General features: G+C 69.1%; 54 protein-coding genes and 1 tRNA gene (2 of these 55 only partly in view). 29 read left to right on the forward strand and 26 right to left on the reverse strand.

Annotated elements, in window-relative coordinates:
* The 3 genes in view from AC1RJ9_RS19485 to folD are tightly spaced (at most 15 nt apart) and all read right to left on the reverse strand, a layout consistent with a single transcriptional unit that may run on beyond the window.
* On the reverse strand, positions 1-767 hold the 5' portion of the coding sequence (locus AC1RJ9_RS19485) for a D-arabinono-1,4-lactone oxidase (RefSeq protein WP_492839647.1). It extends 643 nt beyond the left edge of the window; the window shows 767 of its 1410 coding nt (coding positions 1-767); its start codon is at positions 765-767; its stop codon lies beyond the left edge, outside the window.
* Between the two features lie 15 nt (positions 768-782).
* Complete coding sequence (locus tag AC1RJ9_RS19490) at positions 783-1142, reverse strand: c-type cytochrome (protein ID WP_492839646.1); 360 nt, start codon at positions 1140-1142, stop codon at positions 783-785.
* Positions 1142-2035 carry a bifunctional methylenetetrahydrofolate dehydrogenase/methenyltetrahydrofolate cyclohydrolase FolD gene (folD, locus tag AC1RJ9_RS19495; protein WP_492839645.1) on the reverse strand — a complete coding sequence of 298 codons (894 nt, stop codon included), beginning with the start codon at positions 2033-2035 and terminating at the stop codon, positions 1142-1144. Before folD ends, AC1RJ9_RS19490 begins: the two co-directional genes overlap by 1 nt.
* 156 nt (positions 2036-2191) lie before the next feature.
* Between folD and AC1RJ9_RS19500 the strand changes: the two genes are divergently transcribed.
* From AC1RJ9_RS19500 to arfB, 3 genes are all read left to right on the forward strand, one after another.
* Positions 2192-2266: transfer RNA gene (locus AC1RJ9_RS19500), tRNA-Thr, on the forward strand.
* Positions 2267-2302: 36 nt separating this feature from the next.
* Entirely contained in the window at positions 2303-2782 is a 480-nt protein-coding gene (locus tag AC1RJ9_RS19505) for a YaiI/YqxD family protein (RefSeq protein WP_492839644.1), read from the forward strand.
* Positions 2779-3201: an alternative ribosome rescue aminoacyl-tRNA hydrolase ArfB gene (gene arfB / locus AC1RJ9_RS19510; RefSeq protein WP_492839643.1), complete on the forward strand. Its 423-nt coding sequence runs from the start codon at positions 2779-2781 to the stop codon at positions 3199-3201. The genes AC1RJ9_RS19505 and arfB overlap by 4 nt, the downstream gene beginning before the upstream one ends.
* Here the strand turns inward: arfB and AC1RJ9_RS19515 are convergent.
* The 3 genes from AC1RJ9_RS19515 to AC1RJ9_RS19525 form a co-directional block, all read right to left on the reverse strand.
* A complete protein-coding gene (locus AC1RJ9_RS19515; protein WP_492839642.1) occupies positions 3198-3725 on the reverse strand; it encodes a MarR family winged helix-turn-helix transcriptional regulator in 528 nt (175 codons plus the stop codon). The two genes, arfB and AC1RJ9_RS19515, sit on opposite strands and share 4 nt — an antisense overlap.
* Before the next feature lie 135 nt (positions 3726-3860).
* On the reverse strand, positions 3861-4073 hold the full coding sequence (locus AC1RJ9_RS19520; RefSeq protein WP_492839641.1) for a hypothetical protein: 213 nt from the start codon (positions 4071-4073) through the stop codon (positions 3861-3863).
* Positions 4074-4139: 66 nt separating this feature from the next.
* Positions 4140-4637 carry a GcrA family cell cycle regulator gene (locus tag AC1RJ9_RS19525; RefSeq protein ID WP_492839640.1) on the reverse strand — a complete coding sequence of 166 codons (498 nt, stop codon included), beginning with the start codon at positions 4635-4637 and terminating at the stop codon, positions 4140-4142.
* Positions 4638-4916: 279 nt separating this feature from the next.
* Here AC1RJ9_RS19525 and AC1RJ9_RS19530 point away from each other — a divergent pair, with 279 nt between their 5' ends.
* The 3 genes from AC1RJ9_RS19530 to AC1RJ9_RS19540 are packed head-to-tail and all read left to right on the forward strand — an operon-like array spanning position 4917 to position 6210.
* Positions 4917-5438: a c-type cytochrome gene (locus AC1RJ9_RS19530; RefSeq protein ID WP_492839639.1), complete on the forward strand. Its 522-nt coding sequence runs from the start codon at positions 4917-4919 to the stop codon at positions 5436-5438.
* 32 nt (positions 5439-5470) lie between these two features.
* Complete coding sequence (locus AC1RJ9_RS19535) at positions 5471-5824, forward strand: nuclear transport factor 2 family protein (RefSeq protein WP_492839638.1); 354 nt, start codon at positions 5471-5473, stop codon at positions 5822-5824.
* Complete coding sequence (locus AC1RJ9_RS19540) at positions 5821-6210, forward strand: nuclear transport factor 2 family protein (protein ID WP_492839637.1); 390 nt, start codon at positions 5821-5823, stop codon at positions 6208-6210. The genes AC1RJ9_RS19535 and AC1RJ9_RS19540 overlap by 4 nt, the downstream gene beginning before the upstream one ends.
* On the opposite strand, the gene AC1RJ9_RS19545 is transcribed toward AC1RJ9_RS19540, so the two are convergent.
* The 5 genes from AC1RJ9_RS19545 to AC1RJ9_RS19565 form a co-directional block, all read right to left on the reverse strand.
* Positions 6207-8570, reverse strand: a complete 2364-nt coding sequence (locus AC1RJ9_RS19545; protein ID WP_492839636.1) for a thiamine pyrophosphate-binding protein — start codon at positions 8568-8570, stop codon at positions 6207-6209. The two genes, AC1RJ9_RS19540 and AC1RJ9_RS19545, sit on opposite strands and share 4 nt — an antisense overlap.
* Positions 8571-8584: 14 nt before the next feature.
* Positions 8585-11722: an efflux RND transporter permease subunit gene (locus AC1RJ9_RS19550; RefSeq protein ID WP_492839635.1), complete on the reverse strand. Its 3138-nt coding sequence runs from the start codon at positions 11720-11722 to the stop codon at positions 8585-8587.
* The gene (locus tag AC1RJ9_RS19555) at positions 11722-12828 is read right to left on the reverse strand and encodes an efflux RND transporter periplasmic adaptor subunit (RefSeq protein ID WP_492839634.1); all 1107 of its coding nucleotides are present in this window, start codon (positions 12826-12828) and stop codon (positions 11722-11724) included. The genes AC1RJ9_RS19550 and AC1RJ9_RS19555 overlap by 1 nt, the downstream gene beginning before the upstream one ends.
* A gap of 115 nt (positions 12829-12943) precedes the next feature.
* The gene (locus AC1RJ9_RS19560) at positions 12944-13633 is read right to left on the reverse strand and encodes a hypothetical protein (protein ID WP_492839694.1); all 690 of its coding nucleotides are present in this window, start codon (positions 13631-13633) and stop codon (positions 12944-12946) included.
* Between the two features lie 98 nt (positions 13634-13731).
* Positions 13732-14508, reverse strand: coding sequence for a class II aldolase/adducin family protein (locus tag AC1RJ9_RS19565; RefSeq protein WP_492839633.1), 777 nt, complete (start codon positions 14506-14508; stop codon positions 13732-13734).
* Positions 14509-14656: 148 nt separating this feature from the next.
* On the opposite strand from AC1RJ9_RS19565, the gene AC1RJ9_RS19570 reads away from it, so the two are divergent.
* The 5 genes from AC1RJ9_RS19570 (at position 14657) to AC1RJ9_RS19590 (ending at position 17928) form a co-directional block, all read left to right on the forward strand.
* Complete coding sequence (locus AC1RJ9_RS19570) at positions 14657-15328, forward strand: DUF969 domain-containing protein (protein ID WP_492839632.1); 672 nt, start codon at positions 14657-14659, stop codon at positions 15326-15328.
* Entirely contained in the window at positions 15325-16281 is a 957-nt protein-coding gene (locus AC1RJ9_RS19575; protein ID WP_492839631.1) for a DUF979 domain-containing protein, read from the forward strand. Before AC1RJ9_RS19570 ends, AC1RJ9_RS19575 begins: the two co-directional genes overlap by 4 nt.
* Positions 16278-17276, forward strand: coding sequence for a DUF2891 domain-containing protein (locus AC1RJ9_RS19580; protein ID WP_492839630.1), 999 nt, complete (start codon positions 16278-16280; stop codon positions 17274-17276). The genes AC1RJ9_RS19575 and AC1RJ9_RS19580 overlap by 4 nt, the downstream gene beginning before the upstream one ends.
* Positions 17277-17435: 159 nt before the next feature.
* Positions 17436-17630, forward strand: coding sequence for a hypothetical protein (locus AC1RJ9_RS19585; RefSeq protein WP_492839629.1), 195 nt, complete (start codon positions 17436-17438; stop codon positions 17628-17630).
* A gap of 181 nt (positions 17631-17811) precedes the next feature.
* Positions 17812-17928 (forward strand): hypothetical protein, encoded by a 117-nt coding sequence (locus AC1RJ9_RS19590; protein WP_492839628.1) that lies wholly within the window; start codon positions 17812-17814, stop codon positions 17926-17928.
* Between the two features lie 78 nt (positions 17929-18006).
* On the opposite strand, the gene smpB is transcribed toward AC1RJ9_RS19590, so the two are convergent.
* Together smpB and dapA are read right to left on the reverse strand one after the other, a co-directional pair.
* Entirely contained in the window at positions 18007-18465 is a 459-nt protein-coding gene (smpB, locus tag AC1RJ9_RS19595; RefSeq protein WP_492839627.1) for an SsrA-binding protein SmpB, read from the reverse strand.
* The gene (gene dapA, locus AC1RJ9_RS19600) at positions 18465-19349 is read right to left on the reverse strand and encodes a 4-hydroxy-tetrahydrodipicolinate synthase (RefSeq protein ID WP_492839626.1); all 885 of its coding nucleotides are present in this window, start codon (positions 19347-19349) and stop codon (positions 18465-18467) included. Before dapA ends, smpB begins: the two co-directional genes overlap by 1 nt.
* Positions 19350-19606: 257 nt before the next feature.
* Between dapA and AC1RJ9_RS19605 the strand changes: the two genes are divergently transcribed.
* A complete protein-coding gene (locus AC1RJ9_RS19605) occupies positions 19607-21709 on the forward strand; it encodes a lytic transglycosylase domain-containing protein (RefSeq protein ID WP_492839625.1) in 2103 nt (700 codons plus the stop codon).
* A 108-nt stretch (positions 21710-21817) separates the two neighbouring features.
* Here the strand turns inward: AC1RJ9_RS19605 and AC1RJ9_RS19610 are convergent, their stop codons facing one another.
* The 4 genes from AC1RJ9_RS19610 to AC1RJ9_RS19625 are packed head-to-tail and all read right to left on the reverse strand — an operon-like array spanning position 21818 to position 24999.
* Positions 21818-22573: an ABC transporter ATP-binding protein gene (locus AC1RJ9_RS19610; protein WP_492839624.1), complete on the reverse strand. Its 756-nt coding sequence runs from the start codon at positions 22571-22573 to the stop codon at positions 21818-21820.
* The gene (locus AC1RJ9_RS19615; RefSeq protein WP_492839693.1) at positions 22570-23610 is read right to left on the reverse strand and encodes a FecCD family ABC transporter permease; all 1041 of its coding nucleotides are present in this window, start codon (positions 23608-23610) and stop codon (positions 22570-22572) included. The genes AC1RJ9_RS19610 and AC1RJ9_RS19615 overlap by 4 nt, the downstream gene beginning before the upstream one ends.
* Positions 23553-24359 (reverse strand): ABC transporter substrate-binding protein, encoded by an 807-nt coding sequence (locus AC1RJ9_RS19620; RefSeq protein ID WP_492839623.1) that lies wholly within the window; start codon positions 24357-24359, stop codon positions 23553-23555. Before AC1RJ9_RS19620 ends, AC1RJ9_RS19615 begins: the two co-directional genes overlap by 58 nt.
* Positions 24360-24363: 4 nt before the next feature.
* Positions 24364-24999 carry a TetR/AcrR family transcriptional regulator gene (locus tag AC1RJ9_RS19625; RefSeq protein WP_492839622.1) on the reverse strand — a complete coding sequence of 212 codons (636 nt, stop codon included), beginning with the start codon at positions 24997-24999 and terminating at the stop codon, positions 24364-24366.
* 200 nt (positions 25000-25199) lie between these two features.
* On the opposite strand from AC1RJ9_RS19625, the gene AC1RJ9_RS19630 reads away from it, so the two are divergent.
* From AC1RJ9_RS19630 to AC1RJ9_RS19640, 3 genes are read left to right on the forward strand one after another with little or no spacing between them, the layout of a single operon-like run.
* On the forward strand, positions 25200-26651 hold the full coding sequence (locus AC1RJ9_RS19630; protein ID WP_492839621.1) for a glycosyltransferase: 1452 nt from the start codon (positions 25200-25202) through the stop codon (positions 26649-26651).
* Positions 26652-26668: 17 nt separating this feature from the next.
* Positions 26669-27580 (forward strand): RsmD family RNA methyltransferase, encoded by a 912-nt coding sequence (locus AC1RJ9_RS19635; RefSeq protein ID WP_492839620.1) that lies wholly within the window; start codon positions 26669-26671, stop codon positions 27578-27580.
* Between the two features lie 2 nt (positions 27581-27582).
* The gene (locus tag AC1RJ9_RS19640; protein ID WP_492839619.1) at positions 27583-28374 is read left to right on the forward strand and encodes a TrmH family RNA methyltransferase; all 792 of its coding nucleotides are present in this window, start codon (positions 27583-27585) and stop codon (positions 28372-28374) included.
* Here the strand turns inward: AC1RJ9_RS19640 and hrpB are convergent.
* Positions 28371-30812: an ATP-dependent helicase HrpB gene (gene hrpB / locus AC1RJ9_RS19645; RefSeq protein WP_492839618.1), complete on the reverse strand. Its 2442-nt coding sequence runs from the start codon at positions 30810-30812 to the stop codon at positions 28371-28373. The genes AC1RJ9_RS19640 and hrpB overlap by 4 nt on opposite strands.
* 179 nt (positions 30813-30991) lie before the next feature.
* Between hrpB and AC1RJ9_RS19650 the strand changes: the two genes are divergently transcribed.
* The 5 genes from AC1RJ9_RS19650 to AC1RJ9_RS19670 all read left to right on the forward strand — a co-directional run bounded on the left by AC1RJ9_RS19650 (position 30992) and on the right by AC1RJ9_RS19670 (position 36657).
* Entirely contained in the window at positions 30992-32608 is a 1617-nt protein-coding gene (locus AC1RJ9_RS19650; RefSeq protein WP_492839617.1) for an amino acid permease, read from the forward strand.
* An 88-nt stretch (positions 32609-32696) separates the two neighbouring features.
* On the forward strand, positions 32697-33416 hold the full coding sequence (locus tag AC1RJ9_RS19655; protein WP_492839616.1) for an MBL fold metallo-hydrolase: 720 nt from the start codon (positions 32697-32699) through the stop codon (positions 33414-33416).
* 167 nt (positions 33417-33583) lie between these two features.
* Positions 33584-34348, forward strand: a complete 765-nt coding sequence (locus AC1RJ9_RS19660; protein WP_492839615.1) for a response regulator — start codon at positions 33584-33586, stop codon at positions 34346-34348.
* Complete coding sequence (locus tag AC1RJ9_RS19665) at positions 34345-35766, forward strand: ATP-binding protein (protein WP_492839614.1); 1422 nt, start codon at positions 34345-34347, stop codon at positions 35764-35766. The genes AC1RJ9_RS19660 and AC1RJ9_RS19665 overlap by 4 nt, the downstream gene beginning before the upstream one ends.
* A 114-nt stretch (positions 35767-35880) precedes the next feature.
* Entirely contained in the window at positions 35881-36657 is a 777-nt protein-coding gene (locus AC1RJ9_RS19670) for an EF-hand domain-containing protein (protein ID WP_492839613.1), read from the forward strand.
* On the opposite strand, the gene AC1RJ9_RS19675 is transcribed toward AC1RJ9_RS19670, so the two are convergent.
* Positions 36654-37322 (reverse strand): DUF1345 domain-containing protein, encoded by a 669-nt coding sequence (locus tag AC1RJ9_RS19675; protein ID WP_492839612.1) that lies wholly within the window; start codon positions 37320-37322, stop codon positions 36654-36656. The genes AC1RJ9_RS19670 and AC1RJ9_RS19675 overlap by 4 nt on opposite strands.
* 118 nt (positions 37323-37440) lie before the next feature.
* Here AC1RJ9_RS19675 and AC1RJ9_RS19680 point away from each other — a divergent pair, with 118 nt between their 5' ends.
* Positions 37441-37572: a hypothetical protein gene (locus tag AC1RJ9_RS19680; RefSeq protein WP_125157400.1), complete on the forward strand. Its 132-nt coding sequence runs from the start codon at positions 37441-37443 to the stop codon at positions 37570-37572.
* A 40-nt stretch (positions 37573-37612) separates the two neighbouring features.
* The gene (locus AC1RJ9_RS19685; RefSeq protein WP_047413350.1) at positions 37613-37819 is read left to right on the forward strand and encodes a con-10 family general stress protein; all 207 of its coding nucleotides are present in this window, start codon (positions 37613-37615) and stop codon (positions 37817-37819) included.
* Positions 37820-37912: 93 nt separating this feature from the next.
* On the opposite strand, the gene egtB is transcribed toward AC1RJ9_RS19685, so the two are convergent.
* From egtB to AC1RJ9_RS19700, 3 genes are all read right to left on the reverse strand, one after another.
* Positions 37913-40093: an ergothioneine biosynthesis protein EgtB gene (gene egtB, locus AC1RJ9_RS19690; protein ID WP_492839611.1), complete on the reverse strand. Its 2181-nt coding sequence runs from the start codon at positions 40091-40093 to the stop codon at positions 37913-37915.
* 312 nt (positions 40094-40405) lie between these two features.
* Positions 40406-41035: a TetR/AcrR family transcriptional regulator gene (locus AC1RJ9_RS19695; protein WP_492839610.1), complete on the reverse strand. Its 630-nt coding sequence runs from the start codon at positions 41033-41035 to the stop codon at positions 40406-40408.
* A gap of 58 nt (positions 41036-41093) precedes the next feature.
* Positions 41094-42191 carry an MBL fold metallo-hydrolase gene (locus tag AC1RJ9_RS19700; protein WP_492839609.1) on the reverse strand — a complete coding sequence of 366 codons (1098 nt, stop codon included), beginning with the start codon at positions 42189-42191 and terminating at the stop codon, positions 41094-41096.
* An 89-nt stretch (positions 42192-42280) separates the two neighbouring features.
* Here AC1RJ9_RS19700 and AC1RJ9_RS19705 point away from each other — a divergent pair, with 89 nt between their 5' ends.
* Together AC1RJ9_RS19705 and AC1RJ9_RS19710 are read left to right on the forward strand one after the other, a co-directional pair.
* On the forward strand, positions 42281-43201 hold the full coding sequence (locus AC1RJ9_RS19705) for a haloalkane dehalogenase (RefSeq protein ID WP_492839608.1): 921 nt from the start codon (positions 42281-42283) through the stop codon (positions 43199-43201).
* Entirely contained in the window at positions 43198-43614 is a 417-nt protein-coding gene (locus tag AC1RJ9_RS19710; RefSeq protein WP_492839607.1) for a DUF1330 domain-containing protein, read from the forward strand. Before AC1RJ9_RS19705 ends, AC1RJ9_RS19710 begins: the two co-directional genes overlap by 4 nt.
* Here the strand turns inward: AC1RJ9_RS19710 and AC1RJ9_RS19715 are convergent.
* Positions 43611-44624, reverse strand: a complete 1014-nt coding sequence (locus AC1RJ9_RS19715; protein ID WP_492839605.1) for a formylglycine-generating enzyme family protein — start codon at positions 44622-44624, stop codon at positions 43611-43613. The genes AC1RJ9_RS19710 and AC1RJ9_RS19715 overlap by 4 nt on opposite strands.
* Complete coding sequence (locus AC1RJ9_RS19720; protein WP_492839603.1) at positions 44612-46276, reverse strand: sulfatase-like hydrolase/transferase; 1665 nt, start codon at positions 46274-46276, stop codon at positions 44612-44614. The genes AC1RJ9_RS19715 and AC1RJ9_RS19720 overlap by 13 nt, the downstream gene beginning before the upstream one ends.
* A gap of 92 nt (positions 46277-46368) precedes the next feature.
* Between AC1RJ9_RS19720 and AC1RJ9_RS19725 the strand changes: the two genes are divergently transcribed.
* The gene (locus AC1RJ9_RS19725; RefSeq protein WP_492839602.1) at positions 46369-47709 is read left to right on the forward strand and encodes a 2-hydroxychromene-2-carboxylate isomerase; all 1341 of its coding nucleotides are present in this window, start codon (positions 46369-46371) and stop codon (positions 47707-47709) included.
* Between the two features lie 46 nt (positions 47710-47755).
* On the opposite strand, the gene AC1RJ9_RS19730 is transcribed toward AC1RJ9_RS19725, so the two are convergent.
* Together AC1RJ9_RS19730 and AC1RJ9_RS19735 are read right to left on the reverse strand one after the other, a co-directional pair.
* The gene (locus AC1RJ9_RS19730) at positions 47756-48379 is read right to left on the reverse strand and encodes a cysteine hydrolase family protein (RefSeq protein WP_492839601.1); all 624 of its coding nucleotides are present in this window, start codon (positions 48377-48379) and stop codon (positions 47756-47758) included.
* Complete coding sequence (locus tag AC1RJ9_RS19735; RefSeq protein ID WP_492839600.1) at positions 48376-49440, reverse strand: LLM class flavin-dependent oxidoreductase; 1065 nt, start codon at positions 49438-49440, stop codon at positions 48376-48378. Before AC1RJ9_RS19735 ends, AC1RJ9_RS19730 begins: the two co-directional genes overlap by 4 nt.
* Before the next feature lie 154 nt (positions 49441-49594).
* On the opposite strand from AC1RJ9_RS19735, the gene lptC reads away from it, so the two are divergent.
* The 4 genes in view from lptC to AC1RJ9_RS19755 are tightly spaced (at most 1 nt apart) and all read left to right on the forward strand, a layout consistent with a single transcriptional unit that may run on beyond the window.
* Positions 49595-50227, forward strand: coding sequence for an LPS export ABC transporter periplasmic protein LptC (gene lptC, locus AC1RJ9_RS19740; RefSeq protein WP_492839599.1), 633 nt, complete (start codon positions 49595-49597; stop codon positions 50225-50227).
* Position 50228: 1 nt separating this feature from the next.
* Positions 50229-51356: a CDP-glycerol glycerophosphotransferase family protein gene (locus tag AC1RJ9_RS19745; protein ID WP_492839598.1), complete on the forward strand. Its 1128-nt coding sequence runs from the start codon at positions 50229-50231 to the stop codon at positions 51354-51356.
* Positions 51353-52732 (forward strand): lipopolysaccharide biosynthesis protein, encoded by a 1380-nt coding sequence (locus tag AC1RJ9_RS19750; protein ID WP_492839597.1) that lies wholly within the window; start codon positions 51353-51355, stop codon positions 52730-52732. The genes AC1RJ9_RS19745 and AC1RJ9_RS19750 overlap by 4 nt, the downstream gene beginning before the upstream one ends.
* Positions 52695-54350 carry the 5' portion of a fatty acyl-AMP ligase gene (locus AC1RJ9_RS19755; RefSeq protein ID WP_492839596.1) on the forward strand. 63 nt of this gene lie beyond the right edge of the window, so only the first 1656 of its 1719 coding nucleotides appear in the window; the start codon lies at positions 52695-52697; its stop codon lies beyond the right edge, outside the window. The genes AC1RJ9_RS19750 and AC1RJ9_RS19755 overlap by 38 nt, the downstream gene beginning before the upstream one ends.

Below are 54350 nucleotides of genomic sequence, written 5' to 3' on the forward strand. Positions count from 1 at the left end.
ACGGCGAAGAACTCGAAGTTGCGGTGCTGGGCCCAGCGTTCCTCGGCCTTGGCGAGCGCCTCCTCGAACGGCTCCAGCCAGACGCGGCGACGCAGGCGCCGGTTGGCGCTGGTCTGGATCCGCACCTGGGTGATGACGCCCAGCGCGCCCAGCGAGACGCGGGCGGCCTGGAACACCTCGGGGTTCTTGCTTGCGTCGGCGTCGATGACCTTGCCCGAGGGCGTGACCAGCCGCAGGCCCGTGACGCTGCCGTGCATGGCCTGGATCCTGGCGCCCGTGCCATGGGTGGCGGTGCCCAGCGCCCCGCCCAGCGACTGCTTGTTGATGTCGGGCAGGTTGGACAGCGCCCGGCCCTTCTCGGCCAGCATGGGCCCCAGGGCGCCCAGCCGCGTGCCGGTGCGGACGATGGCTTCGTCGCCTTCCCAGCCGATCACGCCCGACAGCGAATCCAGCGAGATCAGCGTGCCGTTGGTCGGGGCCAGGGCGGTGAACGAATGACCCGCGCCGACGGGCCGGATCGGAGCCTGGGCGACCTTCAGCGCGGCGGCCAGCTCGCCCTCGTCCTTGGGGGCTAGGCGAGCGGCGGGATAGGCGTGCTGCACGCCCGACCAGTTGCGCCACAGCAGCTTGCCCTGGGCGTCGACCGAGGGCGGCGACGGCGGCTCGGGCTTGTCCCCCGTGGCGACCTTGTAGGCGGCGACGCCGCCGCCGGCGACCACCGCCGCACCCGTCCCGCCCGCGATCAGGGCTCCGCGCCTGGAGATCATTTTCCCCCCGTCTTGTTATCTGGCCGAGTCTTCGCGCCCCGCCATGAACCGTATGAGGGCCTGGAAATCGGCCGGTGCGCAAGTCGCGCACTGACCGGTCGCCGGCATGGCGTTGTAGCCCTGGACGGCGTGGTCCAGCAGCGTCGCCTCGCCCTGCTTCCAGCGGACATCCCAGGCGGCGCGGTCGCGGACCAGCGGCGCGCCCGTGCCGGGGATGGCGTGGCAGGCGTGGCAGGAGGTCTCGTACAGGCCCGACAGACGCGCGTCGGCCGGGCGCAGGGCCAGGGCCTGCTCCGGCGTGGGCGGCGGCGGGGTCTTGGCCCCGCAAGCCGACAAGGTCAGACCCAGCGCGGCCAGCAGCGCCAGGCGGCGCATCAGGCGATACCCGACAGGCGTTTGGCCGCCGTCACGGTGTTGGCCAGCAGGCAGGCGATGGTCATGGGTCCCACCCCCCCGGGAACCGGCGTGATCGCACCGGCGACCTCGCGGACTTCGTCGAAGGCGACATCGCCGACAAGCCGGGTCTTGCCCGCCGCGGCGGCTTCCGGATCGCGGGCCGGATAGCGGGTGATGCCGACGTCGATGACCACCGCGCCCGGCTTGATCCAGTCGGCCTTGACCATCTCGGCCCGGCCGACGGCGGCGACCACGATATCGGCCTGGCGGACGATGCCCGGCAGGTCCTTCGACCGCGAGTGAGCGATGGTCACGGTGCAGTCGGCGGCCAGCAGCAGTTGGGCCATCGGCTTGCCCATCAGGTTCGAGCGGCCGATGACCACGGCGGTCTTGCCCGAGAGATCCCCGATCACGTCCTTCAGCAGCATCATGCAGCCGGTCGGCGTGCAGGGCGCCAGGGCCGGCAGGCCGCTGGCCAGACGGCCGGCGTTGGTCACGGTCAGGCCGTCGACGTCCTTGTCCGGCGACAGGGCCGCCACGACGTCCATCTGGCTGATGTGCGGCGGCACCGGGAACTGGACCAGCACGCCGTGGATCTTCGGGTCGGCGTTCAGCTTGGCCACCACGGCCAGCAGATCATCCTGGCTGACCTCGGCGGGCAGGCGCACGGTTTCGGAATGCATGCCCGCCGCCAGGGTCTGCTCGCCCTTGTTTCGGACATAGACCTGGCTGGCCGGGTCCTCGCCGACCAGCACCACGGCCAGGCCCGGGGTGATCCCGTGCCGGGCCTTCAGCTCGGCGACCTCCACGGCGATCTTCGCCCGCAGATCGGCCGCGAAGGCCTTGCCGTCGATGAGTTTCGCCTGCGCCATGTGCATCTCCCGCTTTGGCCCGTCCCTAGCGGCTGGAGCAAGGACGCGCAACGCTCGTCGGCCGCGCCTCGGAGCGAGGAATTCTCCCGCGCATTGACCACCTTGCCGTCCGCCCTCGCAAACGGCATAAGCCCTGACCTCGGGCCCCGGGCCCATGCCGGCGTAGCACAGCGGTAGTGCAGCGGTTTTGTAAACCGAAGGTCGGGAGTTCGATCCTCTCCGCCGGCACCAGTTTCCTCAGGTCCTCCTTTCTTCAGGCCCAGCGCGATGACCGCCATCCTCTTCATCGACGCCGACGCCTGCCCCGTGAAGGACGAGGCCTACAAGGTCGCCGCCCGCCACGGCTTCAAGACCTTCGTGGTGTCCAACAGCTGGATCCGCGTGCCGATGACGCCGGTGATCGAGCAGATCGTGGTCGACGCCGGTCCCGACGTCGCCGACGACTGGATCGCCGAGCGCTGCGGTCCGGGCGACGTGGTGGTGACCAACGATATCCCCCTGGCGGATCGCGTGCTGAAGGCCGGCGGCGCGGCGCTGGCCCCGAACGGCCGGGTGTTCAGCCCCGACATGATCGGCTCGGCCCTGGCCTCGCGCTCGATCGGCGAACACCTGCGCTCGATGGGCGAGGTCACCAAGGGTCCCGCCGCCTTCGCCAACGCCGACCGCTCGCGCTTCCTGCAGGCGCTGGACCAGCTGGTGGTCAAGGCCAAGCGCGCCCCTTTACCGAAAAATGGCCCGCCCCGATGATCGAGATCACGCCCTGGCTGCGGATCGACGAGGACGAGCTGGTCTGGAAGGCCACCCGCGCCTCCGGCCCCGGCGGCCAGCACGTCAACAAGACCTCGACGGCGATCGAGCTGCGGTTCGACGTCAGGAACTCCCCGGCCCTGCCCGAGGACGTCAAGGCGCGGCTGGAGACCCTGGCCGGCAGCCGCCTGACCCAGGACGGGGTGCTGATCCTGTTCTCGCAGGGCTCGCGCTCGCAGGAAATGAATCGCCAGGACGCCCAGGAGCGCCTCGTCGACCTGATCCGCCGCGCGACCGAGAAGCCCAAGCCCCGCAAGGCGACCAAGCCGACCTATTCCAGCAAGCTCAAGCGGCTGGAAGGCAAGACCAAGCGCGGGACGGTGAAGTCCGGGCGCGGGCGGGTGAAATTCGACGACTAAGCCGTCTCCGGCGGGGCCGGGGTGCTGAACGCGATCACGTCCTGCTTCCAGTCCGGCTCGACGATCAGGCCGGACAGCATCTTCTGCAGGTAGCGGGTCATGGCCGCCTGCTCTTCCGTGGTCAGGTTGGCGCAGATGTCGCGGTTGAGCGGACGGATCTCGGCGCGGATCGTCTCCAGCAGGCCGCGACCGGTTTCCGTCAGGCAGATGACCACCACTCGGCGGTCGGCGGACGAAGCCTTACGCTCCACCAGGCCGTCGGTGATCAGGTTGTCGATCGAGCGCGTCAGGGTCGTACGGTCGGTGGCCGCCAGCTTGGCCAGGCGGGTCATCGACAGGTCGCCGAACCGCCGCAGCGAGATCATCGCCACCCACTTGGCGAAGGTCAGCCCGTGCCGAGCCAGGAGATCGGCCGCCACCGCCCGGCGATGCTGTTCGGTCTGATAGAGAAGATAGCTCAGATAGCTCGGCAGCGGCAGCGCATGGTCCTGGACCACATCGGCGCGCTCATCCCCCTCGTACATCGTCGTTTTCCGCCCCACAAACGGCGCTCTGTGTCTCACAAGGTTAACGGCCACGCAATCCGCGGGCCCATGGGGCAAACGAAAAACCCCGCGAATGGCTTCGCGGGGTCATCTCTTTCAATTTAGACGGGAATTTCACGCCGCAGTGGCGCGATTCCGGTTCAGCCCGCGCGTCAACCAATCGTCGGGATAGGTCTCGCGCACGGTGATCGACTTGAACTGGGTGACCGGGATGCTGGCGTGGTCGCCGGGGTTGAGATCGCGCGACACCGAGTGGCCGGCGAACTCCTCGATGATGGTGATCACTTGGCTGCTGCCGGCGGCGTTCTCGATGAGGACCATGTTCATGGGGGTTCTGCTCGGTGAGCTCGAGGGAGAAAGGAAAGTCGGCGGAAAGGAAGGACGTGGCCGGCCTTAGATCTGGCTTGGTCGCACGCGTTCCTTGAGGCCCTTCAGGGCCCAGGCCTCGACGGCCCGGCTACTGCCCAGGCGGCGGAAGGCGCCAGCGGCGTGCTGTTCGCAGTATGAGCCGCGGGCAGTCTGCTTCGGACGGCCGCAGAAGCCGAAGTCGTCGCCTTCCGGATTGCCGATCGGCCAGCGGCACGAGTGGGTCCCAAGCTCCAGGATTCCCGAGGTCGGCAGCAGGTCTTCCTCGGTGCGCTCGAAGCGCGGAGCGACGTGGGGCGCGGCCGTGGTCTCGCGGGTCGGGCGGCGGACCACGATCCGCGACGGCGACCGGACGGTCGTCCGCTGACGGACGGGGGTTTCACGGACGGTGATGCCCAGGCGATGCACCTTGCCGATCACCGCGCTGCGGCTGACGCCACCCAATTGGCGGGCCACCTGGCTCGCGCTGAGCCCCTCGAGCCAGAGCTTCTTCAGCGTCGCGGTGCGTTCTTCGCTCCAGTCCATGATCTTGTTCCCAGCCCAGCCCGGAGCCAGCCCGCTCCGTGAGGAAATTGGTAGATTTTATGGTTAACGCACGTCAAACGTTTATGTGCAGACCCACGGTTTGCGATTTCACTTTTTTCGAAAAGAATCACGTAGATACCGGCAATTGTCGCAGGGGCCCGCTCAAGCTGGTCTTAAGGAACATTGTTCCGTGACAGAGCGACGGCCCTGAATTTATAAGGGTTTGGAATGCGTCGCACCGTCGCAGAACCTGCGGCGAAACGTCAGTCGGGGATCATCATGCGTACCGTGAAACTTGCCGCCATCGCGGCGCTCTGCATCGCCGCTTCGGCCTGTTCGAGGGACGGCGGCAGTTCCGCCGAGGCGCCGGCGTCGGCGCCGGCGGATGCTCCCGCCGCCGCGCCGCCCGCCGCCGCCCCGCCGACCGACGCAGCCAAGGCCGCGGCCCTGGCCGCCCTTCCCGCGCCCTACAACACCGGCGACCTGTCCAACGGCCAGAGCAAGTTCGCCTTCTGCCGCTCGTGCCACACCGCCACCGAAGGCGGCCCGGACCTGACCGGCCCCAACCTCTACGGCGTGTTCGGCCGCAAGGCCGGCTCCAAGCCCGGCTACACCTATTCGGACGCGGTCAAGAACGCCGGCTTCGTCTGGGACGCCGAGCACCTGGACAAGTGGCTGACCGACCCGCGCGGCTTCATGCCGGGCACCAAGATGACCTTCGCGGGCCTGCACGATCCCAAGGATCGCATCGACCTGATCGCCTATCTGAAGGTCGAGACGGGCTACAAGCCCGCGCCGTAGCGATGCGCCCGGCCCCTCCAGAGTTAGAGGCGTTGATCCAGCGCCTCTACGACGCCAACGGAAAGCGCGACTTCGAGGCGTTCCGCGCTCTGGTCTCGCCCCAGCTGGAGTGGCCGGACGTAACGCGCGGCGGCTGGCTGACCAGCCCTGAGCAGGTGCGCGACTACTGGGCCTATAACGACGCCGCGCTCCGGGTGGAGATCACCCCGGTCGAGGTCCAAGTCACCGACGACGGCCGCATCATGGTCGACGCCAACCAGGTGATCTGGAATCGCACCGGCCAGCTGTGGTCGGACCTCTGCGTGCGGCATTGTTACACGCTTCGCGACGGCCTGATCCGGCGCATGGATATCGTTCCCAGGGGGGACACGGATCCAGGCCCATGACGCCGGACGAAAATCGCATCGCCAAGCCGCACGCGCTTGAAGCGGTGCTGCACGAGGCCTTCGAGGCTTTCAACGCACGCGACCTGTCGCGCCTGCGTCCGTTGTTCCACGACGAGATCGTCTGGCCCGACACCCTGGACAACAATGAGAAGCCGCTCATCGGCAAAGAAGCCGTCATCGGCCACTTCGCCCGCATGTTCGCGACCATCCTGGCGAACGTCCAGCTGATCCGGATCCTCGACGAAACGCCGGACAGCCTGGCGGTCGAGGCCCAGTACTCGGTGGAAAGTCCCGATGGGCGCATCTGGACCGACACGCGCGCGGCCCTGACCTATCACTTCAAGGACGGGCTGCTGAGCGGCATGACAATCGTGGGCGGGTTCTAGGTCAGCAGGTCGGCGCAGGCGTCGAGGATGGCCTCGGCGTCCAGGCGATACTTGCCGTAGAGATCCGGCAGGTCGCCCGACTGGCCGAAGGTTTCCAGGCCCAGGGCCCGCACGCGCTGCCCGCGCACCGAGCCCAGCCAGGACAAGGCCAGCGGCGCGCCGTCGGTCAGGGTGACGAGGCCGGCTTCGCGATCCAGCGGGCTCAGCAGGGTCTCGATGGTCGAGGTCCGACGCCCCTCCCCCGTCCAGCGGGCCCGGCCCGAGGCGGTCCAGTCGCGATGCAGCACGTCGGCCGAGGTGACGGCCAGCAGGCCGGCCTCGGGCATGTCCTCGGCCAGCGCCTCGAACGCCGCCAGGGCCTCGGGGGCCAGGGCGCCGCTGTAGACCAGGGCCAGCCGGGCTCCGGGCGCGGGAGGCTTCAGCCAGTAGGCTCCGTCGACCACGCCCTGGCGCCAGGCGTCGTCGGTCCGTTCGGGCTGGGCGATGGCGCGGGTCGACAGACGCAGATAGGTCGACGCGCCGTCCTTGGCCTGGATACGCTCGAAGGCGTGAGCCATCAGCACCGCCGTCTCGTCGGCGAAGGCCGGCTCGTAGGTGTCGAGGCCCGGCTGGGCCATGCCGATGACCGGGGCGTTGATCGACTGGTGCGCGCCGCCCTCCGGCGCCAGCGTCAGGCCCGACGGCGTGGCGACCAGCAGGAACCGGGCGTCCTGGTAGCAGGCGTAGTTCAGGGCATCGAGGCCGCGGGCGATGAAGGGGTCATAGAGGGTCCCGACCGGGAACAGCCGCTCGCCGAACAGCGCGCCGGTCAGGCCCAGGGCCGCCAGGGCGATGAACAGGTTGTTTTCGGCGATGCCCAGCTCGACGTGCTGGCCGGTCTCGCCCTTGGACCAGACCTGCGCCGAAGGAATGCGGCGACGCTTGAAGACGTCCTCGTGAGCCCGGCGCTGGAACACCCCGCGTCGGTTCACGAAGCCGCCGAGATTGGTCGAGACCGTGACGTCCGGCGAGGTGGTGACGACGTGGCCGGCGAACTCGTCCTTGCGGGCGGCGATCTCGAACATCACCTTGCCGAAGGCGGCCTGGGTCGACTGCTCGCCATCGTTCTTGCCACCGGTCACGGCCGACAGCAGTTCGTCGGCGGTCGGGGTCGGGATGGTCGGGGCGACGTGGTTGCGCTCGACGTCGGCGGCGAAAGGCGCGCGGGCCACCAGGCCCTTCAGCGCCGTGCGCTCGGCGGCCGACAGGCCCGACAGCGCGTCCCACTCCTCGCCCTCGACGACGCCCAGGCGCGCGCGCAGTTCGGCGATCTGAGCCGGGGTCATCAGGCCGGCGTGGTTGTCCTTGTGGCCCTGGAACGGCAGCCGCAGGCCCTTGACGGTGTAGGCGATGAAGAAGCGTGGACGGTCGTCCTGACCCGCCTTCTCGAAGGCCTCCAGCAGCGTTTCCAGGCAGTGCCCGCCCAGTTCGGTCATCAACTCGGCGAGATCGACGTCCTTGTATCCGGCGATCAGGGCCAAGGCCTCGGGGCTGCTGGCGAGGTCCGCGTTCAGGCGTTCGCGCCAGGCCGCCCCGCCCTGGTAGCTCAGGGCCGCGAACAGGTCGTTGGGCGCGGTCTCGATCCAGTCATGCAGCTTGTCGCCGCCCGGCTTGGCGAAGGCCTCGCGCTGGCGCCTCGACCACTTCAGCGTCTCGACCGTCCAGCCCGCGGCCTCGAAGATCTCGCCATAGCGCGTGAACATCCGGTCCTGGGTGGTCGCGTCCAGGCTCTGGCGGTTGTAGTCGACGATCCACCAGGTGTTGCGGATGTCGTGCTTGCAGGCCTCGATCAGGGCCTCGTAGATGTTGCCCTCATCCAGCTCGGCGTCGCCCAGCAGCGAGATCATCCGGCCCATCTTCTCCGGCTTCACCGAACCGCGCGCGGCCAGGTAGTCCTGGGCCAGCGAGGCGAAGGCGGTCATGGCCACGCCCAGGCCCACCGAGCCGGTCGAGAAGTCGACGTCGTCCACGTCCTTGGTGCGCGAGGGATACGACTGGGCCCCGCCCAGCGCTCGAAAGCGCTGCAGGTTCTCAAGGCTCTGGCGGCCGAACAGGTGCTGGATGGCGTGGAAGATCGGGCTGGCGTGCGGCTTGACCGCCACGCGATCCTGCGGCCGCAGCGCCTTCATGTAGAGGGCGGTCATGATCGTGGCGCACGAGGCGCTGGACGCCTGGTGGCCGCCGACCTTCAGGCCGTCGCGGCTTTCGCGGATGTGGTTGGCGTTGTGGATGGTCCACGCCGCCAACCAGAGAATGCGTTCCTCGAGGCGGCGCAGCAGAGCGATTTCCTGCCGCTTCGCCGTCAGAGAACCGTCAGCCATGCTTCCTCACCCGTCTATGCCGGTGAGGTTTGCCCCTCGCCGCTCTTTTCCCGAGCTTCATACTCTTCGATCTGCCGGGCCGTCCACTCCGGCGACTTCGTGAAGCGCGCCAGGAGGTCGTAGAACACCGGAACGATGAACAGCGTCAGCAGGGTCGCGAAGATCGAGCCGGTGAAGATCACCGAACCGATGGTCTTGCGGCTTCCCGCGCCGGCGCCGGCCCACAGCATCAGCGGCAGCGCGCCCATGGCCGCCGAGATCGAGGTCATGATGATCGGACGCAGGCGCAGGGCCGCCGCCTCGATCACCGCCTCGCGCACGGTCAGGCCCTCGTCGCGCAGTTGGTTGGCGAACTCGACGATCAGGATGCCGTTCTTGGTGGCGATGCCGATCAGGATGATCAGGCCGATCTGGCTGTAGGTGTTGATGGTCGAGCCCATGACCAGCAGGCCGAACAGGCCGCCCAGCGCCGCCAGCGGCACGGTCAGCATGATCACCGCCGGGTGGATCCAGCTTTCGAACTGCGCCGCCAGCACCAGGAACACCAGCAGCAGAGCCAGGCCGAAGGCGACGGCGATGCCGCCCGAGCCTTCCAGATAGTCCTTGGCCTGGCCGCCCCACTTGATGCTGATCCCGGGCGTCGGGCGCTGATCGGCTTCTTCCTTGAGGAAGCGCACGGCGTCCTCGACGGTGTAGCCGGGGTTCAGTTGCGTGGTCAGGGTGACGGAGCGCAGGCGATCGACGCGCGGACGGTCCGGGGTGTCGCCGCGCAGCTGCGTGGTCACCACGGTCGACAGCGGCACCAGGGCGCCGGAACTGGTGCGCACCTGCAGCTGGTTCAGGTCCGCGACGCTGCGGCGCTGGTCCAGGTTGGTCTGCAGGATGACGTCGTATTCCTGGCCGTTCTTGATGTAGGTCGTGGCCTTGCGCGAGCCGAACATGGTCTCCAGCGCCCGGCCGATCGACTGGGCCGAGACGCCCAGGGTGGCGGCCTTGTCCTGGTCGATCTGCACCGACAGGCGCGGCGAGGTCGGCTCGTAGTCGAGGCGCGGACGCGCGAAGCCCGGATTGCCCTGAGCGTCGGCCAGGATCGGCTTCAGCCACTCGGCCAGCTGGACGTAGTCGTTGCCCACGGCGATCAGGTCGACATTGGTGCCGCCGCCCCCGCCGCCGCCGCGCTGGAACGGCCCGCGCACGCTGGCGATGGCCCGCACGCTGGTGATCTTCGAGAGGTCCTTGTTCAGCTCGGCGGCCACCTGGTCGGCGGTCTTCTTGCGCTCGCCCCACGGCTTCATCACGACGACGCTGTTGCCGCTGTTGAACGAGGTGCCGCCGAAACGCGGGATGGTCAGCAGGATGCGCTCGGCGACGCCTTCCTGGCGGTAGCGGTCGACGATCTTCTCGACCTGCAAGGCGATGCCCAAGGTGTAGTCGTAGCCGGCGCCTTCCGGCCCGCTGACGGCCACGTCGACCCGGCCGCGGTCCTCGGGCGGCACCAGTTCCTTGGGCAGGCTGACGAACAGCAGGACCGCGAAGGCCGCCAGGACGACGACCATCACGCCGGCGATCGCCGCCGACCAGCCGCCGAGGATGCTTTCCAACGAGGCGCGGTACGAGTTCTTCAGGGCGTCCATGGCCCGGTCGACGCGCTTGGCCAGCCAGCCTTCGCCATGCGCGGGACGCAGCAGCTTGGACGCCATCATCGGCGACAGCGTCAGGGCCAGCAGGGCCGAGAAGGCGACGGCGGCGGCGATGGTCACGGCCAGCTCGACGAACAGGCGGCCGATATAGCCGGGCAGGAACATCAGCGGCGCGAACACCGAGATCAGCACGATGGTCGTGGCCACGACGGCGAAGAACACCTGGCGGGTGCCGCGCTCGGCCGCGACCAGGGCGGGTTCGCCCTCGTCCACGCGGCGCTGGATGTTCTCGACCACGACGATGGCGTCATCGACGACCAGACCGACGGCCAGCACCAGGGCCAGCAGGGTCAGCAGGTTCAGCGAGAAGCCCAGCGGGGCCAGGACGATAAAGGTGGACAGGATGCAGATCGGCGCGACGATCGAGGGAATCATCGCCGACCGCCAGCTGCCCAGGAAGATCAGGTTGACCAGCACGACCAGGCTGATCGACAGGCCCATGGTGATCCACACCTCGTGGATGGCCTCGGCGGTGAACACCGAGTTGTCCACGGCCACGACCATCTTGGTGCCGGGCGGCAGGCTCTCGTTGATGGTGGCCACTTCCTTGCGGACGGCCTGGGAGATGGCGACGTCGTTGGCCTGCGACTGGCGGGTCAGGCCGATGCCGACCTGGTCAACGCCGTTGCCCCGGAACAGGCGTCGGCGCTCGTTCGCGCCTTCCTCGATGCGGGCCACGTCGCCCAGGCGCAGCACGAAGCCGGAGGCGTCGGCCGGGCGCAGGGGCAGGCGGGCGAAGTCCTCGGGCTTGGCGTAGCTGCGGGCCACGCGGATCGTGAAGTCCTTCGACGCGCTTTCCAGCGAGCCGGCCGGCAGTTCGAGGTTCTGGCTGTTCAGGGCGTTCTCGACGTCGTCGACCGACACGCCGCGAGCGGCCATCTGGTTGGCGTCCAGCCAGATCCGCATGGCGTAGATCTTGGCCCCGAACAGGTTGGCCTGGGCCACGCCGTCGATGGTCGACATCCGCTCGACCAGGTAGCGGTCGGCGTAGTCGGCCAGCTGCAGCGGATCCAGCGTGGTCGAGGTCAGGTTCAGGATGATGATCGGCGAGGCGTCGGCGTTGGCCTTGGCGATCTGCGGCGGGTCGGCCTGGTCGGGCAGGTTGGCCGTCACCCGGCTGACGGCGTCGCGCACGTCGTTGGCGGCCGCGTCCAGGTCGCGGTCGAGATTGAACGTGATGGTGATCTGCGAGCGACCGTCGCGGCTGCTCGAGTTCACGCGGTCGATGCCCTGGATGCCAGCCACCTGGCGCTCGATCACCTGGGTGATGCGCTCCTCGATGACTTCGGCCGAGGCGCCGCGATAGGTGGTCGAGACCGACACCACGGGCGGATCGACGCTGGGCAGCTCGCGGATCGGCAGCGAGGTATAGGCCGCCAGGCCGATAACGCAGAGGATGATCGCCGCGACGGCGGCGAAGACGGGACGACGGACGGAAAGGTCGGACAGCATCAGCCGGCCTTGCCTTCGGTCTTCTTGCCGTCGCCCTTGCCGCCGCCGATCGGAGCGCCATCCTGGATGCGGTTGAGGCCATCGGCGACGATCTTGTCGCCCGTCTTCAGACCGGCGCGGATCTCGACGAATCCGCCTTCGGTAATGCCGGTGTCGACATCGGTGCGGCGGGCGATCAGACCCTTCGGTCCCGTGGCGATGCGGTAGACCGAGGCCTGGGTCCCTTCGAACTGCACGGCCGCTTCCGGCACGGCGACGCCGTCGCGCACGCCCTGGTCGATGGACACCTTGACCAACATGCCCGGCTTCAGGCGGCCGCCGGCGTTCGGAAACTCGGCGCGGGCCTTGATGGCGCGGGTAGCGGGATCGATGCGGGTGTCGATCTGGGCGATCTTGCCCTGGAAGGTCTCGCCCGGCAGGGCGTCGGGACGCGCGGCGATCGGCAGGCCGATGCGGATGGTCTGCAGATAGCGATCCGGCACCGAGAAATCGACGCGGATGACCGAGGCGTCGTCCAGGCTGACGATCGGCGTACCGGCGGCGATCAGCATGCCAGGGGCGACGTCCGAGATGCCCACGCGACCCGAGAACGGCGCGCGCAGCACGCGGTCCAGCTTCTGGGCCTGGGCCGTGCCGACCGAAGCCCTGGCGACGTCGAGCGCCGACAGGTACTGCTCGGCCGTGGCGCGGGGAGCGATGCCCTTGTCGGCCAGGGTCTTCCAGCGGGTATAGTCACGCTCGGCCTGGGCCAGACGCGCCCTGGCTTCCGAGATGCCAGCGTCTTCCTGGTCGGCCTTCAGCTCGACCAGCACCTGGCCCTTGCGCACCGTCTCGCCGTCCGAGAAATGCACGGCGGTGATCAACTCAGGCGTGTTCGAGGTGATCGTCACCGACTGCCGGCCCTTGGCCACGCCCAGCACCTCGATACGATCGGTGAACGGACGCTCGCCGACAACCATCTGCGAGACGCTGATCGCCCGACCGCCGGCGCCGCCGGCGCCGCCGCCCGCGTCCTTATTGCCGAAGGCCAGCTTCAGCCCCCCGACGACCAGCATCAGGACGACGGCGGCCAGGGCCACCACGAGGAAGAAGTGCCTACGGATCAAGAAACGGCTCCAGCACGCCGGGAGGAGTCGGCGGGAATTCGGCGAAGATATGACCGCAGCCTAAAGCGGCGTCCAGTGACAGCCGGATGACCGACTGTTGCAATCCTGAAACAAGCTAAAGCTTCCGCCACACGGCAAGCGTGAAGCCGCGATCCCGGGTGGTCTCTCGTCCCAGGGGCGTATCGCGCCAACCGGCCTGCACGCTCCAGTCCCCGAACGCGCGGACGACGGACAGCTCGCTCTTTACCCAACGTGAGCGGACCGGATTGCGATCGGCCTGACCGGCATAGGTCTGGGCCAGGATCAGCCAGTTTTTCGCGGGCCTGACGCCTAGCGTGGCGTCGATGCGCGTTTCGTCGGCAAGGCCCTGGCGCCGCAGCCGCGCGGCCTCCAGGTCGACGAACACTTCCCTGCCCTTCCACAAGGCCGAGCGGCCGTACAGCAGCCGCGCTTCCAGATCCAGACTCCCCTGCCCCGGCGCGGCGTAGCCGGCGTTGCGGCCCGCCCCCGCTTCCCCCGCGCCCAGATAGACGGCCAGGGACGAGCGGTCGTCGCGATAGGTCGCCCAGCGCAGGCCCAGCTCGATCGGTCCGCGTCCGGAGTAGTCCACCCACTGGTCATGGCCGCGCGTGACGCCGGCCTTGGCCTGCAAGGTCAGCCGTGGCGTCAGGCCGTGCTCGATGAACACCGACAGGCTCTCGTCGCGGCGTGGGTCGATGTCGACGAGAACGGCGTCCGGACCGTAGCCCTGCTTGGCGTCGGACCGCTCGTACTTGGCGATCACCTGGGTGCGGCCGGGCGCCATCGGCCACGCCCCCGCTTGCGCGGCGCCGGTCGTCAGGCACGAAAAAGCCGCCGCGATGGCCAGGACCGCGGCGGCTCTCATCAATACGGAATAGGCGCCTAGTCCGCGTAGCCGGGCAGCTCGCGGTCCAGTTTTCGCAGACAACCCGGCCAGGCCAGGCCGCCGATCATGCCCATGCCCATGCCGGTCTGCTTGCGGACCTCCGCCTGGGCCGCGTCGGGCGCCAAGAGGACGTTGTCGCGACCAATCGACAGAGCCATTACCTGCTGCGCGCACGCCCGCTCCAGGAAGAACATCCCCAACCAGCACTCGGCCGCCGAGCTCCCCACCGACAGCGTGCCGTGGTTGCGCAGCATCATCAGCCTCTTGGTCTCGCCCAGGTCGGCCACCAGCCGTTCCCGCTCGTCCAAGTTGAGAGCAATGCCTTCATAGTCGTGATAGGCGAGCTGAGGCAAGACGATTAGCGCGTGCTGGCTCAGCGGCAGCAGGCCTTCGGCGTGCGCCGACACCGCCACGCCCTGGTCGCTGTGCAGGTGCATGACGAACTGGGCGTCCTCACGCGCGGCGTGGATGGCCGAGTGGATCGTGAAGCCCGCCGGATTGATGAAGTACGGCGTCTTGTCGACGACGTTGCCGTCCAAATCCACCTTCACGAGGCACGAGGCGGTCATCTCGCCGAAGAACATGCCATACGGATTGATCAGGAAGTGATGCTCGGGACCCGGTACGCGCGCCGAGATGTGGGTGAAGATCATGTCGTCCCAGCCGTGCAGGGCCACGAGACGATAGAGGGCCGCCAGATCGACGCGCGCTTGCCATTCCGCGTCGCTGACCTTGCCCTTCAGGGATGAAATCGGCAGAGCACCGTCGGCCATGATGGGCCTCCCATATAGGTTATCATTGTTGAGTTAGAGCGTCGCGCCGAGTCGGATGGCCGTCAAGAGCCGCGATTCAAACCCTCTTCGCTTGCCAATCGCGCTCCGGCGTCGGACCGTCCGCGCGAACACGGGGGAATCGAGACGGATGCTGACGCTGCTGGGCGTGGCGGTGATCGTGCTGGGCTTCGCCCTGCGCTTCAATCCGCTGATGGTCGTCGTCGCCGCCGCCCTGACCTCGGGACTGGCGGCCGGTCTGCCGCCGCTGGAGGTCCTGGCCGCCTTCGGCAAGGCCTTCAATACCAACCGCTATGTCACGGTCGCCTGGCTGGTGCTGCCGGCCATCGGCCTGCTGGAGCGGGCCGGCCTGCAGGAAAAGGCCCGCGCCACCATCCGTTCGATCCGCGCCGCCAGCGCCGGGCGGATCCTGCTGGTCTACCTGATCCTGCGCCAGCTGAGCGCGGCCCTTGGCCTGGTGTCGATCGCCGGCCAGGCCCAGACCGTCCGTCCCCTGGTCGCCCCGATGGCGGAGGCCGCGTCCGAGCCGCTCTCCGACCGGCGGCGCGAGGACGTGAAAGCCATGAGCGCGGCCACCGACAATGTCGGCCTGTTCTTCGGCGAGGACATCTTCCTGGCCATCGGCTCGATCCTGCTGATCGTCGGCTTCCTGGATCAGAGCGGCATCACGGTCGAGCCGCTGCACCTGTCAATGTGGGCCATCCCGTCGGCCATCGCCGCCTTCTTCGTCCACGGCGCGCGGCTTCTGCTGTTCGACCGCGCCCTGTCCAAAGAACGTTCCGAGCCGGAGGCCGAGCAATGATCGGCTTGCCGCTCGTCTATCTGCTGGCCGGCCTGATGTTCGGCGCCTTCGCCGTGTTCAGCGCCCTCGACCGCGAGAACCGCAAGCGCTTCGGCAACGCCGCCTTCTGGGGCCTGTTCGCGCTGAGCTTCCTGTTCGGCGACCACTTTGGCGACCTGGGCAACGGCTTCCTGGCGCTGGCCCTGGCCCTAATCGCCGGGACCGGCCAACTGGGCGTCGGTGCCCCCAAGACCACCTCGCCCGCCGAACGCGAGACCCTGGCGGCGACCTATGGCGCGCGCCTGTTCATCCCCGCCGTGGTCATCCCGGTGCTGGTGCTGGTCGGGACCCTGGCGTTCAAGCGCCTGACGCTGCACGGCGCGCCGCTGGTCGACCCCAAGCAGGCGACGCTGGTCTCGCTGACCCTGGCCGCCCTGGTCGCGGCGATCCTGGCCCAGGTGATGTTCCGCCAGCCGGCTTCAGCCCCCCTGCAGGAAGGCCGGCGGTTGATGGACCTGGTCGGCTGGGCCGCTCTGCTGCCTCAGATGCTGGCGGCCCTGGGCGCGGTCTTCGCGCTCGCCGGCGTCGGCAAGACCATCGGCGAACTTGCGGTGATGATCACCCCGGTCGACAGCCGCTTCGCCGCCGTCGCCGCCTACTGCCTGGGCATGGCCGTGTTCACGGTGATGATGGGCAACGCCTTCGCCGCCTTCCCCGTAATGACCGGCGGCATCGCCCTGCCCCTGGTCATCGGCCGTTTCGGCGGCGATCCGGCCGTGGTCTGCGCCATCGGCATGCTGTCGGGCTTCTGCGGCACGCTGCTCACCCCGCTGGCCGCCAATTTCAACCTTGTGCCGGCCGCGCTGCTGCAGTTGAAGGACCGCTACGCCGTGATCCGCGCCCAGGCGCCGACCGCGGTCCTGATGCTGGTCGTCAATGTGGTCCTGATGAACGCCCTGGCCTTTCACAAATGAGCCTCGCCCGCTCCACCGCCTCGCGCTTCGCCAAGATCGCCCTGGGCCACCTGACTCGCGAGTACCCGAACAAGCTTGACCACGTGATGGCCGACGCGGGCGACGTCCGCTCGCCGCGAGACCTGCACCCGATCTTCTACGGCAGCTTCGACTGGCATTCGTGCGTGCACGGCTACTGGCTGCTGGCGACGTTGCTGCGCCTGCGCCCGGAGATACCCGAGGCCGAGACGATCGTCGCCCTGTTCGACGACGCCTTCACGCCCGAGAAGGTCGGCGCCGAGACCGCCTATCTGGCCCGCCCCGAAAGCCGAGGTTTCGAACGCCCCTATGGCTGGGCCTGGAGCCTGATGCTGCAGGCCGAACTGCTGCGTCACAAGGATCGCCCCTGGGCCGCCACGCACGCGCCATTGGCCGCCGCCTTCCGCCAGCGGTTCGAGAGCTTCCTGCCGATCGCCGACTATCCGGTGCGCACCGGCACGCACTTCAACACCGCCTTCGCGCTCGTTCTGGCGACCGAATACGCGGTGATGACCGATGACCAGGGCTTCTTCGACCTGCTGCAGAACCGCGCGCTGCTCTGGTACGGCCAGGACGCCGCCTGCCAGGGCTGGGAGCCGTCCGGCGACGACTTCCTCTCGCCCGCCCTGATCGAGGCCGAGGCCATGCGCCGCCTGCTGCCGCGCGAGAGTTTCGACACCTGGTTCCCGCGCTTCCTGCCCTACCTGGCCGACAAGCAGCCCGTCACGCTGTTCTCGCCGGCCCGGGTCAGCGACCGCAGCGACGGCAAGATCGCCCACCTGGACGGCCTGAACCTGTCGCGCGCCTGGTGCTGGCGCCTGCTCGCCGCGGCCATGCCCGAAGAGGATCCCGCCAAGCCCCTGGCCATCAACGCCGCCCTCAATCACCTGGCGGCGGCCATCCCGCACATCGCCGGCGACTATATGGGCGAGCACTGGCTGGCGACCTTCGCCCTGCTGGCGCTGGAGAACGGCTAGCTCCGGCGAGGCGACCACACAACCGAGGCGATTATCTCACTTGCACGAATGTCCGCATACGGTTTACAATCCTTGACAATGCAAGGGACTGGGTTCGCGGTAAGGATGTTCGCGCACCCGTGTTCAGGGGCGCGATTCTAGTCCGAGGAGCTCGTCGTCATGCCCGACGCCGCGCAGTGCCCGCGTATAGAAATCGCCCACGTCTCCGAAGGTTGGGTCGTTACGGAAGACGGCCGCCTCGCCGGCCATTTCGACAGCGTCGAAACCGCGTACAAGCAGGCTCTCGCCATCTGCGGCGCCCTGTTCGAACGCGGCGTGCGATCACGGGTCTACCAACTACCGGCGGCGGCCTGAGCGCGCGCTGTCGATATCCGGTCAGGAACACGGCCACCTCGGCGATGGCCTGAACGATCGGCCGGTGCTCGGGCCAGCGAGCTTTATGATCCTGGACAATGTTCCCACCCGGTAAAGGGCTACCCCTTTTACCGGGAACTGATTTGTCGCGCCTTGGGAGGCGCCGCCTGCGGAGCCACCAATGGTCCAGACGACACGCAACCAGCTGCGGACAGAGGTCCGGACCTTCCTGATCATCAGCGTGGGGGCCTTCGCCGTGGGCCTCGCCATCGGCTTCGCCGTGATGGGCCTGCCCTAAATGGCTCTAAATCATATGCTTGGAGCGCACCCGAGCGGGTTACCGCGCACACTTAGCCCTGGCGCGCTCTAGACGCGATCAGTCGCCCCGGTCGCCCTTCATCAGGCGGGCCTTGTCGCGCGCCCAGTCGCGCGCCGCTTCAGTCTCGCGCTTGTCGTGATTCTTCTTGCCCTTCGCCAGGCCGATCTCGAGCTTGGCCAGGCCCTTGTCGTTCCAATAGAGCTTCAGCGGGATCAACGTCCGGCCATCGCGCTGCACGGCGCCGATCAGCTTGTCGATCTGCTTGCGGTGCAGCAGCAGCTTCCGGTGCCGGCGCGGCTCATGGTTGAAGCGGTTGGCGTGGCCGTAGGGCGGGATGTCGGCGTTGATCAGCTTGATCTCGCGCCCTTCGACCGAGGCGTAGGACTCGGCGATGTTGGCCCGGCCGACGCGCAGCGACTTGACCTCGGTGCCGGTCAGCATGATGCCGGCCTCGAAGGTCTCTTCGATGAAGTAGTCGTACCGGGCGCGCCGGTTCTCCGCGATCGGCTTGGTCATTACCGCAGACCGGCCTCGCGCATGGCCTCCAGGATCGTCGGACGCACGGCCTCGGCGCAGGCGACGATCGGCAGGCGAACGTCCTCGGCGCAGAGACCCAGCTGGGCCAGGGCGAACTTGGTCGGGGCCGGCGAGGAATCCAGGAACAGCGCCTTGTGCAGGCGCACCAGGCGGTCCTGCCAGTAGAGGCCGGTTTCCCACTGGCCCTGCATGCAGGCGTTCATGAAGGCGGCGCAGGCTTCCGGCGCGACGTTGGCGGTGACCGAGATCACGCCGTGGCCGCCATGGGCCATGTAGCCCAGGGCCGAGGGGTCGTCGCCGGTCAGCAGCACCCAGTCGGGACCGCACAACAGGCGCTGCATGCTGATGCGGGTCAGGTCGCCGGTGGCGTCCTTGACGCCGATGATGTTGGGCAGCTTGGCCAGGCGCGCCAGGGTCTCGTTGGAGATGTCGACGCCGGTGCGACCGGGCACGTTGTAGACGAACACCGGCAGCTCAACGGCGTCGTTGATCGCCTTGTAGTGCTGATACATGCCCTCCTGGCTGGGGCGATTGTAGTACGGCGTCACCACCAGGGCCGCGTCGGCGCCGACGGCCTTGGCGTGGCGGGCCAGCTCGATGGCCTCGTCGGTCGAGTTGCTGCCCGCGCCGGCGATCACCGGCACGCGGCCGGCGGCGGTCTTCACGCACAGCTCGACGACGCGCTTGTGCTCGTCATGCGACAGGGTCGAGGTCTCGCCCGTGGTGCCGACCGGCACCAGGCCGTGCACGCCGCCGGCGATCTGGCGCTCGACCAGCGATACGAACGCTTTTTCGTCCACCTCACCGTCGCGGAACGGCGTGACGAGGGCCGGAATGACGCCCTTGAAGTGAGACTGGACCATGACTTGCAAATTGCCGTGAGGATGGCGCCGCGTGTGTTGCGGCAGGACAATGGGGGCGGACAATATGTCCGTGCCCCGTCGTCCCGCAATGGCGCGCCATGAGGTTCGTGGGGGCAGGTGCGGATTTGAGGGGCGAAGCCTGCGCGGTCAAGCCCTTGGAACCGGACTTTAAACCCTATTGAGGCCTGAATCGTCGCATAGGGGCAGGCGGAGTATTCGAGTACAAGGCTCTTCGGGGCCGGTTGATGGAGAGCGTCTTGGCTTCAGTGGTGCGTCGGATTCTGCTCGGAGGAGCTTGCATCGTGGCCGTGGTCGGGGCGGCGGACGCCCAGACGACGTCGGGCTATGCGACCTCGTACTCGAGCCAGCCCGGCCTGATCACCACCCCGCCGACCGCCGTCCCCGGCGCGCTGTCCGACACCGATAGCGCCAACCTGCAAAGCGCCCTGGCCGCCGCCAAGCGCGGCGACGTCTCGGGCGCGCGCATGGCCATGGACAGCCTCCAGGACCCGATCGCCAAGAAGATCGCCCAGTGGCAGCTGATCGACAGCAACGCCGAGGCGATGAGCTTCTTCGAGCTGGACGCCGCCCGCCGCGACCTGGCCGGCTGGCCGCGCGGCGCGCGGCGCGACGCCGCCGCCGAGAAGGCCCTGTCGACCTCTGGCCTGGATCCGGCTCGTATCATCGCCTGGTTCGGCGGCGCCCAGCCGGCGACGGCCGAGGGCGCCATGGCGCTGGCCTCGGCCTATCAGGCGACCGGCAAGAGCCAGGACGCCGCCAACCTGATCCGCCGCACCTTCCGCGACAAGGTGTTCGAGGCCGACGCCCAGCGCAGCATGATCGCCCGCTTCGGCGCCATGTTGACGCCCGACGACTACAACCGCCGCGCCGACATCCTGCTGTACGGCCAGCAGGGTCCGGCCGCCCGCGACCTGGTCGCCATGCTGTCGGACACGGGGCAGTCCACCGCCCGCGTGCGGATGGCCTATCGCCAGAACGCGGCCAACGCCAATACCCTCTACAACAACCTGACGCCCGACCTGCAGACCTCGCCCGGCGTGGTGTTCGAGCGCGCGGCCTATCTGCGCCGCGCAGGCATGGACAGCCTGGCCTTGCCGATGGTGGTCAACTTCCCGGCCCCGCCGACCGAGGAAGCCTCGACCGCCATCTGGAAAGAACGCAAGCAGCTGATCGTCGCGGCCCTGAGGTCTGGCAACAGCGCCGGCGCCTACGCGGCCGCCGACAACACTCAGGCCCTGGCCCCGGCCGACATCGCCGAGAGCGAGTTCTACGCCGGCTGGATCGCCCTGACCCGCCTGAAGAATCCGGACGCCGCCGCCGCCCACTTCGCCCAGATCGCCGCCGTCGGCGCCTCGCCGATCACGCGCGGGCGTGCCCTCTACTGGCAGGGCCGCGCCGCCGCGGCGCAGGGCGACCCGATCGCCGCCCAGGCCTTCTACGCCGAGGGGGCGCGCTACATCACCACCTTCTACGGCCAACTGGCCGCCGAGAAGGCGGGGCTGAAGGAGCTGCGCCTGGAACGCGACCCGGTCATCACCCAGGCCGACCGCGCCCGCTTCTACGGCCGCGAGCAGATCCGCGCCGCCCGGATTCTGGCCGACATCGGCGCGCGCGATCAGTTCCGCAGCCTGGTGCTCTACATCGACGACACCCTGCCCAATGCCGAGGAAAGCGCTCTGCTGGTCGACTTCGCCCGCGGCTATGGCGATCAGGACCTGGCCATGCGCGCCGTGCGCACGGCCGCCCAGCGCGGCTTCATCCTGCCCGAGCGCGGCTATCCGCTGCTGGACCACCACTTCACGCCGGGTCCGGGCGCGGCCGAGACGGCGTTCGTCTATTCGATCTCGCGCCAGGAAAGCAATTTCGACCCGTCGGCCCGCTCCGGCGTCGGCGCGCGCGGCATGATGCAGCTGATGCCGGCCACCGCCTCGATCGTCGCGCGCAAGCTGGGCGAGACCCATTCGATCGAGCGACTGGGCGATGCGCCCTACAACATGCGTCTGGGCTCGGTGTATCTGGGCGACATGGTCCGCAACTTCAGCGGCTCGTACATCATGGCCGCCGCCGCGTATAACGCCGGACCCGGCCGTCCGGCCCAGTGGGCGAGTCTGTGCGGCGATCCGCGTGGCGCGACCACCGATCCTCTCGACTTCATCGAGTGCATCCCCTTCTCCGAGACCCGCAACTACGTGATGCGGACCCTGGAGACGACCATGGTCTACCGCGCCCGGCTGAATGGGGGCGTCAGCCCGCTGACCCTGTCGTCGGACCTGAAGCGCGGCGGTTATGTCTACTCGCCGTCGGTGGCTTCGGCGGATACGGCGGTCACGCAGCCCTAGAGCCTGTCCGTTTCTGATGGAACCATCAGAAACGGATAAACAGGCTCTATCTCAAACACTTAGAGCGTGGCAGGCGCCGAAACCGCTCGCACTTTCGGCTGCCACGCTCTAGGCGCGGCGGGCCGCCAGCACTGGTCCGGCCCGAGTCTCGATCAGCTCACCGTCCAGCCGGAACACGTGGCCGAGGATGAACCGCGACAGCGCCTCGCGCGGCGGCCCCTCGGCGACGATCCGGCCGTGATCAACCACGATGATGCGGTCGCAGGACCGGGCGGCCAGGCCCAGGTCGTGCAGGGTCACCACCACGCCCGCGCCCTTGGCGGCCTCGGCGCGCAGCAGGTCCAGGGTCAGCAATTGGGCGTCCGGATCCAGGCCCGCCACCGGCTCGTCGGCGATGAGCAGCGGCGCGCGGGTGGCCAGAAGCCGCGCCAGCAGCACCCTCGCCCGTTCACCGCCAGACATGTCCAGCACGCCGCGATCGGCTAGATCGGCCGCGCCGACGCGGGCCAGGCAATCGAGCGCCAAGGCGTCGGCGGCCTCGTCGGCGAGGTCGGTCGCGCCGAGGGCCGCGATCATGCGGGCCGGCAGGTTCCAGGCCACGCGGCGGTCCTGCGGCAGGTAACCGACCAGCTTGGCGCGCGCGTCCGGCTTCAGCTCGGCCAGCGTCCGCCCCGAAAGCCGCGCCTCGCCAGCGCTCAGCGGCAGCAGCCCCAGGCCCGCGCGCAGAAGGCTGGTCTTGCCCGCCCCATTGGGGCCGACCACGCCGACCACCTCGCCCGCCGTCACGCTCAGGGACGCGGCCTCCAGCACGGTCTTGCGGCCTTGCCGGGCGGTGACGTCGGTCAGGGTCCAGAGCGCGCTCACGACCGCCAGCTCCGCGAGGCCCGCCAGGCCAGCAGGGCGAAAGCCGGCGCGCCGAACAGGGCGGTGACGACGCCAAGCTTCAGTTCCTGCTCGGTCGGGATCAGACGGGCGGCCAGATCGGCCAGCACCAGCAGCAGCGCTCCGGCCAGGGCCGAGGGCCACAGGATGCGCTTGGGGTCGTCCTTGACCAGGGCCCGCACCAGATGCGGCGCGGCCAGGCCGACAAAGCCGATCACCCCGGCCGCCGCCACGCCCGCGCCGGTCAGCAAGGCCGAGCCGGCCACGGCGTAGACCCGCAGGCGCGCCATCGGCAGGCCCGACATCCGCGCGGCCTCCTCGCCCAAGGTCAGCATCCGTAGCCCTTGCCCGGCCCGGACGCACAGCGCCGCGCCGATCGCCATCGGGACCAGAGCCCTTAGCGCGTCATGCCAGTCCCGGTTCTCGACCGAGCCCATCAGCCAGGCCAGGATCTCGGCCGTCGCCACCGGCGAGGGCGAGAGGTTGAACACCAAGGCCGTCAGCGCCCCGCCGAACGCCGACAGGGCCACGCCGAACAGGATCAGCGCCTCGGGCTCGCGGAACCGCGCGGCCAGCACCACGACCATGGCGCCGGCCACCAGCGCTCCGACCAGGGCCGAGAGCTCGATCGCGCCCGGCAGCACGGCCAGGCCCGCCGAGATGGCGACGGCCGCGCCCAGGCCCGACACGGCCGAGACGCCCAGCACGCCCGGATCGGCCAGCGGATTGCGCAGCAGGCCCTGCATGGTCGCGCCCGACAGGCCTAGAGCCGCGCCGATCAGGGCGGCGACGGCTACGCGCGGCGCGCGGATGGTCCACAGCACCTCGCCCGGCGGCGAGGCCGGATGGCTCAGCGCCTGGGCATATTGCGCCAGCGAGAACGGTGTCTCGCCCAGCGACACGGCCAGGACCGCCGCGAGCGCCAGGACCAGCAGCATCAGGAGACAGAGGCGCATCAAGCTCATCGCGCCGCCTCGGCCAGGGCAAGCGAGCCGTCGGCCGCGAACCAGCCGGCGCAGCCGACCACCGCCGCCGGCAGCGACGCCACCGTCCGGGTCTTGATCGCGCCCCGCAGCGCCGCATGCCGTCCCGGTCCCCAGCGATCGGAGCCGGCGCGCGCCATGTCGAACAGGCCCAGCACCACAGCGGCCGGCGGGGTCATGACGATCCGCTCCAGCGACACCGGCGCGAAGTAGGGAGAGGTCGTGGCGTTCGAATAGCCGGCGGCCTTCAGCATGGCGTCGACCAGGGTGTTGGACCCCGCCGTATAGCCGCCGGGAGTCAGGTAGAGCGCCGAGCGCCCCTTCCCGGCCCCGGCCGCGCGGGCCAGCTTGGCGTCCATCGTCGCGACCAGCGCCTCGCCCTGCGGTCGGCGGTCCAAGGCGGTCGCGACCTTGCGGATATTGGCCCGCACGCCGGCGAAGTCCGCCGCGTCGTCCAGCGCCACGGTCGTCACGCCCTTGCCCTGCAAAGCCTTGGAGAGTCGAGCGTCGCCGCCCCACAGGCGCACCACGACATCGGGCTTCGCGGCGACCAGGCTCTCGAACGTCGCCCGCCGCAGCGGCAGACCTTTAGCTGAAGCGCGCATGTAGCTGTCGGGTGAGATGGCGCGATGCGACAAGCCGACGATGGTCTCGCGCGGCGCCAGGGCCAGCACATACTGGTCGGCGCAGGAATCCAGCGACATCACCCGCGGCGCGGCGGCCGCCGCCCCGGGGACGAGCGCCATCGCCGCCAGAAAGGCGTACAAGGCCTTGGCGGCGCTCATGAAATCAGTCCGTCACCAGGCCGTACAGCAGGCCATCCAGCATGATCGTCATCAGCGCGTCGGCGTCGGACCAACCGCGCGAGGGCTTGGTGATCAACAGCGACACCAGGCCGTGGCAGCCGCTCCACAACACCTCGGCGGCCTGCACCGCCGAGCCCGAGCGCAGGCGGCCCTGGGCGGCGATCTGGTGCACCGGCTCGCTGAACTTCTCGAAGCAGCGGTCGCCCAGCGCCAGCACGTCGGCGATCTTGTCTGGCGAGACGTGCTCACCGGTCCCGCAGAACACCAGTTGATAGGTGTTGGGGTTGTCGAGGGCGAACTTCATGTACGCCTCCAGCATGACCCGCACGCGCGAGACCGGATCGATCGGCTGGGCCGCGATCTCCGTATTGAGCTCCAGCAGACGCTCGATGGCGTCGTTGCTGATCTCCATCAGGATCTGGTCCTTGTCGCGGAAGTGCATGTAGAGCGCCGTGGACGACACCCCCACGGCGTCGGCGATCTTGCGGATCGTCGCGCCGGAGTATCCCTCGGCGATGAAGATCCTCTCGGCCGCCGCCAGGATCTCGCCCCGACGCAAGTGCCCGTCACCCTTGGGCTTTCGGGCGGACTTGTGAGGCTTCTTCAGAACGACCGTCACGGACTTGGCTTTCCCTGCGTTTCCCCCGACCGACACTAAACGGGAATCACCCAGCCGTCGCAAGAACGTGCGTGGAAGGAGAAACCCGCCTCGCGCGCGCGAGACAATATCTCAAAACGAGCATTTTTAGCATTTGACACTTTAAGGTTGAGATTCGTTTATCTGCGCCGTTGGGGCGACCGGCGTATCCAGGGGTATCCATGGCGCGCGAAGACAGACGGCTTGAACCGGCGCTCGCGCCGGCGTGCGGACCTGTGTCCGTCGAATGGATCGAACAGGCGAACACCGCGCTGATCGGGCGCGATGGCGCGCACCAGACGCTTTCCCGGGGCCAAGCGGCCGGCGTCGGCCTGGCTGGTCTGCTGGCGGCGATCGGCGTGGCGCTGAACCCGACCGGCGCGATGATGATCGTGCATCATCTGTTCTTCGCCGTCTTCCTGCTGGGCGCCCTGACCCGTCTGGCGGCGGCCTGCACGCCGTTGGCGCCGACGCTCGCGCCGCCGCTGGCCGACGCGGACCTGCCGACCTACACGATCATCTGCCCGCTCTATCGCGAGGCCGAGGTGGTCGTCGAACTGGTCCAGAGCCTTCAGGCGCTGGACTATCCGCGTGACCGGCTGCAGGCGCTGATCGTGCTGGAAGCCGACGACGACCTGACCCTGGCGGCGGTCCGGGCCCTGCCGCTGCCCGCGTTCATCCAGGTGCTGGTCGTCCCACGCGGAACGCCCCAGACCAAACCGCGCGCCTGCAACCACGCTCTGGAACGGGCGCGGGGCGAACTGGTGGTGATCTACGACGCCGAGGACATGCCCGACGCCGGCCAACTTCGGGAAGCCGCCGCCCGTTTCGCCGCATCGGATCCGAACCTGGCCTGCCTTCAGGCCCCGCTGCGGATCGAGGACCCGGGCTTTTCGCTGTTCCTGCCCTCGCAGTTCCGGCTGGAATACGCCGCCCACTTCGAAGTGTTGTTGCCGGCCCTGGCTCAATGGGGCCTGCCCTTCCCGCTGGGCGGCACCAGCAATCACTTCAGGACCGCCATCCTGCGCGAACAGGGCGGATGGGACCCGTACAACGTGACCGAGGATGCGGACATCGGCTTTCGCCTGGCCGCCGCCGGTTACCGGCTCGGCGTGATCGACCGGCCGACCTGGGAGACGGCGCCGACCACCTGGGGGCAATGGCTCCCGCAGCGGGCGCGGTGGATCAAGGGGCACATGCAGACCATCGCCGTCTGCCTGCGCGGTCCCGTCCCCGGCCAGCCGCGCAACGCCATCGCCTTGGCGCTGACCCTGGCCCAGTCGGTGGCGTCCTCGCATCTGCACGGACCGATCATGGCCGCGATGGTCGTGCTGGCCGCGATCGACTTCTGGCCGGACGCGCGCTGCACGATCGCATCGGCGGACCTGACGCTCTACGCCCTGGGCTGGGGCGCATCCGCCATCGCCGGCGCGCGCGGGGTCATGCGAACGCGGGCGCGGCCCAAGTCGCTGCATCTGTTCGGCATGGTGCTCTACTGGCCATTGCAGAGCCTGGCGGGAATGAAGGCGCTCCACCAGTTCGTCACCGCGCCGCACCGCTGGGACAAGACCCTGCACGCCCCGCGTTCCGGCGGCCATTCTGGCCCCCACCACACTGGACCTTTGGGGCCGTAAGGCGGTATGGGCGGGCGATGGCTCCGAAGATCGCTCCCGCCCCCATCGTCATGCGCACCACCGGCTGGGCCGACTACGCCCTGCTGGACAGCGGTCACGGCAAGAAGCTGGAGCGCTATGGCCGCTACTCGGTCGTGCGTCCCGAACCGCAGTGTTTCTGGGAACCACGCCTGCCGGCCAAGGTCTGGGAGAACGCCGACGCCGTCTTCGACCCCACCGACGAGGACGAAGCCGGCCGCTGGCGCTTCAAGGGCAAGCCGATCGAGAAGTTCGACCTGGCCTGGGGCGAGGCGAAGTTCCACGGCCAGTTCACGCCCTTCCGGCACCTGGCTTTCTTTCCCGAACAGGCCGCCAACTGGGCCTGGCAGGACGAACGCGTTCGCGCGCTCGTGAAGGGCTCAGGACCCCAGCCCAAGGTGCTGAACCTGTTCGGCTATACTGGCGTGGCCTCGCTGGTCTGCGCCGCCGCCGGCGCGGCCGTCACCCATGTCGACGCGTCCAAGAAGTCGGTCGGCTTCGCGCGTGAGAACGCCGCCTTCGCCGGCCTCGCCGACAAGCCGATCCGCTGGATCGTCGAGGACGCCCGCAAGTTCGTGGCGCGCGAGGTTCGGCGCGGCAACAAATATGACGGGATCATCCTGGACCCGCCCAAGTTCGGGCGCGGCGCAGACGGCGAGGTCTGGCGCCTGTTCGAGGACCTTGCCGCCCTGACCAAGGACTGCGCCGCCCTGCTCAGCGACGATGCTTCATTCCTGCTGATGAACGCCTATGCCGCTCGCGTCTCGGGCGCGGCGATGTCGGGCCTGCTGGCCCAGGAGCTGCAAGACCGCGGCGGCGTCATCGACTGGGGCGAGCTTTCCTTGGTCGAGGAAAAGGGCGACCGCCAGATCGGCCTGTCGTTCTTCGCCCGCTGGTCGTCGGAAGGTTGATCATGAGCGTCAAGACCGTCACCTCCCTGACCAACGCCACCGTCAAGGCCGTCCGCGCCCTGCACATGCGCAAGGAGCGCGAGGAAAGCGGCCTGTTCCTGGCCGAAGGCCTGAAGATCGTCATCGAGGCGATCGACTGCGGCCACGCACCCAAGATCGTCATGTACGGCCCCGACGCCGCCGATCATCCCATGCTGAAGAAGGCCGTCGCGTCTTGCCTGAAGGCCGGCGGCGAAGTCATTGAAGTCAATCGGGAAATCCTCGAGAAGGTCTCGCGCCGCGACAACCCCCAGGCCGTGGTGGCGGTGTTCAGGCAGATCTTCACGCCGTTGTCGGCGATCGTGCCCGAGAGCGCGCCGTGCTGGGTGGCCATGCAGGCCGTCCGCGATCCGGGCAACCTGGGCACCGTGATCCGCACCGCCGACGCGGCCGGCTGTGGCGGGGTGATCCTGGTCGGCGACTGCGTCGATCCCTATTCGGTCGAGGGCGTGCGCGCGACCATGGGTTCGATCTTCGCCGTGAAGATCGCCAAGGCCACCATCCCCGAGTTCCTGGCCTGGCGCGAGACCTGGCCCGGCAGCGTGGTCGGCACCCTGCTGACCGCCACAGTCGACCACAAGAGCGCCGATTACGTGAAGCCGTCGCTGATCCTGATGGGCAACGAACAGCAGGGCCTGCCGCCCGAACTCGCCGCCGCCTGCGACGTCAACGTCAAGATCCCCATGCGCGGCCGCGCCGACAGCCTGAACCTGTCGGTGGCCACGGGCATCATGATCTACACGGTGACGGGCTAAGTCCCGCGCGGCTTCGCCCGCGTCGTCGGCGCGGCCGCAGCCGGATCATCCGGCCAGACGTGCCGGGGGTAGCGGCCCTTCATCTCGACCTTCACCTCGCGCCAGGAGCCCTTCCAGAAGCCGGGCAGGTCGCGGGTGATCTGTATCGGCTTGTGGCCGGGCGACAGCAGCGACAGCACCAGGGGCACCTTGCCGCCGGCGATGCTGGGATGCTCGGTCAGGCCGAACAGCTCCTGCACGCGGATGTCGATGCGCGGGCCGGCCTCGGCGGCGTAGTCTATGGCCACGGTGGTGCCGGTCGGAGCCTTGAAGCGGGCCGGCAGCATCTGGTCGACCTTCTGCTGCAGGTCCCAGGGGACCAGCGACCGGATCGCGCCGTCCAGGCTGCTCTCGTCCAGGCTGGCCAGCGACGAGCGGCCGTGCAGCAGCGGCGCCAGCCATTCGTCGAGGCGGGCGACCAGGGCGGCGTCCGACAGGTCGGGCCAGGCCTCGCTGTCCAGGGCGCGCAGGAAGGCCACGCGACTGCGGAAGCTCTCGACGCCCTGCCCCAACCGCAGGCCCGATAGTCCGTCGGCCCGGACCTGATCCATCAGGGCGCCGGCGATTAGGGCCGGGTCGGGATTCTCGATCAGCCGCTCTTCCAGCACCAGCCGGCCCAGGCGCAGCAGACGCTTTGCGCGCACCTTGCCGCCGGCGGTCTCCAGGCGGTCTTCCGCGACCAGACGATCGGCGAAGGTCTCGCGCAGGTCGGCCTCGTCGACGGCGGCGGCCAGCAGGATTCGGTCGCGGCTGTCGCCGCCGCCCAGCTCGCCCACGGCCAGCCAGGGCTCGCGCGCCAGCGGGTCGGTCGGCTCAAGATAGACGCCGCGTCCGCCGGCCAGCTGGAACTCGCCCGGCTTGCCGCGCGCCTTGGCCACCCGCTCGGGATAGGCCTCGGCCAGCATCAGGCCGATCTCCAGTTCGGGCGCCTTTGACGGCCGGCCGGCCGCGCGGCTCCAGCGCTCGACCAGGGCCATGGCGTCGCGGGCGCGCGGCGAGCGATCACGGTGCAGGTTTTCCAGCCGACGGCGGAGGTCGACGTCTTTCCCACCAAGGCCTTGTTCGGTCAGCACGGCGGCGATCTCGGCGGCCTCCCGGGCCTGGCCCGAGGCGGCGGCGCGGACCACCATGTGCGCCAGGCGCGGCGGCAGCGGCATCTCGGCCAAGGCCTTCCCGTGAGCGGTCAGGTCTCCCTGGCCGTCCAACGCCTGGATCCGGGTCAGCAGGGTCCGCGCCTCGGCGAAGGCGGCGGGCGGCGGCGGGTCCAGGAAGGTGAGCCCCGAAGGATCGCGCGCGCCCCAGCGGGCAAGATCCAGAGCCAGGCGCGAGAGATCGGCCTCCAGGATCTCCGGCCGGGCGAAGGCCGGCAGGGCGCGGGTCTCCGGCTCGTCCCAAAGGCGGTAGCAGACGCCCGGCTCGGTCCGTCCGGCGCGGCCCCGGCGCTGGTCGGCGGCGGCGCGGCTGACGCGGACAGTGTCCAGGCGGGTGATGCCGGAGGCGGGATCATAGCGCGGCACGCGGGCCAGGCCGGCGTCGATGACCACCCGGACACCCTCGATGGTCAGGCTGGTCTCGGCGATCGAGGTGGCCAGCACCACCTTGCGGCGTCCCGCTGGCGCGGCGGCGATGGCGCGATCCTGCACGGCCGGCTCCAGCGCGCCGTAAAGCGGCGCGACATCGACATCCGGTCGGCGCAGACGCTCGTTCAGCCAGCTCTCGGCGCGGCGGATCTCGCCCTGTCCGGGCAGGAAAACCAGGACGCTGCCGGTCTCTTCCGCCAGCGCCCGTTCGACGGCGCGGCCCACCCGCTCTTCCAGGCGCTGACGGTCGTCGCGGCCGAGATACCGGGTGTCGACCGGAAACATCCGCCCCTGGCTCTCGACCACCGGCGCGTCGCCCAGCAGAGCCGAGATCCGCGCCCCATCGAGGGTCGCCGACATGACCAGCAGGCGCAGGTCGTCGCGCAGCACGCTCTGGACGTCGCGCGCGAAGGCCAGCCCCAGGTCGGCGTCGAGGCTGCGCTCGTGGAACTCGTCGAACAGCACGGCCGCGACGCCCTCCAGGCCCGGGTCGTCGAGAATCATCCGGGTAAAGACGCCTTCGGTGACCACCTCGATCCGCGTCCGGCCCGAGACCTTGGACTGCAGACGCACCCGGAAGCCGACCGTCTCGCCGACGGATTCGCTCAAGTTCGCGGCCATGCGCGAGGCGGCGGCGCGGGCGGCTAGGCGGCGGGGCTCCAGGACGATGATCTTGCGGCCCAGGACCCAAGGCTCGTCCAGCAGCGCCAAGGGCACGGCCGTGGTCTTGCCCGCGCCCGGCGGCGCGACGAGAACGGCGGTCTCCCGTTCGGCGAGGGCGCCTTTCAGCGCCGGAAGGGCCTCGAAAATGGGCAACATCGCGCCCGCTTTAGCCGCAGCCGCCCTCGCCGCCAAGCAGCGCTGGACTAGCCAGGGCCTGGGAGAACATTTACGCGCATCCGCTGGCCGACCTTGACCCCATGCTCATAAACGGGTCACGGTCCGCAAAATTTTCTAAAGGCGACCCCAGGGGGGAGTCTTGCCTATCAGGAGGAACTATGTGGCGCGTAAAATCGCTTGATGCGATCCTAGCGACGGCTCAGAAAAAATCCCTTCACCGCTCGCTTGGTCCCGTTCAGCTGACGCTGCTTGGGGTTGGCGCGATCATCGGTACGGGCATCTTCGTTCTGACCGCCGCCGCCGCCCAGAAGGCCGGCCCCGGCATGGTTTGGAGCTTCGTGATCGCCGGCGCCGTCTGCGCCATCGCCGCGCTCTGCTATTCCGAACTGGCCTCGATGGTCCCGGTCTCGGGCTCCGCCTATACCTACACCTACGCCGTCATGGGCGAACTGCTGGCCTGGATGGTCGGCTGGGCGCTGATCCTCGAATACGCCGTCGCGGCGTCGGCCGTGTCGGCCGGCTGGTCCGGCTACTTCCTGGGCCTGATCGAGCATGCGTTTGGATTCCAGTGGCCAGCCTTGTTCAAGTCGGGGCCCGCCTGGTCGATGAACGGCTGGATGCCCGCCGCGGACTTCAGCGTCGGCATCGTCAACATCCCGGCCATCGTCGTGGCCCTGGCCGTGACGGCCCTGCTGGTCGTCGGCACCACCGAAAGCGCCCGCGTCAACGCCGTGCTGGTGGCCATCAAGGTCACGGCCCTGACCGTGTTCGTGGTCCTGACCCTGCCGGCCGTGAAGACCGGCAACTTCTCGCCGTTCACCCCGAACGGCTGGTTCGGCCCCGCCGGCACGACGGGCATGGGCGTCGTTGGCGCCGCCGCCTCGATCTTCTTCGCCTATGTCGGCTTCGACGCCGTGTCGACCGCCGCCGAAGAGACCAAGAACCCGCAGCGCAACGTGCCGATCGGCCTGATCGGTTCGCTGGCCATCTGCACCGTCTTCTATCTGCTGGTCGCGGCCGGCGCGATCGGCGCGATCGGCGCTCAGCCGGTGCTCGGCGCCGACGGTTCGGCCGTCCAGCCTGGCTCGGCCGCCTTCCAGGCCGCTTGCGCCCTCAGCGAGAACGCCAACCGCCTGGTCTGCTCGAACGAGGCCCTGGCCCACGTCCTGCGCGAGATCAACTGGCCGATCGTCGGCAACGCCCTCGGCCTGGCCGCCAACCTGGCCCTGCCCTCGGTCATCCTGATGATGATCTACGGCCAGACCCGCATCTTCTTCGTCATGGCCCGCGACGGCCTGCTGCCGGAGAAGCTGGCCACCATCCACCCCAAGTGGAAGACCCCGCACATCGTCACGATCGCCACCGGCCTCTTCGTGGCCCTGGCCGCCGCCTTCTTCCCGGTCGGCCAACTGGCCGACATCTCCAACTCGGGCACCCTGTTCGCCTTCTTCATGGTGGCGATCGCGGTGATGGTGCTGCGGGTGAAGGATCCGAACCGTCCGCGTCCGTTCAAGACCCCGTTCGTGTGGGTCGTGGCCCCGCTGGCCATGGTCGGCTGCGCGGCGCTGTACTTCAACCTGCCGGCCGAAGCGATGCTGGTTCTGCCGATCTGGGGCGCCATCGGTCTGGTGATCTATTTCGCCTATGGCTACCGCAAGAGCCATGTCGGCCGCGGCCTGACGGACGTGCCGGAACTGGCTTCGGACGCCCCCGGCGGTCCGGTTCCCCCGATGCCGGGCGCTCCGGCTCCGGGTTCGAAGGAAGAACGCGAGTAACAGGCGCGCTTGATCTTCGGCCACCAGGCTTTAGGTCAGAGAGGGCGGGCGCTTCGGCTCCCGCCCTTTTGTTTTGGAGTCCAGTCGGATGAACCAGGCGCCCATGCCCATCGCCGCCGTGATCGCCCCGGTCACGCCGCTGCAGCAGAACTGCACGATCGTCTGGTGCACGAAGACGATGAAGGCCGCCGTCATCGATCCGGGCGGCGAGGTCGACCGCCTGCTCAAGGCCATCACCGACAAGGGGCTGACCCTGGAGAAGATCTGGATCACCCACGGCCACATGGACCACGCCGGCGGCGCGGCCGAGCTGAAGGCCCGCACCGGCGTTCCGATCGAGGGCCCGCACAAGGACGACCAGTTCTGGATCGACCGCATCCAGCAGTCCGGCGAGCAGTACGGCATGCCCGAGGCGCGGATCTTCGTCACCGACCGCTGGCTGAACGACGGCGACACCGTCACCCTGGGCGAGACCGCGTTCGAGGTCTTCCACTGCCCCGGCCACACCCCCGGCCACGTGGTGTTCTTCCATCGCGAGACCAAGTTCGCCCAGGTCGGCGACGTGCTGTTCCAGGGCTCGATCGGCCGCACCGACTTCCCCCTGGGCAATCACCAGGATCTGATCGATTCGATCACCCAGAAGCTCTGGCCGCTGGGCGAGGACGTGAGGTTCGTGCCCGGCCATGGGCCGATGTCGACCTTCGGGGCCGAGCGGCGCAACAATCCGTTCGTGGGTGATCGGGTGGTGGCGGCCATGGAGGCCCAAGGCGGGGCCTACCAGGCTCCTGAGAACCACTCTCCGGGCTGAGGGAGATCCGACCCGTTCAAAAGGGGGAGGACGGGCCGGATCTCTGGCCGTCGACGCGTCGGGTGGGGGATGACGCGCCGCCGGTGCGACTTTGGATCGCATGACCGGGTTGCGCCGCTGTTTCAGGCGTGAAATCTGAGCGTGACGGGGGCGTGACAGGAAATCGCATGGAAAACGTCCAAAGCACCGTCCAGAGCGACGCCGACGCCCAGCGTGGGGCGGCGCCGCGCATCCTCATCGTCGACGACGATCCCGGCATCCGCGACGTCGTCTCCGATTTCCTCAGCCGCCATGGCTACGCCGTCGAGACGGCCCAGGACGCCCGCACCATGGAGCAGGTCCTGGCGCGCGGTCCCATCGACCTGATCGTGCTGGACATCATGCTGCCTGGCGAGGACGGCCTGGCCATCTGCCGCCGCCTGTCCTCGACCAGCGACGGCCCCGCGATCATCATGCTGTCGGCCATGGGCGAGGACACCGACCGCATCGTCGGCCTGGAACTCGGCGCCGACGACTATCTGCCCAAGCCTTGCAATCCGCGCGAGCTGCTGGCCCGCGTCCGCGCCGTGCTGCGCCGCCGCCAGGAGCCGCGCGCCGTCGACGACGCCATGGGCGCGGCGTGCGAGTTCGCCGGCTGGCGCCTGGACCTCGTCCGCCGCGAGCTGCGCTCGCCGCAGTCGGTGGTGGTCAATCTGTCCAGCGGCGAGTTCTCGCTGCTGCGCGCCTTCGTCGAGCGTCCGCAGCGCGTCCTGACCCGCGACCAGTTGCTGGACCTGGCGCGCGGCCGCGACAGCGACGCCTATGACCGCGCCATAGACGTCCAGATCAGCCGCCTGCGCCGCAAGCTGGACGACGGCGGCGGCAGCGAGTTGATCCGCACGATCCGCAGCGAAGGCTACATGTTCACCGCCAAGGTCGTCCGCACCCCATGACCCTCTTCCGGCGCGGCGCGCCGCTGTTCGTCCAGGCCCTGGGGCTGGTGATCGTCACCCTGGTGGCGGCCCAGCTGATCGCGATCGCGGTCATCTTCACCCTGCCGCCGCCGCCGCCGGAGTTCTATCGGTCCAGCGAGATCGCGCGCGCCCTGAAGACCGGCCAGCCGGTGCAGCCGCGCGACGGCCGCCTGCTGGTGGTCAAGCAGCGCGTCACCCTGCACCCGATGGGCCAAGACACCCCGCGCCGCGTCGACTTCAAGACCGACATCAGCCGCGCCGTCGACGTGCCGGTCAACCGCATCGAGCTGCAGATCGACAATGGTCCGCGCTTCTTCGTGCGCCGCACGCCGGTGACGCCGCCCAAGCCCGACGCCCCGCCTCGTGGTCCCAGCGCCCGCGAACCGTTCGCCCGCGAGGGCGCCGCCGCCGGAGCCCCCGGTGGTCCGCCCGGCGCGCGCGGCAAGGGCGTCGACGAGCCGCTGATCTTCGGCGACTTCAAGCTGGGGGTGCGCCAGAGCGATGGCCGCTGGCTGGTGGTCGAACCCAAGCCGACCTTTCGCTTCGACAACTGGCAGCAGCGGGTGCTGCTGATCCTCCTGCTGTCGGTGATCGCCGTGACGCCGCTGGCCTGGCTGTTCGCCCGCCGCCTGGCCCAACCGATCACCGCCTTCGCCGACGCCGCCGAGCGCTTGGGCAAGGACCCGCGCACCCCGCCGCTGAGCATTTCCGGCTCGGGCGAGGTGGTCGCCGCCGCCACGGCCTTCAACATGATGCAGGAGCGCCTGCGTCGCTATGTCGAGGACCGCACCGCCATGGTCGGGGCCATCGCCCATGACCTGCGCACGCCCCTGACCCGCCTGAAGTTCCGCATCGAGGCCGTTCCCGACGACATCCGGCCCAAGCTGGCCGCCGACATCGACCAGATGGAAGCGATGATCGCCGCCACCCTGGGCTTCGTGCGCGACACCCAGCGCCCGGCCGAGCGCACGCGGCTGGAGCTGTCCTCCCTGGTCGAGAGCGTCATCGACGAGGCCGCCGAGACCGGCGGCGACGCCATCGTCGAGCGAACCGAGAAGACCGTGATCGAGGGCGATCCGGTGGCCCTCAAGCGTCTGGTCGCCAACCTCGTGGAGAACGCGCTGAAGTACGGCGTGAGGGCTCGCGGCCGGGTCTACACCCAGGATCAGATGGCGATCATCGAGGTCGATGACGATGGCCCCGGCATCCCCGCCAGCGAGCTGGAGCGGGTGTTCGAGCCCTTCTATCGCGGCGAGCCCTCGCGCAATCGCGAGACGGGCGGCAACGGCCTGGGCCTGGCGGTCGTGCGCTCCCTGGCCCGCGCTCACGGCGGCGACGTCATCCTGGCCAATCGCCCCGGCGGCGGCCTGCGGGCGAGCGTGCGGCTTCCAGCGTAGCAAATACAGCGGAAACGGACGGCTTTGTTGCGGCGCCGCAAGGCCGCGCCCGCGTCTGACATCACCGGGCAACCCGGCTGGGCTTCAAAGCTTGGCTGGATGGAGATTTGCCGGATGATGCTTCGCTCGCTTGGCCTGACGGCCGTCCTCGCCGCCACCCTGGCCGCCTGCGCCAGCGCGCCGCCGGAACGTCCCGAAGGCCGTCGCGGCCCGCCCGCCGAAGGCGGCGGCGCGCCGATGGCCGGTCCGCAGCTGTTCATCAGCCCGGCCGGCGAGCCCTTCCGCGCCCCGCCCGGCGCGCCCTACCCGATCGCCGACTGGTTCGCCGGCGCCGACGCCAACCATGACGGCGCCCTGACCCGCGACGAGTTCGTGGCCGACGCGGTGCGCTTCTTCGGGGTGGTCGACGCCGACCACAACGGCGTCATCGACGGCTTCGAGGTGGCGGCCTACGAGCAGAATATCGCGCCCGAGATCATCGGCGGCGCGGCCCCCGGCGGGATGCGGCGCGGCCCGCGCGGCCTGGGCGTGGCCGAGGGCCAGGAAGCGCCGAGCGACGACGACATGTCGCCGAGCCGCCGCCGTCCGCAAAGGACGAACGTCCTGCAAGGGGCCTCGCTGTTCGGCCTGATCGCCGAGCCCGAGCCGGTGATGGCCGCCGATGGCAATTTCGACCGCCGCATCACCAAGGACGAGGCGACCAAGGCGGCCAGGACCCGCTTCGCCCTGCTCGACACCGACAAGGATGGCCTGCTGAAGCTGGCCGAACTGCCCAAGACGCCGGTCCAGGGCGGCCCGCGTCCCGGCGCGGGCCCGGGCGGCGGCAAGGGCGGCCCGATGGGCGGACGCGGCGGCGGCCGAGGCGGTCCGGGCGGCGGCCGCCGCGGCTAGCTGCCAACCAGGCTGGCGATGATGTTGATCCCCAGCGCCAGGATAGCGGTGTTGTAGAAATAGGCGGCGGCCGCGTGGGCGGTCACCAGCTTGCGCAGCTTCGAGGTCAGGATGCTGTTATCCGACACCTGGAACGTCGCTCCGACGCTGAAGGCCAGATAGGCGAAGTCCATGTAGCCGGTGGGCTGTTCGCCGGGGAACTCGATGCCCGGCTTGCCGGATCCGTCGCCGAAATTGCGGTGGGCGTAGTGCAGGACGAAGGCCGACTGCAGCACCAGCCACGACAGCACCAGGGTCACGCCGGCGCAGGCCGTCACGAAGGCCTGCGCATGGCTGCCGGCATGCTTGGCCGCGATCATGGCGTCGACCACCGCCCACAGGCTGGCGGCGATGGCGGCCAGGACGATCAGCAGGAGAACAGGAACCCCCTCGTCCTCCTGGGCGGCGCGCGAGCGCACCTCGGCCTCGTCGGCTTTCAGAAACAGCGTCCACGTGGTCAGCAGATAGACCAGCGCCGCGGCGTCCCAACCCAGAAGAAGGTGCGCGGCCTGGGGCGCGCCCAAATATTTCGCCGTCAGCCACACAGCGACGCCGACGCCCTGCGCGGCGGCTAGACGCCAGTGCGACGCGACGCGGCCGACCATGTGTTTGGTCTTACGGGCCATTCTCCGGCGACTCCTCGAACGGGCGCTTGTCCCTGTGCGGCGTAATTAGTGCGAACTCACGGTGAACCGAAAGCGTCTTCACTGGTTACTTCACCGGAACGCGCAGGAGACGACGCCAGTGACCGACCCAGACGCCCCGCCCCCGCCCGAGCCCAAACCGCCCGAGTATGAGCCGGGTGTCGTCCCCGTCGAGGAGCCCCCAACCTCGCCGCCGGTCGATCCAGGGGACGACCGTCCCTATGACGCCTGATCCTTGCTCGTGCCGCCTGTGACCAGACTAGGAGCCCCACATGGACACCGATAGCGAACGTCCCCGCGGTCGTCGCGGTTTCGCCGCCATGGACCCGGAACGCCGCCGTGAGATCGCCAGGAAGGGCGGAGCTAGCGTGCCCAGTGAAAAACGCAGCTTCGCCAAGGACCGTGATCTGGCGGCCAACGCCGGCCGAAAAGGCGGTTCTTCTTCACGCGGCGGTCGCCCCGGCGAGCGCGCGCTTTAGAAGCTAATCAACAAACAACCTTGACGCGCCGGTCCCGATCTCTCGGAGCCGGCGCGTCTTCGTGCGTGTGGACCAGCGCGCCGCTATCTCCCGTCAGGCGGTCAGCGCATAGACCGCGAAGGTCGGGTCCTTGCTGATCCAGCGCTGGGCCACGGTCCAGCCGGCGCGGCGGGCGATGCTCTCGAAGACCTCGGACGGGTATTTGTACGAATTCTCGGTGTGGATGGTCTCGCCGGCGGCGAACCGGAAGCCATAGTCGCCGACCATGACGATCTGGTCGCGCACGCTTTCCAGATGCATCTCGATACGGCTTTCCCGAGCGTTCCACACGGCCTTGTGGGCGAAGGCGGCCGGATCGAAGTCGCCGCCCAACTCCCGGTTGATGTGGACCAGAACGTTGCGGTTGAACGCCGCCGTCACGCCCTGGGCGTCATCATAGGCCGGGATCAGCACGGCCGGATCCTTGGCGACGTCCGCCCCGACGATGAACAGCGAGCCCTCGCCCAGCAGGGCGCGGGCCTGGCGCAGCAGGGCCTCGGCTTCATCGGGCGCGAAGTTGCCGATCGTCGATCCGGGAAAGAAGCCGACGGGCGTATGGCCCTTGGCGCCGTCCGGCAGCTGAATGGCCTTGGTGAAATCTTCGACCAAGGGGGCGACGGCCAGGTTCGGATAGTCCTGGCGCAGGCTGGCCGCGGCTTCGTCCAGGGCGGACGGGCTGATGTCGATCGGCGCGTAGACGGCGATCTGCGGCGCGGCGTCCAGAACGATACGGGTCTTGGTGCTGGCCCCGCTGCCGAACTCGACCAGCGCCGCGTTATCGGGAATGCGGGCGGCGATCTCCGGCGCGATCTCGCGCAGCAGCGCTGTCTCGGTGCGGGTCAGGTAGTATTCCGGCAGTTCGCAGATCGCCTCGAACAGGCGCGAGCCCTCGGCGTCGTAGAAGTACTTGGCCGACAAGGTCTTGGGCGCGGCCGACAGGCCGCCGACCACCTCCTCCAGGAACCTGTCGCTCGGCTTCACCTCGACCAGACGATCGTCGTCGGCCAGGCGCACGCCGCCGAACATCCAGCGGCTGCCAGGGTGGAAGAAGTTGCGATAGGTCGAGCGCGAGTGGCCGGGAGGCGTGGCCTCGCAGCCCCCGCGCAGCACCATCTGGTTGACCATGAACTTGCCGTTGTATTCGCCCAGCGCACCCGGTCCTGGCTTGAAACCCGGATAGGCGCTGTAGGCGCTGGCGGTCCACTGCCAGGCCGCGCCGCACAGCTGACGGAGCGCCGACGGGGCGCCGGTGGCCGTGGCGGCGGCTTCCCATTCGGCCTCGGTCGGCAGGCGGCGGCCGGCCCAGGCGGCGTAGGCGGCGGCCTCATAGTAGCTGACATGGACGACGGGAACATTGGGGTCGACCGGATGACGGCCGCGCAGGGTCATGGTGGTCCAGCCGCCGCTCAGGTCACGCCGCCAGTAGCCGGGGGCTTCCCAGCCTTCCTCTTTGACCTTGGCCCAGCCCTCCGAGAGCCACAGCTCGGCGCGGCCGTAGCCGCCGGCCTCGATGAAGGCCAGCCACTCGCCATTGGTCACCAGGCGGTCAGACAGGCGGAACGGCGCGACGTAGGTCTTGTGGCGCGGCCGCTCGTTGTCGAAGGCGAAGCCCGCCGCGCCCTTTTCGTTTTCAGGCGCCCCGATCTCGACGAGACCGCCGGCGAAGCGGTGGAAACGCTGCGGGCCCGGATCCGGACGCGGGGTCGCGGCGCCGGGCTGATAGGCCGGGCTGAGCGGCGACTGGGCGAACAGGTGCAGGATGTCCATCAGGATCAGCTCCTGATGCTGCTCCTCATGATTCAAGCCCAGCTCCAGCCGCTCGCGAATCTCGGGCGTCAGAGGACCGGCCAACAGGCGGACCATGGCCGCGTCGACATGGGCGCGATAGGCGCCGACCTCCTGCGCCGACGGCCGGGTCAGCAGACCGCGTTGCGGTCTTGGCTGCCTGGGACCGGCGGCTTCGTAATACGAGTTGAAGATGTAGTTGAAGCGCGGGTCGTGGACGGCGTAGCCCGGCAGGAACGGCGTCAGAAGGAAGGTCTCGAAGAACCAGGTCGTATGCCCCCGGTGCCACTTGGTCGGGCTGGCGTCGGGCATGGACTGGGCCGACTGGTCCTCGGGCGACAGCGGCGCGGCCAGAACCTCGGTGCGACGGCGAACGCGGCGATAGAGGTCGATCAGGGCGTCCGCCGAGGCGTCGGCGAGATCCATGGCGGGCATTTCGTCCGGGATCATGGTGTCTCCTGCGAGCTAAAGCGGCGCTGGGCCAAGGCCCCAGTCGACGACAACGTTCCGAGAACTTCGGTGTTCCCCCTCGCCATGACAACCGCGTAAGCCTCGCGCTGCTGCCACTCTATGGCAGCAGGTCGTCCACAAGCTTGAACGCGACGGCTCCAACGAAGCGATTTTTTCGACGACAGGCTTGAGGGTGAGCCCCCGCGGGAACGTCTACCAGACGGAGGACGCCAGCACGCCCCTTACGGCTGGCGTACCTGCCGGTCGGGGAATTGAGCAGCCTCGACCGGCTTTACCTCCGTACCCGACATTTCAGTCCCCGATCGGCGCATCCAGCAGCCCGGCCAGAGCGCCCTGCAGCACCTCGGTGGCGCGCTTGGGCGAAAGGTCCTGGTCGCGGCGCAGCCGGTGCCAGGCGTCGAAGCTGAGCAGCAGGTCCATGGCCTCGAACCGCACGCGGTCCTTGGCGAGTTCGGGCGGCAACTGGGCGCGCAAAATATCGCGCGAGATCTGCACCATCTTGGCGTTGTCGACGGCCAGGGCCGGCGACTGGTGGCGATGAACCTCGGAGGCGCGCTTGAACGGGGCGATTTTCTCGTAGGCCCAGCCGCGGCGCTCGACCAGCTCCAGCACCCGCTCGCGCCAGCTCTCGCCCTTGAACGGCGTGTGGACCAGGGCCATCAGCTCGGTCGTGATCACCGCCGACATCTCGCTATAGAGGCTGTCCAGATCGTTGAAGTGGCGGAAGACCGTGCGAAGGCCGACATCGGCGCGGGCGGCGACCAGTTCGGCTGAGGGCGAGACGCTGCCTTCGCGCACCAGCTCCAGCATGGCCTGGACGATGCGGGCGCGGCTGTCCTGCGAGCGCTTGCGGCGACCATCGATCGCGACTTCAGGCGCGGCGTCGATTCCCGGACGAAGATTACGCGCGGCGGAACTCAAGGCCCTGGGCTCTCCCATTCGTGGCCCTTGCTTAGACCCGTGGAACGCCGACGACCACCTAAAGCTTCAGAAGGTCGAGCCGGTTGGACCATTTGATCTCGGTGGAGCCAGCCGGCAAGCTGGCGAAGTCACCGTCGCGGCCCACCTTCATCGGCCCGCCGAAGATCGCGCGCGCGCGGCCCAGGAACGGCCCCTCAAGCGCCCGAACCGGCAGCGGCGGGATGATGTGGTAGAACAGCACTTCCCTCACCCCGGCCGTCTTGGCCTCGCTGGCCACCGTCTCCGGCGCGGTGTGATAGTCCAGGATGTCGTGGAAGATGTGGGCGTAGTTGTCCCGCCCGGCCTTCTTAGCCACGTCCGCCTGGATCGCCACGAGGTTCGGCGACAGGCCCTCGTGGACCAGCAGGTCGACGCCCTTGGCCGCCTTGACCAGCCGCTCCGACGGCCCTGTGTCGCCGCTGATCACGGCGGTGCGGCCCTTGTATTCGAAGCGATAGGCGACGGCCGGATGGACCGGGTCGTGCTTGACCGGGAAGGCCCAGACCTTCAGGCCCGGCTTTTCCAGCACCAGCACGTCGGGGCCGTTCGGATCGGCCGCGAAGACGTGCGTGACCGCGCCGAAGCCCGAGGGCGGCATGACGGCTTCGCCATGGTGAGCGACGCGGTAGCCGCGATCCAGGGTGTAGGCGTCCTGGAAGCCCTTCACCACCTGATCCAGGCCCGGCGGTCCGTAGATCGGCAACGGCGCGTGCGCGGCCCCGCCGCCCCAGCGCTGCAGCATCAGCTCGCCCAGGTCGGCGATGTGGTCGGAATGATAGTGGGTGACGAAGGCGGCGCTCAGCCGGGGCGGCGGCAGGTTCATCAGCAGCAGGTTGCGGGTCGAGCCCGAGCCGGAGTCGACGACGAACAGGTCCCTGCCCGCCACCACCGCCACGCAAGGTCCCGCCCGCGTCGGGTCGGGCATCGGCGCGCCCGAGCCGCAGAGGCCGACGTGCAGGCCGTCCGGCAGCTCGGCAAGCGGGTCGGTCGCCAGGGCCGTTTCATAAAGCCTGCGCATGCCCGTCTCGGCCAGGTGTTCGCGGAACAGCCACGCCAGACCCAAGGCGATGGCGACCACACCCGCCACGGCGCCCAGCCCGATCCAAACCTTGCGCATATGTTCCTCCCAGAACTTGACCTAGTAGCGCCATAATGGCACTCATAGTGTCAATAGAAATCCGCAGAGCGGTGTCGAGGGAGAACGGAATGGACGTGTTGCGCACGCCTGACGAACGGTTCGAGGGCTTGGTCGACTGGCCCTACGCGCCGCGCTACACGTCGGTGGTCGACGCCGACGGTACGCCGCTGCGCATCCATCATGTCGACGAAGGCCCCAGCGACCAGCAGCCGATCCTGCTGATGCACGGCGAGCCGTCTTGGGCCTATCTGTACCGCAAGGTGATCGCCGACCTGTCGGCGCGCGGCCGCCGGGCGATCGCGCCCGATCTCATCGGCTTCGGCCGCTCGGACAAGCCGGCCGCGCGCGCCGACTACACCTACGAGCGGCACGTGGCCTGGATGAGCGAGTGGCTGGTCCGCAACGACCTGACCAACATCGTTCTGTTCTGCCAGGACTGGGGCGGGCTGATCGGCCTGCGCCTGGTGGCGGCCTTCCCCGAACGGTTCGCCGCCGTGGTCGTCTCCAACACCGGCCTGCCCGTCGGCTCGGGCAAGAGCGAGGGCTTCGAGGCCTGGCTGAACTTCAGCCAGAACGCGCCCGAACTGCCGATCGGCTTCATCCTCAACGGCGGCACGGCGCGCGATCTCTCCGACGCCGAGCGCGCGGCCTATGAAGCCCCCTTCCCCGACGAGACCTACAAGGAAGGCGCGCGGATCTTCCCGGCCCTGGTGCCGATCACGCCCGAGCACGCCTCGGTGGCCGAGAACAAGGCCGCCTGGGCGGTGCTGGAGACGTTCGACAAGCCGTTCATCACCGCCTTCAGCGACGCCGACCCGATCACCCGCGGCGGCGAGGCGGTGTTCCAGTCTCGTGTGCCCGGCGCCAAGGCCGTTGCTCACACGACGCTGAAGGGCGGCCACTTCGTGCAGGAAGACAGCCCCGGCGAAATCGCGGCCCTGCTCGATGGCCTGGTCGCCAGCCTGGCCCAAAAGGAGATCGCCGAATGAACGTCGTCAATCAGGTCTTTCCCTCGCCCGAGCAGTTCCAGGAGTTCTTCGGCGGCCCCGAGGACGGGCCGTTCGTGATGGTCAACCTGCTGAAGTTCCGCGACAAGGCCGAGTACGAGGACGGCGCCGAGCCCGAGTTGAGCGGGCGCGAAGCCTATAACCGCTACGGCGTCGAGGTGGCCAAGCTGGTCAAGGCGCTGGGCGGCCAGATCCGCTACAGCGGCCCGGTCACCGGCCTGATGATCGGCGAGGTCGAGGAGATGTGGGATGCGGTCGCTCTGGCCGAATACCCATCCTTGGCCGCCTTCCAGAAGATGGCTCTGTCTCCGGAAATGCACGCCATCGAGCACCACCGCAAGGCCGGCCTGGCCGGACAGTTGAACATCCGCACGAAGCCGGCTCCCGGCTTTTAGCGTTCCCGGTAAACCGTCCTAAAGCCGACGTGCGAGGCTCCGCCGTCGGGCGGTCCGGGCGTGCGGGCCGCCGGGCGGTATCGGAAGCAGTAGTCGTCGGCGCAGAGGAACGAACCGCCCTTGACCACGTGCTTGGGCGTGTTCGGCTCGTTGGGGTCGAGGGCGCGGATCTCGGGCGGGCCTCCGGCCTCGATGACGCTGGCGACCTCCAGGCCCGGCCTGAACCAGTCCTTGGTCCACTCCCAGACATTGCCGGCCATATCGACCAGGCCATAGCCGTTGGGCGGGAAACAGCCGACGGACGCGGCCTGGGCCTTGTAGCCGTCGGTCCCCAGGTCTAGGGCCGGGAACACGCCTTGCCAGGTGTTGGCGCGGGGGCGTCCAGCGTCCTGCGGCTGGTCGCCCCAGACGTAGCGCTTGCCCACCAGGCCGCCCCGCGCGGCGTATTCCCATTCGGCCTCGGTTGGCAGGTCGCGGCCAAGCCATCGGGCGTAGGCCATGGCGTCCTCCCAGGCGATGTGGACCACCGGCCAGGCTTCGCGGCCCCGGATCGTCGAGCGCGGTCCCTCCGGATGCCGCCAGTCCGCGCCGGGGATCACCCGCCACCATTGCGCGGGATCGTCCGACCTCGCCCCCTTCGCCCCCACGAAGACGAGCGAAGCCGGACGCCGCTGCGCCGCCGACAGCTGGGCGTAGCGCGCGGGATCGAGCGGTCGTTCGGCCAGGGTGCGGTAGCCCGTGGCGTCCACGAACCGCGCGAAGGCGGCGTTGGTCACTTCCGTGCGGTCGATCCAGAACGGCGCGACCTTCACTGTCTGTGGAGGCCCCTCTTCCGGCCGCATCGGCGCCGCGCCCATGGCGAAGTCGCCGCCCGCGATCCGGACCATGCCGGCCGTCCGGTGCGCGGGATCGGCGATGGGCAAGCCCGTCAGGCACGCCTTCGGCGCCGGCTTGCCGCAGCCCGCCAGCGCCAAGAGCAGGAGGAAAGGAACCGCCCTCAATTGTCCCAATAGACGTACTCGTCGCTCGCCTTGGCCTTCTGGCCGCCCGGATGGTCGATATAGAAGGCGCCGGAGATTAGCGAGGGCCAGGCGGGCTTGACCATCTGGCCATCCAGTTGCGCCAGCGTCGCCTGCATCTCCTTGAGCTTGTCCGGCCGGGTCCTGGACAGGTCGTGGCGCTCGGTCGGGTCGGTGTTCAGGTCGAACAGCCAGACCTTGTTCGGCTCCTGAGCGACCTGCAGTTTCCAGCCGCCCGCCATCACCGTCTTGTAGCGACCCGAGCGCCAGTACATGGCTTTGTGCGGGTCGCCCGCGGCCTTGCCCTGCACGAAGGGGACAAGGTCGACGCCGTCGATCGTCCGGTCCTTGGGCGGGGTCGCGCCAGCCGCGCCGGCGGCGGTGGCGAAGATGTCCACGTGACCCACGGGGCTGCGATAGACCGCGCCCGCAGGCAGTTGCCCCGGCCAGCGCAGCAGGAACGGCACGTGGATGCCCCCCTCGAAGAAGGTCGCTTTCCAGCCGCGATACGGCCGGTTGATGTCGGGAAGGCCGATATAGTTGGCGCCGCCGTTGTCGGAGGTGAAGATCACCAGGGTGTTGTCGTCCAGGCCCTTGTCCTTCAGCGCCTGCAGCACCCGACCGATGTTGCGGTCCAGGTTGCGGACCATGGCGCCGTAGACGCGCAGGCGATGATCCTTGATCTGCGGCAGGGCGTCGTAGTCGGCCTTGGGCGCCTGCAGCGGCGTGTGGACGGCGTTGTAGGCCAGGTACATGAAGAACGGCCGGTTCCTGTTGGCGTCGATCGACTTGATCGCCTCGTCCGTCAGGTAGTCGGTCATGTAGGTCGACGGGTGGAACATCTTCGAACCGTTGTACTGCACGGCGAACGGCAGAGCGCCCCACAGGAACTTGTCGATCGGATCCCAATCCTGCCGCGATTCCTCGACCGACGGGTCGCCGACCGGCGCGAACAGCGAGGCGCCGGCCATGAAGCCCAGGCTCTCGTCGAAGCCCTGGTCCTCGGGCCGCGAGCCCTTGACCCCGCCCAGGTGCCACTTGCCCAGGTGAACGGTGTGATAGCCGCGGGTCTTCAGGGCCTCGGCGATGGTGATCTCGGTGGAGGGCACGGCCTCGGTGTTGTCGTCCTTCGGCGTGTTCTTCACCTCGTCCTTGTTGAAGTGCGAGGGGTGCAACGGGTCGCCCGCGTGACCGCCGACGACGCGCGAGAAGGCCACGGGCGTAGGCGTGAACTCAAAGCCGAAGCGGGTGGCGTAGCGGCCGGTCATGATCGCCGCGCGCGACGGGGCGCAAGTGGCGTTGCCGCTGTAGCCGTTGGCGAAGGTGACCCCCTGGTGGGCGATCGAGTCGATGGCCGGGGTCGGCACGGCCCCGTTCGCGACACCGCCGCCGTTCAGGGTGACGTCGTTGTAGCCAAGGTCGTCGGCCAGGATGAACACCACGTTCGGCGGCCGCTGCCCGCCCTGAGTCATGCCCGGCGTCGCGACCGGGCCTCGCGCCCAGGTCACCGCGTGATTGGCCTCGATCTTCGGCTGCTTGGCGCGCGCGATCATGATGATCAGGTCGAAGCGGAAATGCCAGGCCGCCACGCCGGCCGCGACCAGCACCACGACGATCCCCGTGAACAGCTTCCAGGCCTTCATGCGCGCCTCCCTCTTATTCGTTCGCCGGAGCATATATTGACATTCATCGTGCCGCTAGATGTCATGCATCCGACAGTTGGGAGGCTGTCGCCATGTCTCTGCGCACCCACATCATGCGAAGCGTGACCACCGTCCTGACCAGCCCGGCCCGCCGCCGGATGGCCCGCGATCTGGCCGCCGTTTCCGCCCGCCTGCGCGGCGAGCGCCCGACCGTCCGCTATTTCCACCAGGCCGACGATCCCTATTCGCACCTGGCCGTGCAGATGCTGCCGCGCCTGCGCGCCCGCTATGGCGTGGAGATCGATCCCTATCTGGTCCCGCCGCCCGAGGACTCGGCCGCGCCAGACCGCGAGCGCCTGCGCGCCTACGGCCTGCGCGACGCCGCCCGCCTGGCGCGGGCCAGGGGCATCGGCTTCCCCGCCGACGCCCAACTGCCCTCGGCCGAGGATGTGCGCCGGCTGCAGGTGGTGCTGGCCGACGCGATCGAGCGCGAGCGGTTCGAGGATACGGCCCCGGCGGCCGGCGCGGCCCTGTGGTCGGGTGACACCAAGACTCTGGCCGGCATGGCAGCCTGGGCCAGCGGCCAGGACACGGACCTCTGCGACGACCTCCTGGCCTTCAGCCAGCGGCGCCGCGCGCAGTTGGGCCACTATCTGGGCGGCATGTTCCATTTCGAGGGCGAATGGTTCTGGGGTGTCGATCGCCTGGGCTGCCTGGAGGCCCGCCTCGCGGCGCGCGGCCTGGACCGCGAGCCCGGAACCCCGCGATTGGCCCCGGCCCTGGAGCCGACCCTGCTGGCGGCGCCCGGCGCGTCCACGGCGACGATCGAGGCCTGGTTCTCATTCCGCAGCCCCTATTCCTGGCTGGTCCTGCCGCGCATCCGCCAACTGGCCCGAGCCCATGGCGCGAAGCTGCAACTGCGGCCCATCCTGCCGATGGTCATGCGCGGCCTGGCCGTACCGCGCGTCAAGACCCTCTACATCGCCCTGGACTGCAAGCGCGAGGCCGAGCGCCTGGGCCTGCCGTTCGGCAAGATCGTCGATCCGGTCGGGGCCGGGGCCGAACGGGCGTTGGCGGTGCTGCACCACGCGATCGACCTTGGCCTGGGCGAGGAATTCGCCGAGTCGGGCCTGAAGGCCGCCTTCGCCGACGGTCTGGCCCTGGCCGAGGATGGCGGCCTCTACGCCGCCGCCCGCCGCGCCGGCCTGAACGACGCCCAGATCGCGACCGCCCTGGCCGACGACAGCTGGCGCGACCGGGTCGAGACCAACCGCGCCGCCCTGCTGGAGGCCGGCCTGTGGGGCGCGCCGACCTTCCGGGTCAGTGGCCACGAGGCGCACTGGGGTCAGGACCGGCTGTGGATGCTGGAGGACGACCTCCGCGCGGCGACGGCGCCGACGAAGGCTTATGCGCCGAACGGAGTGTCCGGATAGACCGACGCTCTTCGCGGCCTTGTCCAGTTCGGCGCGGCCGCGGATCTCAGGCGCTCCAGGCGGCGGCGACGCTGGCCGAGTCGGTCAGGATCGCGGTGTTCAGGTCCAGCATCTTCAGCGCCCCCGCGTGCAGGTCGGGCTCGTAGGCCGCGCAGGCGTCGGCGGCGATGAACACGTGGTAGTCATGGTTGAAGGCGTCCTTGGCGGTGTCGGCGACACAGCACTCGGTGGTCAGGCCGGCGATCACCAGGGTGTCGACCTCCAGGGCCTTCAGCCGCGCGTCGATGTCGGTGTCCCAGAACGGGCTGTACCGAGTCTTGCGAAGGACAAGTTCGCCGGGCCGGGGCAGAGGTCCGACGAAGGCGCTGCCCGGCGCGCCGGCGCGGCAGAGCGCCGGGCTGGCCTCGGGATCATTGCCGCGCCGACGCATCCGCTCGTCCCAAACGTCGGAGTCGGTTTCCGGCGTCGTGAACAGGCCGGCGAACACCACCGGGACGTCCGCCGCCCGCGCCGCATCGGCCAGGCGCTCGGCCGCCGCCAGGGCCGCCGGCACGGTCGAGAGGTCCAGCCCCCACTGACCGCTCAGTCCGTCGGGCGAGGCGAAGTCGGCCTGCATGTCGACGATCAGCAGCGCCGTGCGTCCGGGCGCGATCCAATGCTCGAGGTTCATGAGAACGCCGTCCGCAGTCGTGGCAGGATTTCGGAGCCGAACATGGCCAGCCCTTCCACATAGTCGGGGAAGATCAGCATAAGCCCGTCCAGTTCGCACTCGGTCATGAAGCCTTCGACCTGCTCGCGACAGGTGGTGGGCGAGCCGATCATGGTCTCGGTCATGAACGCGCCCTGCTTGTGGGCCGCCGCCTGCAGCTTGTCGGCCGGCACGCCCCAACTGGCCAGCATGGAGAGGATCGCGCCCATGTCCGCGCCCTCGGCGTAGCGCCGGGCCAGAGCCCGCGCGCCCGCATCGCTCTCGGCGTGGATGATCGTGCACATGGCGTAGGTGCGTACCGTCTTGCCCAACTCGGCGGCCAGCGCCTTGGCCCGGCGCGAGGCGTCGCGGTGCTCGGCGCGCGAGCGGCCGCCGATGAAACAGGCGTCGGCGTGGCGCACGGAAAACTGGAAGCCGCGATCGGACATGCCCGCGCAGATCAACTGCGGACGCGGTTTCGACAGGGGTTTGGGCTTGGACTGACAGTCCCGCATCGTGAAGTACTTGCCGGCGAAGTCGACGCTGTCCTCGGCCCACAGGCGCTTGACGATGGTCGTCCATTCCTCGGCCAGGGCGTAGCGGTCGTCGTGGGACAGCGAATCGTCCCAGGCGCTCATCTGGTCGAACTCGGCCTTGTAGGCCCCAGCGACGATGTTCAAGCCCGCCCGGCCGCCGCTGATGTGATCCAGGGTGGCGATCATCTTGGCGGCCACCGCCGGGTTTTGCAGCAGCGGGTGCACCGTGGCCCAGATGCGCACGCTCGTCGTCGCCTCGGCGATGGCGGCCATCAGAGTCACCGACTCCAGCGAGGTCCCCCAATGGTCGGTCTCGCCGCCGAAGCCGCGGAACTTGCCCATCGACATCACGAAATCCAGCCTCGCCTGGTCGGCGGCCACGGCGGCGGCGCGGTTCTGGGCATAGAGTCCGTCCAGGACGGGCGTGGCGCCGGAGACGATCCAGCCGCCATTGGCCACCGGCAGGAAGACGCCAAAATCCTTGTGCTGCGAGGGGCGCTGGAACATGCGGCCGATCTTCACGCGCTTCGCCGCCCCGAACAACCGCACTTGACGCTGCGTCCGCCGACGCCATCTGCACCCCACTTACCCGCGCCAGGACCGCGCACCGGAAAACAAAGGTCTTGGGCGAATGACCACGTGGGACTATCCATTCCCCCAAATGCTCACCCAGACCGATGGCGTTTCCGCCGTCCCTCCCTCCGAAAGCGCGGCTGAACGCGCCCGCAACCGCCGCCGCAAGCCGGTCCGGCGGCTGCGCTTCGCCCTGGCCGTGTTCGCCATCGGCGTCGCCGTCGCCGTGATCGCCCAGGCGTCGTGGAACAGCTTCGTCTCCAACAAGCTGCAGACCCAGACCGCCGCCTCGCCCCTGGTGCTGGACAAGCCGCGCTTTACCGGCGTGCTCAAGGACGGCCGTCCGTTCCTGATCACCGCGGAGAGCGCCGAGCGCGACCCCAAGGACGAGAACCTGGTCCGCCTGGTCTCGCCCGTCCTCGTGCGCGGCTACGGCCAGCCCAATCCCAGCCAGGCGACGGCCAAGACCGGCCTCTATCGCGAGACCGAGAACACCCTGCTGCTGACCGACGAGGTCAAGATCACCAGCGCCGAGGGCTATGACTTCGACGCCCCGCGCGCCCTGATCAACATGAAGACGGGCGAGGTCAGCGGCGACGCCGGCATCGCTGGCAGCGGACCCAAGGGCAGTACGCAGGCCAACGCCTACAACGTCACCGACAAGGGCGACCGCGTGGTGCTGAAGGGCCGCGTCCATACCCGGCTGGAGCGTCAGCGCTGACGTGGCCGCCGCCAAACGCGTCTGCTTTCTCTATATCGCGCAACACCATCAGGTCTGGCACAGCCTGTCGGTGGCCGTCGCCATGGCCAGACGCTGGCCGGCCATCAAGGTCGAGATCGCCACAACCACGCCCGAACTGCTGGACTACGTCTCCGGCCTGCTCGCCGAGCTGGGCGGCGCCGCGATCGAGCTCGTCCTGCTGCCGCCGGCCTGGTTGCGCCGCTTCGGCGGCGGCGGCGCGCCGCCCAAGGCGCTGATGCTGATCGCCAACGCCCGACGGCTGTCGCGCTACGACGCGGTGATCACCCCCGAACGCACCACCGCCCTGCTTCGTCAGTTGGGCGTGCGCCACCCGCTGCTGGTCTACACCCAGCACGGCGCCGGCGACCGGGAAGGCCCGTTCGAGCCGCGCCTGAAGGTCTTCGACCTGGTCATGGCCGCCGGCCGCAAGCAACGCGACCGCATGCTGCAGGAAGGCTGGGTCACCGAAGAGACCTGCGTCATGGTCGGCTACCCCAAGTTCGACCTGGTCGACGACCTGCCCCAGCGCGCGGGGCCGCGATTCGACCATCCCGGTCCGGTGGTGCTGTACAATCCGCACTTCCACGCCACGCTGGGCTCCTGGCCCAAGTGGGGCGGAAAGGTGCTGGAGTTCTTCGCGGCCAACGACCGCTACAACCTGATCTTCGCCCCGCACATCCGCCTGTTCGAGACCGCCTCGACCGAGGAGCGCGCCGCGTTCAAGACCTTCGCCGAGCATCCGCGCATCCATGTCGACCTGGGCGGCCCGGCGGCGGCGGACATGACCTACACCAAGGCGGCCGACCTCTATCTGGGCGATGTCTCCAGTCAGGTCTACGAGTTCCTGCGCACGCCCAAGCCGTGCCTGTTCCTCAATTCCAGCCAAGCAACCTGGTGCGGCGATCCCAGCTTCCATCACTGGCTGTACGGGCCAGTGCTGGAGAACATCGAACGGCTGGGCGAGGCGCTCGACGAGGCCTTCGCCACCCACGAAAACTATCGCGAGGCCCAGGTCTGGGGCATCGAGGAGACGTTCGACATCACGAACATTCCGGCCTCGGTCCGGGCCGCGCGCGCCATCGTCGACAAGCTGGAGCGCGTGGCATGACCGACGCGCCTCCCGCCGCCCCGAACCCGCTGAAGCATGTCCTGCGCAACGCCGGTCAACTGCTGAGCGGTCGGATCGTCAACGCCGTGGTCGGCCTGGCCTATATCGCCCTCACCGCCCGGAGCCTGGGCAAGGAGGCGATGGGCGTGGTCGTGCTGATCAACGCCTTCGCGCAGTTCCTGGGCGAGGTGGCGCACTTCCAGTCCTGGCAGACCCTGATCACCTACGGCACGGCGCCGGCCTTGGAGAACGATCGGCCCAAGTTCCACCAGGTGTTGCGCCTGTCGCTGCTGCTGGACCTGGTGAGCGGCGTGCTGGGCGTCGCCCTGGGCGTGCTGGGCTCGTGGTTGTTCTGGCGCGAGCTGAACTGGCCGGCGGGCATGAGCGGCTATGGCGCGCTGTACGCCCTGTCGATCGGGGTGATGACCTCGGCCACGGGCGTCGGGCTGCTGCGCCTGTTCGATCGATTCCGCCACCTGGCGGGCCAACAGGCGGTGAGTTCGTTCGTGCGGATGATCGGCTGCGGGATCTGCGCCCTGGCCGGCGCGGAGATCCAGTGGTTCCTGGCGGCCTGGGCGGCCGGCACCTTCGTGTCGTTCTTCTATATCGCCGCCATCGCGGCCTGGGACCTGAACAGGCGCGGCCTGCTGAAGGGCTTCACGCTGAGGGGCCCGACCAGCCGCGGCCTGCCGGGCGTCTGGCGCTTCGCCATGGCCACCAACTTCTCCAGCACGATCGACGTCGGCTTCACCCACGTGCTGACCCTGGTGGTCGGCGCCATGCTGGGCCCGGTCCAGGCGGCCTACTGGCGGATCGGCAAGCAGGTGGCCGACGGCATGGCCAAGCCGGCCCGCCTGATGGTGCCGGCCCTCTATCCCGAGCTGGCCAAGATGCGCGCCACCGGCGGGCGGCAGGCCATGACCAAGCTGGCCCTGCAGATCGGCCTGATCGGCGGCGGCGCGGCCGCCGCGCTGCTGCTGGTCAGCCTGCTGGCCGGCCGCTGGATCCTGGAGATCGTGATGGGCAAGGCGTTTGGCCCGGCCGCCGGGGTCATGAACTGGCAGGTGGCCGCGGCGGCTGTCGCCATCCTGTCCCTGCCGCTGGAGCCGATGCTGGTGTCCATGCGCGCCGCCGGCGCGGCCTTGGCCGTACGCCTCGTGGTCGTTATCGCCTATCTGGCGGCCCTCGGACCGCTGATCAAAACCTTCGGCCTGACCGGCGCGGGCGCCGCTCTGGTTGCGTCCGCTTTGGCGATGGCCGTGGGCATGTATTTCATGGCGCGTCACAGGCTCGCCCGACTCGCCGCGGAGGAAGGCTCCGCGCGCACCGACAAAGACGATGAAAGACTATCTTATGATCACCCCCACGGCGTCTGAGCGTACCGTCCGGTTCGCCGACTTCCCGACCCTGACCCAGGCCCTCGATTTCGCCGCGACCGGCGAGACCGGGGTCAACCTGTATTCGCTGCGCGGCGAACTGGTCGAGGCGATCCCCTACGCCAAGCTGCGCGAGGACGCGCTCGTCCTGGCCCGTCGCCTGCTGGCCACGGGCGCCAAGGTCGGCGACAGCGTGGCCCTTCTGGCCGAGACCGACGCCGACTTCGTGCGCGCCTTCTTCGCCTGCCAGTACGCGGGTCTGTTGCCCGCGCCGATGGCCCTGCCAACCCCGCTGGGCGGTCGCGAGGCCTATATCGAGCAGATCAAGAACCTGGCCCAGTCGGCCAAGGCCAAGATCCTGATCGGTCCGAAAGGCCTGAAGGACTGGGTGGCCGAGATCGGCGAACGCGCGGGCCTGGAGTTCGCCGGCGTCCTGGCCGACCTGCCGGAAGACGGCGGCGCGGCGCTGCCGACCATCACCCCGGAAGATCCCTGTTACCTGCAGTTCTCATCGGGCAGCACCCGCACGCCGACGGGCGTCCTGGTCCGTCACAAGGCCCTGATGGCCAACTGCGTGGCGATCACCCGCGACGGCCTGCAGGTGACGGCGTCCGACCGCGCGATCTCGTGGCTGCCGCTCTATCACGACATGGGCCTGATCGGCTTCCTGCTCAGCCCGCTCAGCTGCCAGATGTCGGTCGACCTGCTGCCCACCGGCGCGTTCGTGCGCCGTCCGCTGCTGTGGATCGACCTGATCGGCCGCAACAAGGCCACCATCGCCTACAGCCCGACCTTCGGCTACGAGCTGTGCGCGCGCCGCGTGCAGGGCCAGCCGCTGGACGCCTACGACCTCAGCCACTGGCGCAGCGCCGGCCTGGGCGGCGACATGATCCGCATGCCGCCGCTGAAGGCCTTCGTCGAAGCGTTCGGCCCGGCCGGCTTCTCGGACAAGGCGTTCGTGGCCAGCTATGGCATGGCCGAGGCGACCCTGGCCCTGTCGATGGCCCCGCTGGGCAAGGGCCTGCGCGCCGAGACCCTGGATGTCGAACGCCTGGAACGTGACAACCTGGCCGTAGACGCCCCGGAAGGCTCGGACCGCGCCCGCGACTTCGCCCGCTGCGGTCCCGCCCTGCCCGATCACTTCCTGGACGTCCGCGACGAGACCGGCGCCGTCCTGCCCGAGCGCGGCGTCGGCCGCATCTTCGCCAAGGGCCCCTCGGTGATGAGCGGCTACTTCGCCAATCCGGAAGAGACCGCCCGCGTGCTGTCGGCCGACGGCTGGCTGGACACCGGCGACATCGGCTTCAAGATCGAGGGCGAGATCGTCATCACCGGCCGCGCCAAGGACCTGATCATCCTCAATGGCCGCAACATCTGGCCGCAAGACCTTGAATGGACGGCGGATCACGAGATTGACGGCCTGCGCAGCGGCGACGTCTGCGCCTTCTCGATCCCCGCCGAGCCGGAAGACCAGATCGTGGTGCTGGTCCAGGCGCGCGGCGGCGACGCCGACACCCGCGCCGCCCTGGTCGAGCAGGTGTCCACCCTGCTGCGCACCCGTCACGGCGTCGAGGCCAAGGTCAAGCTGGTCGGCGCCCACGCCCTGCCCCAGACTTCT

The organism is Caulobacter sp. GW822-FHT07D08, from assembly GCF_058798735.1.

Excerpts from the sequence above, each read along its gene's own strand:
- AC1RJ9_RS19490 (WP_492839646.1), bottom strand. The coding sequence starts at position 1,142 with ATGCGCCGCCTGGCGCTGCTGGCCGCGCTGGGTCTGACCTTGTCGGCT.
- folD (WP_492839645.1), bottom strand. The coding sequence starts at position 2,035 with ATGGCGCAGGCGAAACTCATCGACGGCAAGGCCTTCGCGGCCGATCTG.
- AC1RJ9_RS19505 (WP_492839644.1), top strand. The coding sequence starts at position 2,303 with ATGACCGCCATCCTCTTCATCGACGCCGACGCCTGCCCCGTGAAGGAC.
- arfB (WP_492839643.1), top strand. The coding sequence starts at position 2,779 with ATGATCGAGATCACGCCCTGGCTGCGGATCGACGAGGACGAGCTGGTC.
- AC1RJ9_RS19515 (WP_492839642.1), bottom strand. The coding sequence starts at position 3,725 with ATGTACGAGGGGGATGAGCGCGCCGATGTGGTCCAGGACCATGCGCTG.
- AC1RJ9_RS19520 (WP_492839641.1), bottom strand. The coding sequence starts at position 4,073 with ATGAACATGGTCCTCATCGAGAACGCCGCCGGCAGCAGCCAAGTGATC.
- AC1RJ9_RS19525 (WP_492839640.1), bottom strand. The coding sequence starts at position 4,637 with ATGGACTGGAGCGAAGAACGCACCGCGACGCTGAAGAAGCTCTGGCTC.
- AC1RJ9_RS19530 (WP_492839639.1), top strand. The coding sequence starts at position 4,917 with ATGCGTACCGTGAAACTTGCCGCCATCGCGGCGCTCTGCATCGCCGCT.
- AC1RJ9_RS19540 (WP_492839637.1), top strand. The coding sequence starts at position 5,821 with ATGACGCCGGACGAAAATCGCATCGCCAAGCCGCACGCGCTTGAAGCG.
- AC1RJ9_RS19545 (WP_492839636.1), bottom strand. The coding sequence starts at position 8,570 with ATGGCTGACGGTTCTCTGACGGCGAAGCGGCAGGAAATCGCTCTGCTG.
- AC1RJ9_RS19550 (WP_492839635.1), bottom strand. The coding sequence starts at position 11,722 with ATGCTGTCCGACCTTTCCGTCCGTCGTCCCGTCTTCGCCGCCGTCGCG.
- AC1RJ9_RS19560 (WP_492839694.1), bottom strand. The coding sequence starts at position 13,633 with ATGGCGCCCGGCCGCACCCAGGTGATCGCCAAGTACGAGCGGTCCGAC.
- AC1RJ9_RS19565 (WP_492839633.1), bottom strand. The coding sequence starts at position 14,508 with ATGGCCGACGGTGCTCTGCCGATTTCATCCCTGAAGGGCAAGGTCAGC.
- AC1RJ9_RS19570 (WP_492839632.1), top strand. The coding sequence starts at position 14,657 with ATGCTGACGCTGCTGGGCGTGGCGGTGATCGTGCTGGGCTTCGCCCTG.
- AC1RJ9_RS19575 (WP_492839631.1), top strand. The coding sequence starts at position 15,325 with ATGATCGGCTTGCCGCTCGTCTATCTGCTGGCCGGCCTGATGTTCGGC.
- AC1RJ9_RS19580 (WP_492839630.1), top strand. The coding sequence starts at position 16,278 with ATGAGCCTCGCCCGCTCCACCGCCTCGCGCTTCGCCAAGATCGCCCTG.
- AC1RJ9_RS19585 (WP_492839629.1), top strand. The coding sequence starts at position 17,436 with ATGCCCGACGCCGCGCAGTGCCCGCGTATAGAAATCGCCCACGTCTCC.
- AC1RJ9_RS19590 (WP_492839628.1), top strand. The coding sequence starts at position 17,812 with ATGGTCCAGACGACACGCAACCAGCTGCGGACAGAGGTCCGGACCTTC.
- smpB (WP_492839627.1), bottom strand. The coding sequence starts at position 18,465 with ATGACCAAGCCGATCGCGGAGAACCGGCGCGCCCGGTACGACTACTTC.
- dapA (WP_492839626.1), bottom strand. The coding sequence starts at position 19,349 with ATGGTCCAGTCTCACTTCAAGGGCGTCATTCCGGCCCTCGTCACGCCG.
- AC1RJ9_RS19620 (WP_492839623.1), bottom strand. The coding sequence starts at position 24,359 with ATGAGCGCCGCCAAGGCCTTGTACGCCTTTCTGGCGGCGATGGCGCTC.
- AC1RJ9_RS19630 (WP_492839621.1), top strand. The coding sequence starts at position 25,200 with ATGGCGCGCGAAGACAGACGGCTTGAACCGGCGCTCGCGCCGGCGTGC.
- AC1RJ9_RS19635 (WP_492839620.1), top strand. The coding sequence starts at position 26,669 with ATGGCTCCGAAGATCGCTCCCGCCCCCATCGTCATGCGCACCACCGGC.
- AC1RJ9_RS19640 (WP_492839619.1), top strand. The coding sequence starts at position 27,583 with ATGAGCGTCAAGACCGTCACCTCCCTGACCAACGCCACCGTCAAGGCC.
- hrpB (WP_492839618.1), bottom strand. The coding sequence starts at position 30,812 with ATGTTGCCCATTTTCGAGGCCCTTCCGGCGCTGAAAGGCGCCCTCGCC.
- AC1RJ9_RS19650 (WP_492839617.1), top strand. The coding sequence starts at position 30,992 with ATGTGGCGCGTAAAATCGCTTGATGCGATCCTAGCGACGGCTCAGAAA.
- AC1RJ9_RS19655 (WP_492839616.1), top strand. The coding sequence starts at position 32,697 with ATGAACCAGGCGCCCATGCCCATCGCCGCCGTGATCGCCCCGGTCACG.
- AC1RJ9_RS19660 (WP_492839615.1), top strand. The coding sequence starts at position 33,584 with ATGGAAAACGTCCAAAGCACCGTCCAGAGCGACGCCGACGCCCAGCGT.
- AC1RJ9_RS19665 (WP_492839614.1), top strand. The coding sequence starts at position 34,345 with ATGACCCTCTTCCGGCGCGGCGCGCCGCTGTTCGTCCAGGCCCTGGGG.
- AC1RJ9_RS19670 (WP_492839613.1), top strand. The coding sequence starts at position 35,881 with ATGATGCTTCGCTCGCTTGGCCTGACGGCCGTCCTCGCCGCCACCCTG.
- AC1RJ9_RS19675 (WP_492839612.1), bottom strand. The coding sequence starts at position 37,322 with ATGGCCCGTAAGACCAAACACATGGTCGGCCGCGTCGCGTCGCACTGG.
- AC1RJ9_RS19685 (WP_047413350.1), top strand. The coding sequence starts at position 37,613 with ATGGACACCGATAGCGAACGTCCCCGCGGTCGTCGCGGTTTCGCCGCC.
- egtB (WP_492839611.1), bottom strand. The coding sequence starts at position 40,093 with ATGATCCCGGACGAAATGCCCGCCATGGATCTCGCCGACGCCTCGGCG.
- AC1RJ9_RS19700 (WP_492839609.1), bottom strand. The coding sequence starts at position 42,191 with ATGCGCAAGGTTTGGATCGGGCTGGGCGCCGTGGCGGGTGTGGTCGCC.
- AC1RJ9_RS19705 (WP_492839608.1), top strand. The coding sequence starts at position 42,281 with ATGGACGTGTTGCGCACGCCTGACGAACGGTTCGAGGGCTTGGTCGAC.
- AC1RJ9_RS19710 (WP_492839607.1), top strand. The coding sequence starts at position 43,198 with ATGAACGTCGTCAATCAGGTCTTTCCCTCGCCCGAGCAGTTCCAGGAG.
- AC1RJ9_RS19720 (WP_492839603.1), bottom strand. The coding sequence starts at position 46,276 with ATGAAGGCCTGGAAGCTGTTCACGGGGATCGTCGTGGTGCTGGTCGCG.
- AC1RJ9_RS19725 (WP_492839602.1), top strand. The coding sequence starts at position 46,369 with ATGTCTCTGCGCACCCACATCATGCGAAGCGTGACCACCGTCCTGACC.
- AC1RJ9_RS19730 (WP_492839601.1), bottom strand. The coding sequence starts at position 48,379 with ATGAACCTCGAGCATTGGATCGCGCCCGGACGCACGGCGCTGCTGATC.
- AC1RJ9_RS19735 (WP_492839600.1), bottom strand. The coding sequence starts at position 49,440 with ATGTTCCAGCGCCCCTCGCAGCACAAGGATTTTGGCGTCTTCCTGCCG.
- lptC (WP_492839599.1), top strand. The coding sequence starts at position 49,595 with ATGCTCACCCAGACCGATGGCGTTTCCGCCGTCCCTCCCTCCGAAAGC.
- AC1RJ9_RS19750 (WP_492839597.1), top strand. The coding sequence starts at position 51,353 with ATGACCGACGCGCCTCCCGCCGCCCCGAACCCGCTGAAGCATGTCCTG.